We start from the raw sequence: 44899 nt of genomic DNA on the forward strand, positions 1-44899 counted from the left end.
CATCTTGGGATACTGCTTCACGTCGAGGAAGTCCGGACTGCGCAGGTGCTTGTCGCGGGCCTCGTGATTGGAGTCGACGCTGGCGGCATCCACTTCAAAGCTCGCCTTGGCGGCCGCCGGGTTGGCGTCATCCATGCTGAAGGTGCCGCTGAAGGTGTTGAAGCGACCCACCAGCTCGGAGAAGCCCAGGTGACCCACCTTGAACTGCACCGTGGTGTGCGCCGCATCCACATCGTAATCCGCCGCCATCAGAGGGGTAACCATAAACAGGCAGGAGGCCAGCAGAGCCTTGGTCATTTTCATCCGTTCGTTCCTTCATCTTGGGGTTCACATCAGTGGTTAAAATGCTAACCTCGTTCTGAAGATGAATAATCAGTGATTTATTAAATTCATTATTTACTGAGGATGGAAAATGGACCAGATCGCCGCCATGCGTACCTTTATCAAGGTGGTGGAGTGCCAGAGCTTTACCAAGGCCGCCAACCAGCTCGGCATCTCGGTCGCCATGGCCTCCAAGCTAATGCAGCAGCTGGAGGAGTCCCTCGCCACCCGGCTGCTGTCGCGCACCACCCGTCAGGTCAATCCCACCGAAGCGGGCCAGTTCTACTACCAGCGCTCCCTCGCCCTGCTGGCGGAGTTGGAAGAGACCCACAGCCAGCTGACCCACCACAACCAGCAGCCGAACGGTACCCTCAAGCTCTCGGTGCCGATGGATTTTGGCTATCTGCACCTCTCCCCCGCCCTGCCGCTGTTTCGCCAGCGCTTTCCCGATCTCAAGCTCGATATCGAGTACAGCGACCGGCGGGTCGCGCTGGTGGAAGAGGGGTTCGATCTGGCGCTGCGGATCGGCCACCTCAGCGACTCCTCGCTGGTGGCGCGCCAGCTTGCCACCATTCGGGTCGAGCTTTGCGCCAGCCCCGCCTATCTAGCGCGCAAGGGCAGACCGGAAAAACCCGAGGATCTCAAGCAGCACGACTGTCTGATCTACACCCTGACCCAGCCGGAGTGGCACTTCAAACGGGGAAACGAGCAGCAGAGCATCCGGCCACAGGGGCCGCTGCGGGCCAACAACGGGGTGGCGCTGACCCGCGCCGCTTGTGATGATCAGGGCATCATATTGCAGCCCACCTTTATCGTGGGGGAGGCCCTGCGGTCAGGACAGCTGGTCAGCCTGCTGCCGGAGTGGGACAAGGGAGAGGTGGGACTTTATGCGGTCTATCCGCACCGCCGCTTCGTCTCGGCCAAGGTGCGCTGCTTTATCGAGTTCGTGCAGGAGCGCTATCTCGCCCCGCAACAGTGGGATGCGACGACCTGATGGTCAACGCTGACGGTTTGCTCTGACTTTCCGGCCTGCTGGCCCGGCAGACAACCTAACGTTGGCTGGGGGCCGCTGCGGGGGCGAGCGTTGCCAGCAGACGCGCCTGCTCGAGGCTTAACTGCCAGCGTGGCAAACGGGTGCGTATCACCGACAACTGCTGTTCACTGAAGGCATAGGGGAGCGCCACTTCAATCTCGGGGCAGTCAAACATGGCGGCCAGCTGCAGGATCAAAATAAGGTTTGCCTCGTCGGTCTTGTGCTTGTTGACCCGTTTGCGGATCTCGTGGCGCAGCTGGGTTTCGGGATCCTGGGTCATCGCCTGCCAGCCGAAACCAAACAACGGCACCAGCGCGCTGACAATCCCCAGCGCCGTCATCGGCTGCCTGGGGGGATGATAGAGTGCGTTGAGATCCAGCCGAACAGGATTCTGACGAACCTCACCCTCACCAAATAAAATCGTTTTCGTCATTGGATTACCCGTTATATTCCACTAGACTGCGCCGCATATTTTACCCAGATATGCCAACGAGGTGCTGATGCTAAGCGATATCGAGATCTCCCGCCAGTCCCCCCGTCTCTCAATCCACGCGCTGGCCGAACGCCTCGCCATCCCCCAGCACCTGCTCAGCCCTCATGGCCACTACAAAGGCAAGCTCAGCCTCGACCTGCTCACGTCTCAACCCACACAGCGCGGCAAGCTGGTACTGGTGAGCGCTATCACCCCGACCCCGCTCGGTGAAGGGAAAACGGTGACCACCCTTGGCCTCTCCATGGGGCTCAACCATATCGGCCAGCCCAGCATCGCAACCATCCGCCAACCGAGCCTCGGGCCGGTATTCGGGGTCAAGGGAGGGGCCGCTGGTGGCGGCCACGCCCAGGTGGTGCCGATGGAGGAGATGAACCTCCACCTCACCGGCGATTTTCACGCCCTGACGGCGGCCCACAATCTGGCGGCGGCAGCCCTCGATGCCCGCCTGTTCCATGAGCGTAAACTCGGCGACCAGTTCAGCGCCAAAACCGGCCTGCCGCGGCTCGATATCGATGCTGACAACATTCTCTGGCCACGCACCCTCGACATGAATGACCGCGCCCTGCGCCACCTCACGATTGGACAGGGGGGCGCTGCCGATGGTGTGGAGCGCAGCGATCGCTTCGTCATCACCGCCGCCTCCGAACTGATGGCCATTCTGGCGCTGGCAAGCGATCTCAAGGAGCTGCGCGCTCGTATTGGCCGCATCCAGCTGGCCCGCGATATCCACGGCAAGCCCATCACCGCCGAACAGTTGGAAGTGGCGGGCGCCATGACGGTGCTGCTCAAAGATGCGCTGCAACCGACCCTGATGCAGACCACCGAGCAGACGCCGGTGCTGGTGCACGCCGGCCCCTTTGCCAACATCGCCCACGGCAACTCCTCGGTGATCGCCGATCGCATCGCCCTTGGCCTGACCGACTATGTGGTGACCGAAGCGGGTTTTGGCTCCGACATGGGGCTGGAGAAGTTCTTCAACATCAAGAGCCGCCAATCCGGTATTACCCCCGCCTGCGTGGTGCTGGTGGCCACGGTGCGCGGCCTCAAGGCCAACAGCGGCCTGCTCGATATCCGCCCGGGCCAGCCGCTGCCAGCCAGCCTGCAAGGGGAAGATCTGCCGACCCTCAAGCAGGGCTGCGCCAACCTCGCCTGGCATATCCGGAACGCCCGCCGCTACGGGGTGCCGGTGGTGGTCGCCATCAACCGCTTCCCCACCGACAGCGAGGCCGAACTGGCGCTGCTGGCCCATGAAGCGCAGCAAGCCGGTGCCTGTGGCGCGGCCATCTCCAACGCCTTCACTCAGGGTGGTGCCGGTGCCAGCGAGCTGGCCCGCGCCGTGGTGGCCGCCTGCGAGCAACCCGGCAAGGTGAAACTGCTCTACCCCGATGAGATGAGCCTCGACGGCAAGCTGGCGACCCTGGTGGAGTGCGGCTACGGCGGCCGCGGAGTGCAGCTCTCCGACAGAGCGCGCCAGCAGCTGGCGCAACTCTCCGCCGAAGGGTGGGATCACTTGCCCATCTGCGTAGCCAAGACGCCGCTCTCCATCAGCCACGACCCAGCCCTCAAAGGGGTACCGACCGATTTCGAGGTGCCCATCGACGAGGTGAAGCTCTGCGCCGGTGCCGGGTTCGTCTATGCGCTGGCGGGCCCCATCATGACCATGCCGGGGCTGGGCAGTCTGCCTGCCTATCGCCATATCGATATCGATGAGAACGGCGAGATAGTCGGCCTGAGCTGAGCCCTTCCACAACGCCAGAAACAACAAGGCCCAGCCAATTGGCGGGGCCTTCTGTTATCCATGCATCAACCCTTAGAGGGTGAAGCGCTGGGTCATATGGTGCAGGGTGTTGGCCAGCTTGCTCAGCTCGACGCAAGCCTGGGCGATCTGATGAGCGCCCTGGGCATTCTCGTCAGCGGCATTGTGAATGTTGACGATGCTGCGGTTGAGCTCTTCGGTCACCGCGTTCTGCTCTTCGGTGGCGGTGGCGATCAGGGTGTTCATGTCGGTGATGCGCACCACGGCACCGTTGATGGTCTCGATACTGGTACCAGCATCCCGTGCCAGACCGACACTCTCCTGCATCTGGTGACGACTCAGCTGCATGGCGTTGCCCGCCTCGGCGGCGCGGCTCTGCAAGAGCTCGATCATCTTGCTGATCTCGGCGGTGGAGTCCTGGGTACGCTGGGCCAATGAACGCACTTCATCCGCAACGACCGCAAAACCACGACCCTGCTCACCGGCACGGGCCGCTTCGATGGCGGCGTTAAGGGCCAGCAGATTGGTCTGACCGGCGATATCGCGGATCACATCCAGCACCACGCTGATGTTGGCGCTGTCGGCCTCCAGCTGCTGCACCACTATGCCCGCCTGTTCAATCTTGACCGACACCTCTTCGATGCTGGTAATCGAGCTGCGCACCACTTCGCTGCCAGCAGCGGAGGTGCGGGAGGCATCCTTGGCGGCGCTCATGGCATCCGTGGTGTTGCGGGCTACTTCGTTGACGGTGGACTGCATCTCATTCATGGCAGTCGCCACCTGGGAGACTTCGTTCTGCTGGATGGCCATGCCGCTGGCAGACTGGCTGGAGATGGCGCTCACCTCCTCCACCGCACTGCTGAGTTGGCTCACGGAGCCAGCGATCTCGCTCACCAGATCGGAGAGGGAGCCCTGCATCCGGTTGATGGCGGAACCCAGCTGGCCCAGTTCGTCGCGGTTGAAGCGGCTGTCGCGGATCCACTGCTGCAGTTCGCCCTGACCCAGATCGCCATTGGCAATACGCTGGGCCTGACGGGCCAGCATGATCAGCGGGTCGCGGATCTGGCGAGTCAGTACCACTGAGAGCACCACCACAAGGATCAGGCCAATCACCAGCGCGATGGTAACGCTCAGCTTGGCGGAGTCGTAGGAGGCAACCACAACCTTGCGCGACTCGGTCGCATAACCGTGGTTAATGCGAATAAGATCCGCCACCGACTTGTGCAGGTTGTTGTAGAGGGGGATCCCCTGCTCCATGAAGACGCTCTGGGCCTCGCTCATCAGGCCGCTATCCTGCAACTGCTTAACCTGCTGGTGCAGGGCCAGGTAGCTTGCCCAGTCGGACTTTACGATATCGAAAGTGCGACGCTCTTCAACATCCTGCGCCCAGATGGTCTTGTCATGGTCGATCATCTGCTGTTTGAGTCGTTCCACCAACTGCGCGGCCATGGTGCGGTACTCGGCACGCTTCTGGGGATCAGCGGCGACCAGAAACAGACCAAGCTCATAACGACGCAACTCGCTGATGCTGTCGCCAATGTCATTGGTGCGGTTGACGGCAGGCAGGATGCTGTCGGTAAAACCGATAGCCGCCCGGTTCATGTTGCTGAACTCCAGCAACGAGAAGCCGCCGATAAAGGCGACCATCAAACCGAGCACTGCAAAGCCGGCGGTGAGCTTTTTACCTATGGTCATGGAACTGGTATTCATGGGATATCCTGGTGGTCGTTAAATTCGTAGCACTCGTCCGGTTCACGCCCTCCTGGCATGAACTATCTGGCCACTTGTTCAGTGGCGCACCATCCAACCTTGATGAATATCTCTGAATTCCATGAGCGGCAGCGAGAGCCGTGAGGGGGCGCTAGAGTAACCGGATCGTGGCGGTTCGGAAAGAGTCTGTCCGGTTACTTTTTGTAAGGTGAAAGCGAGGTTTTTTTCGTGTTCGATTAAATATATCGCTCAGATGAATAAATCGAAAAAATGCATAACGTTTGCATAGGGCAAGCCACGCGGGCCAAGCAGTGGCAGACCGCCACTCTCATCCTGAACCAATGAAAAACGCCAGCAATGGCAGCTGGCGTCTCGTTTATTCAGCATGGCGGTTACAAAACAACCGCCATCTTATCCGCGCAGGCCACCGAGAAATTCGGCCCGGGTATCGGGCTGGGTCTTGAAGACACCGCCGAGGGAGGTGGTGGTGGTGTAGGAGGTGGAGTCCATCACCCCCCGCGCCTTGACGCAGTAGTGGGTCGCCTTGATGCTGATAGCCACGTCCTTGGTACCTAGCAGGGTCTGCAGCGCCAGCAGGATCTGCTGGGTCAGCCGCTCCTGCACCTGGGGACGACGGGCGAAGAACTGCACGATGCGGTTGATTTTCGACAAGCCAATCACCTTGCCGCGAGGGATATAGGCCACATGGGCCATGCCATCGATGGTGACGAAGTGGTGTTCGCAGGTGCTGGTGAGGCTGATGTCCCGCACCATGATCATCTCGTCCACCTGCATCTTGTTCTCGATCACCGTCACCTTGGGGAAGGTGGAATAATCGAGGCCGGAGAAGATCTCGTTGACGTACATCTTGGCGATGCGGTGCGGTGTCTCGGCCAGACTGTCATCGGCCAAATCCAGCCCCAGTGTCTCCATGATGGAGCGCATATGGCCTTCGATCTTCTCCCGCTTCTGCTGACTGTTCAGCTCGTTGGCAACCAGGGGGGTTTCCAGTCCCTGGGCTTCGAGGGCAGCCCTGACCAGCAAGGCTTCCGGACTTAAGGTTGTCATTGTCTTTTCTCCCACGCTCAGGGACTGTGAGGGCTGCTCAAGGAGCAACACCCTATGTTATGGCGGCGCACAGGGCCGACGGTATCGCTGTAATGGTCACCACACAGGATGTGACGGCCATCTGTTATGGCGGCATAGTAAACGGCCATTGCCGCCAAGATTCAAGTCAACTTGTGCGTCACCTCATACTTTATGGCCATCTACCCCCGTTTTTGCGCCGATTACCCCGAGATTCCCTCGAGATAACCTGCCCATCCCCGGGGAATTTTGTGATAATCCCGCCTTCAATCATAGAAAGAGGTCATGACGATGGGATTTGATACCAGCGGACTACTCCCCTTAAGCGATGCCCTGCAAGGGATGCTGGAACAACTTGCCTGCTGCTGCGACACCGAGCAGTTGCCCCTGCCTGATGCCCTTGGCCGGGTACTGGCCTGTGATATCGCCTCCCCCCTCGCCGTGCCCCCCTTCGACAACTCTGCCATGGACGGTTATGCCGTACGCCTTGCGGATCTCGCCAGCGGCACCCCGCTCATCATGGCGGGCAAAGCGTTTGCCGGTCAGCCCTATCAGGGTGAATGGCCCGCCGGCCACTGCGTGCGGATCATGACCGGCGCCCCGGTACCGGCTGGTACGGATGCAGTGGTGATGCAGGAAGAAACGCAGGCCGACGGCGATCGGATCACTTTTCTGGCACAACCCGAACCGGGCCAGAATATCCGCCGCGCCGGCAGCGATATCGGCAAGGGCGCCTGCGTGCTGCCAGCCGGTACTCGCCTCACCCCGCGCGAAATGCCACTGCTGGCCTCCCTCGGCGTGGCTACCGTCACGGTGCGTCGCCCGCTGAAAGTGGCCATCTTCAGCACCGGTGATGAGCTCAAACCGGTTGGTACCCCGCTCGCCCACGGCGATATCTATGACTCCAACCGCTATGGCGTACGGGCCATGCTGGCGCGCATGGGCTGCGACTGCCTCGACCTTGGCATCATCCCCGACGATCCCGCCCAGCTACGCGCCGCCTTTATCCGCGCCGACGAAGAGGCCGATGTACTCATCACCACCGGCGGCGTCTCGGTGGGGGAAGCGGACTTCACCAAACAACTGCTGGACGAGCTCGGCGAGATTGGCTTCTGGAAGCTGGCCATCAAGCCGGGCAAGCCGTTTGCTTTTGGCCGTCTGCCCCGCGCCTGGTTCTTCGGCCTGCCGGGCAACCCCGTCTCCGCCATGGTCACCTTCGATCAGCTGGTGCAACCGGCGCTGGCCAAGCTGGCGGGCCAGCACTTCGAGCGCCCGCTCCAGCTGCAAGCCATTGCGGCCGAGCCACTCAAAAAGAGCCCGGGCCGACTCGACTTCCAGCGCGGCATCCTGAGTCAGGGACCGAACGGCCTCGAGGTGCGCAGCACCGGCTCGCAGGACTCCGCCGTGTTCAGCTCCCTGTCGCGAGCCAACTGCTACATAGTTCTTGAACGGGAACGGGGCCGCGTCGCCGCGGGCGAGACGGTGACCGTGGAGCCATTCGGGGGATTGCTGCTGTGAGCGAGATCCTGAGCGACGCCGAACTGCTGCGCTACAACCGCCAGATCATCCTCAAATCCTTCGACTTCGAGGGACAGGAGGCGCTCAAGCAGGCCCGTGTGCTGGTGATCGGCGCCGGTGGCCTTGGTTGCGCCGCCAGCCAGTATCTGGCGGTGGCCGGGGTTGGCCAGCTCACCCTGGTCGATTTCGACAAGGTGGAGCTCTCCAACCTGCAGCGTCAGGTGCTGCACAACGATGAGCGCATCGGTCACTACAAGGTGGACTCAGCAGCGCAGTCGCTTCGTGCCCTCAACCCCTGGCTCAAGGTGGAGACCCACGCTGCCGTGGCCGATGAGGCGCTGCTCGATACCCAGCTGCCCCGACATCAGTTGGTGCTCGATTGCACCGACAACCTGGCCATTCGCAACCTGCTGAATCAAAAGGCACGCCAGCACAAGGTGCCGCTGGTCAGTGGCGCCGCAATCCGGCTGGAGGGACAGCTATGCAGCTTCACCTGGCAGGAAGATGAACCCTGCTACGCCTGCCTCAGCGCCCTGTTTGGCGAGCAGGCCCTCACCTGCGTCGAAGCCGGTGTACTCGCCCCCGTGGTGGGATTGGTGGGCAGCCTGCAAGCACTGGAAGCTATCAAGCTCTTGGCAGGCATGGGCAAAAGCTACAGCGGCCGCCTGCTGATGATCGACGGCCTGAGCGGCACCTTCCGCGAGATGAAGCTGCCCAAGCGCCCCGACTGCCCCGTCTGCTCCCATCCTTGACGCAAACGGGATCAAAAAAGCCGAACCCTGTGGTTCGGCTTTTTGGTACCTGCACCTAACAACCCCTTCCTCAATGGGTCGTGAGGATCCGTTGCAACAGGTGATTAAAGCCCGATGGGTCTTCCGCAGGCCAGGCGTGGTGGCCGTTGGGGGTGTGGATGGTGGCGTTGGGCAAGGCGGCAAACTGCTCTACCCGTTTGGCCAGCGGCAGGTAGTCGTGACTGGTGGAGATGATGGCCACCGGCTGCCAGATGGCGCCAAGCCGGGCGCGTACCGACCAGCCGGGTAACGCCTCCAGCAGCGCCTTGTAGGTTTTCTTTTTATTGCGCACGAAACGCAGCCGGAAGGTGTGGCGCACCTGTGCCAGATCCGGGCCCGGGAAGAGCTCGCGTCCCAGCCACCAGGCGAGCGGGCGCATACCGAACCAGCGCAGCCACTTGAGGCGCTGGGCGTAACGCTCCTGCTCTTTGGGGCTCTCCAGCAGAAACTCGCTAAAACCGTTGACCAGCACCAGCCCCTGCACCTTGTGGGGCAGTTGCAGCGCCAGCTCCAGCGCTACCATGGCCCCGAGCGACAATCCGACAACCCAAGCGGGCTCCGGCTGCTCGTCGAGCCAGTTCACCACATCGGCTGCCAGGGTCGCCACATCGAACGGCCCCTCCTGCATGCTCTGGCCGTGGCCGCGCAAGTCCAGCGCCACCACCCGGTAGTGTTCGGAAAACCGTTCGATCTGCGCCTGCCAGTCGAGGCTGGAGGAGCCCAGCCCGTGCAGCAGCAACAGCAAAGGGCCCTCCCCCGCACTGCGCAGGGCAAGACCGTTGGATTTCATCACCTGATTGCGGCGCATCAGTTCGTTGCCTCTCGACTCATCCGCTGAACCATCCTGATTTTCTGCCTCTTCTGCAATCCGCTCAACCCTCGCTGACCAGGCTCACCGCCTTGATGTAGGCGTAGATCTGCTGGTTCGGGGCGAGCGCCAGCCGTCTGGCGGAGCGGCTGGTGATCCGGGCCAGCAGTATCTGCTCACCCAGCGCCAACTGCAACAGGGTCTGGCCGGGACGTACCTCGCGCACCGCCAGCAGACGGGTGACGAGACAGTTGGAGAGACTGGAGTGCTCGATGGGGGCGGTAGCGATCACCACATCGCGCCCCGCCACCTTGATCTGCAAGGGGCCGCTCTCGTCCGGAACATGGGTCATGGTGACCCGCAGCTGCTGCTCACCGAGTTGCAGGGTCGCCATCTGCTCGCCGTCATCATAGTGGGCCAAGGTGGCATTCAGCATCACCCCGGCATCGTCACGGCTTGCGAGCGAGAGATCGGTGCGGGCGAAAATCTCGCTCGGCCTACCTTGCGCCTCCACCCTGCCACCTTCCAGCAACACCAGCTGATCGCAGAGCAGGCTCACCTCCTCCATGGCGTGGCTGACGAAGATCATCGGGATACCGCTCTCCTGCTGCAAGCCCTTGAGCACATGGGCCTGATGGATGCGGCTGCGCCGATCAAGTGCCGAAAAAGGCTCATCGAGCAACAGCAGATCAGGCTCGGCCAGCAGCGCCCGCCCCAGCGCTACCCGCTGGCGTTGACCGCCGGAGAGGCCGTGGGCAGGCTGCCCCAGCAGATCGGCAAAACCGAGTCGCACCGCCAGCGCCTCGGGCTGCCAGCGCCCTCGCCCCTTGCGGGCCGCCAGTTGCAGATTGCCGAGCACCGTCAGATGGGGAAAGAGGCGCGAGTCCTGAAACACCAGCCCGATCCGGCGCGCTTCGGGCAGCAGAGCTGCGCACTCCCGCTCGCGCCACCATAAGCGATCCCCGTTTTGGCGATCGAGCCCGGCGATGATGCGCAGCAGTGTGCTCTTGCCGCAGCCGGAGGGGCCGAACAGGCCGAGGATCCCCCCCAGTTCGAGGGTCAGTGCGCAATCGAGGGTAAAGGGGCCAAACTCGCGCCTGGCATGGAGGCTCAGGGCATGGCGGTGCGGCACGTTCACAGGCGGCATAGTAGCGGGTAGGTTCATCCGAACACTCTCCGCTGTCTGCGCTGCAGCACCCCGTAGACCAGCACCAGCATCACCAGCGAGAAGGCCATCAGGCCGCCCGCCAGAATATGGGCGTTCTGATAGTCCATCGCCTCCACATGATCAAACAGGGCGATGGAGAGCACCTGGGTCTCGCCGGGGATATTGCCGCCAATCATCAGCACCACGCCAAACTCCCCCAATGTATGGGCAAAGCCAAGGGCCGCCGCCATCACGAAGCTGGGCAGGGTCATCGGCAAGATGATGTGGAAGAACCGTTCCAGCGGGCCGAGCCCCAAAGTAGCGGCGGCCTCCAATTCCTTGTTGCCCATGTTGACGAAGGCGGAGGTGAGCGGCTGCACCACGAACGGCAGCGAATAGAGGATGGAGGCAAACAGCAGACCGAGAAAGCTGAAGGCGAGCGGGGCGCCAAAGGTGTCGCGCCACCAGGCGCCGAAACCATATTCGGGGGAGAAGGCGAGCAGCAGATAAAAACCCAGCACTGTGGGAGGGAGCACCAGCGGCAGCGCCACCAGCGCCTCCACCAGCGGCCGCAGCCGGTTCTGACTGCGCGAAAGCCACCAGGCCAGCGGCGGTGCCAGCAACAGCAAAATCGCTGTGGTGCAGGCCGCAAGCTTCAGGGTGAGCCAGACCGCCAGCAGATCCCCTTCACTCATTGCCGACCTCCCGATTGATAAATGCCCCCAACGGCATGGTATCCATCCTCATTGCAAAGAGTGGCCGACCCGAAGGCCGACCACTCAAGGTATCGCATCAGGCCCATCCCCTTATTGGGGCAAGGCATAACCCGCTGCCTTGATCTGTGCCTGACCCGGCCCCTTGAGCCAGGCCACCAGCGCCTCGACCGCGGCGCCTTTCTTCAATACCAGCCCCTGCTGCTCGATGGGGGGATAGAAGCTCGCAGGCACAGCCCAGGCTTCGCCAGTCTTGCCCGCTTCCACCAGATTGGCCCAGGCGACAAAGCCCAGTTCAGCATTGCCGGTGTCGACAAATTGCCAGGTCTGGCCGATGTTGGCGCCGGTCAGCAGCCGGTACTGCTTGGGATCGATCTTGAGATGGGTGAGGGTCGCCATGGCAGCAGCACCATAGGGGGCGGTACGGGGATTGGCGATGGCGAGGTTGCCTTTCCAGCTGCGCAGGGTCGCCTCGTCAGGGGCCGGCCCCCCCTTCTTCCACAGCCCCAGCTGGCCGATGGCGTAGGTGAAGCGCTCACTCCCCTTGCCCTCTTTTTCCAGCTTCTCGGGGGTCGCCGCATCGGCGGAGAGGAAGAGATCGAACGGTGCGCCGTGACTGATCTGGGTGTAGAGCACTCCGGTGGCGGCAGACGAGATGGCCAGGGTGTGGCCGGTCTTGGCGGTGAACTCCTTGCCGATACGATCTATGGTGCCCTTGAAGTTGGCCGCCACGGCCACTTTCACTTCATCGGCCTGCACGACACCGGTATGCAAGGTGGCGGCGCAGACTCCTACGATGACAACAGATAACAGCGGTTTCATTCCCTTTCTCCTGATGGGGCCCGCACATCCGCGCCCCTTGGCGGGGCCGTGGTTCCCGTTGAACCTGCGCCCCTCGTGATGAACAGGTCAGGCTTGCCAGCGGGCGGCGGCGGCGTTGTCGCTCTCCTTGGCCTCGACCCAGCGTTGCACACCCTCGGCAGTCAGCTCTTTTTTCCAGAACGGCGCCCGGGTTTTCAAGAAATCCATGATGAAGTGACAGGCATCAAAGGCGGCGTCGCGGTGGGCACTGCTCACCGCCACCAGCACGATCTGATCGCCAAGCCACAACTCGCCGATACGATGAATGAGGGTACACTCCTGCAGCGGCCAGCGGCGACGGGCCTCCTGCACGATATCGGCCAGCGCCTTCTCGGTCATACCGGGGTAGTGCTCGAGGGCCAGCCCCTTCACCTCCTCCCCCTGATTGAAGTCGCGAACCTTGCCAACAAAAGTGACGATGGCGCCACTGTCGGGGCGGGTGGCGAGGCGAGCATATTCGTCCGCCAGCGAGAAATCCTCCCGCTGGACCAGAATGCGATCGGTCATGGTTGCCTCGCTCATCCTTAACCTCCGGTCACCGGCGGGAAGAAGGCCACCTCATCGCCATCATTAATGGGGGTATCGAGGGACACCAGGGTCTGGTTGACCGCGACCAAGAGCTTGCCTGCTTCCAGCGCCAACGCCCACTTGTCGCCGCGTTCACAGAGCGCCGCGCGCAGTTGTTCGGCGGTGGCGTAGTCGCACGGCAGGCTCAGCTCATCGCAGGCAACCAGCTCTCTTACTTGCGCAAAAAACAGTACCTTGATCATGCTTGTTCCCCGTTCGTTGACCCCAGCTGAAAATGGCCAGACTTGCCGCCCTTTTTCTCTACCAGCCGCACCTGTTCGATCACCATGTCTTTTTGCACCGCCTTGCACATGTCGTAGATGGTCAGCGCCGCTACCGACGCGGCGGTCAGCGCCTCCATCTCTACCCCGGTCTTGCCGGAAAGCTTGCAGAGGGTGCGGATATGCACCCGATTCTGCTCGGCCAGCGGCACTATCTCCACCTCGACTTTGGTCAAGGCCAGCGGATGGCAGAGCGGGATAAGATCGGAGGTCTTCTTGGCGGCCATGATACCGGCGATGCGGGCGGTGGCGAACACGTCCCCCTTGTGGTGCTGGCCGCTCAGGATCAGCGCCAGGGTCTCGGGAGCCATGGCAACAAACGCCTCGGCACGGGCTTCGCGCTCGGTCACCTGCTTGTCGGTCACATCCACCATATGGGCTTCACCGCTCTGGTTCAGATGCGTCAGGTTGGGCTGGGTCTGCTTGGGATCGGTCTGGTTCATCGTTTGCTCTCAGAGGTGGGAGACAAAGTTGCACGGCTTGGTGCGGGCATCGAGCTGATCGCGGATCAGTTGCTCCCAACCCAGCCGACAGGCGCCGGTAGAGCCCGGCAGACAGCAGATCAGGGTGCGATTGGCGAGTCCCGCCAGCGCACGGCTCTGCATGGCGGAGCCTTTAATCTCGGCAAAAGAGAGTTGACGGAACATCTCGCCAAAACCCTGTACGGTGCGTTCGAACAGCACACCGACCGCTTCCGGTACCCGATTCTGTTCATTGAAGCCGGTACCGCCGTTAATCAGTACCACCTGCACCCCCTCATCGGCGATCCACTCGCTCACCCGCGCCCGGATGCGAAACAGGTTGTCCGGGCAGAGCGCCCGATCGGCCAGCAGATGGCCCACGTCGGTAAGGGCCGAGACCAGATAGTCGCCCGAGCTGTCATCGGCGGCAGTGCGGCTGTCGGAGACCGTCAGCACGGCGATCTTGAGGGGAATAAATGCGTTGTGTTTCTGTCCCATCGGGCAGCTCCTTGTGGCTATGGGCCGTCAACGAGGCAGGAAGAGAAGGGGTATGAGAGGCCAGCTGTCAGGGCGCAAAAACGGACGCAGACAGGGGTGACCAACTTGCTCAAGCGTGTGACGGCGGGCTGATTCTATCAAAGGTTTCACGAGATATGGGATTTAAAAGACACACAAATCTGATGCTTGTCCCATATATGAACAAAACGCAGGCCGGGCAAACCCGGCCTGTCGTCGCAGGATCAGAACCCTTTCACCCCGGTCATGTCGGGCAGCTGGTGCGCAATCCCCTTGTGACAGTCGATGCAGGTACTTTCACCACTGGCCAGATTGGTAGAGTGCATCTTGGCGGCACGCTGCCCCTGCAGGGAGAAGTCCATGTACTCGAAGTTGTGGCAGTTGCGGCACTCGCGCGAATCGGTCTCTTTCATTCGTTGCCACTCCCGCTCCGCCATCTCGCGCCGGTGCGACTCGAACTTCTCACGGGTATCCACCTTGCCGGTGATCATGCCCCACAGCTCCTTGGAAGCCTGCACCTTGCGGATGATCTTGTAGGTCCACTCATGGGGTACGTGGCAATCCGGGCAGCTGGCCCGCACGCCGGAGCGGTTGGCGTAGTGGATGGTGTCGCGGTACTCCTCGAACACGTTGTCCTTCATCTCGTGACAACTGGTGCAGAAGGCCTCGGTGTTGGATGCTTCCATGGCAGTGTTGAAGCCACCCCAGAAAATCACGCCACCGAAGAAGCCCATCAGCAGGATGACCCAGAGAGCCGCCTTCGATGGTGACTTGAAGGTGGTCCACAGACGCTGGATAAAGCCGGGTAATTTCATCTATGGATTCCTCAGTTCAGCGCTTCAACCGGTTTAAAGGTATTTTCCACCAGCGGCTTGGCATCCGCTTGCGGCACATGGCACTGCAGGCAGAAGTAGCGACGCGGCGACACTTCACCCAGAGTCAGGCCGTCGCGGGTCTCGAAGTGAGTCGGACTGATCTTGGGGGCCTTCATGGCACTGGCATTCTTGAAGCTGTGGCAAGCCAGGCACTTGTTGACCTTGGTATCCACCTCATAGTTGCGAATGTCGTGGGGGATCAGCGGCGGCTGATGCATGTACTGGCGATCGTAGGGCGCGCCATCCTTACGGAAGTTTTTCAGGGGAGCGGCAGTGGCATCGGTCACCAGATCGGTGGCGCCACGCTCGGACTTGAGGCCACCGGTACTGTTGGTGATCTCGGGGGCCGCTGCCATCAAGGATCCCGCCATCAGGCAGGCCAGCATTGCTCCAATCAGCTTTTTCATTATTTGTTCTCCGACGTTTTTTCTGCCTTGACGGCAAAACCTACAGTGATTTCAAAAACTTGTTCCGCGCAGACATCGATGCAGCGGCCACAGTTGGTACACTCCTGAGCCGCAATCAAGGGCCCGTGACCGCGCTTGGCACCATGAACAGGTCCGCGCAGGATGGGACGTTCCGGGCAGACCGCATAACAATCCATGCAGTTGTTGCACCGCTCGCGCCCCTTGGCAGAAATCTTGATAAATCCGACCCGGTTGACCAGGGCATAGAAGGCCCCCACCGGACAGAGATGACCGCACCAACCCCGCTCAACCACGAAAAGATCGAACAGGAACAGCGCCACCAGCAGGGCCCAGCCCGCCCCCATGCCAAACAGCAGGCCGCGCATGGCGAGTGACACCGGATTGACCAGCTCCCACGCCATCACCCCGACCACCGCAGGCACCACCAGCACCATGACCAGCAGCCAGTAGCGGGTCGCACGGCTGAACTGGCCGTTGCCCTTTAGTCCAAATCGCCCCCTGAGCCAAGCTGCGGCATCAGTGATGAGGTTGACCGGACAGACCCAGGAGCAGAAGACCCGCCCCCCGACCAGCCAGTAACCGGCCAGCACGATGGTTGCCCCCAGCCAGAGTGAGGTGATGGGCCAGTGACCCGCCGCCAGCGACTGCAACAGCGTGAGGGGATCGGTCAGCGGCACCGTCTCCAGCAACAGCGAGCTGGAGAGGTTGCCCTTGAGGATCCAGATGCCCGCCAGCGGCCCCAGCAGGAACAATGCGAGCACACTGAACTGACTGAGCCTGCGCAGCAGCAGGAAGCGGTGGGAACGCCACCAACCCAGTTTGATGCGAGCCTCTTCCCCCGGATAACGACTCATAACCCCTCCGGTTTACGGGTGGGCAGGGTGAGCCTGTCGCCGATGAGCGACTTGTTCCCCGCCTTGGCCTTCTCTTCCCAGCCGAGCCTGTAGTGATGACCCAGCTCACCTTTGGCGAGCTGGCGTGGCACCACCTTGATGGCGGCCTCCTCCAGCACGCAGGCATGCTCACACTTGCCACAGCCGGTACAGATATCGCTGTGTACCGTGGGCAGGAACATGGCGTGCTTGCCGGTACGCTGGTTATGCTGCAGATCCAGGGTGATCGCCTTGTCAATCAGCGGGCAGACCCGATAACAGACATCGCAGCGCAGCCCCAGATAGTTGAGGCAGGTCTCGTGATCGATGAGCACTGCCACCCCCATCCGGGCCTGATCGATGTCGGTCATCTGCTGATCCAGCGCCCCGCTCGGGCAGGCCACCACGCAAGGGATGTCATCACACATCTCGCAGGGCACGGCACGCGCCTTGAAATAGGGGGTGCCGGTGGTCACAGGGTCAAACAGCCGGGCGAGCTTGAGGGTGTCGTAGGGGCAGGCCTCGACGCAGAGCCCGCAACGCACGCAGGCGCTGAGGAAATCTGCTTCATCGAGGGCGGCAGGCGGACGCAGCGCCTGGGCAGGCACAGCTTGTGCCTGCTGGCGTGCCATGCCGCCGAGCCCCACGCCAAGCAGGCCCACACCGCAGGCCCCCTTGGCCATGTCGGCCAGAAACTGGCGACGACTACGACTCATCTCGCACTCCCCCGCCTTAAGCCTTCATCACCTTGACGGCGCACTTCTTGTAATCGGTCTCTTTCGAGAGCGGATCGGTGGCATCCAGGGTCAGCTTGTTGACCAGCTGGCTCGCATCAAAGAAGGGCATGAAGACCAGTCCTTTCGGCGGACGGTTGCGACCACGGGTCTCGACACGGGTCTTCACCTCGCCACGGCGGGAAGAGACGATCACCTCTTCACCACGACGCACGCCGCGAGCCTTGGCATCGTCCGGGTGCATGAAGAGCACCGCATCCGGGAAGGCGCGATAAAGTTCGGGTACCCGACGGGTCATGGTGCCGGTGTGCCAGTGCTCCAGCACGCGGCCGGTGGAGAGCCACAGATCGTACTCTTTATCCGGCGACTCGGCGGCGGGCTCGAACGGCAGGGCGAAGATGACCGCTTTGCCATCGGGCTTGCCATAAAAACGCACCCCCTCGCCCGCTTTCACGTAAGGGTCGAACCCTTCGCGGTAGCGCCACAGGGTCTCTTTGCCATCTACCACAGGCCAGCGCAGACCACGGGCTTCGTGGTACTGATCGAACGGCGCCAGATCGTGGCCGTGACCGCGACCGAAGGTGGCGTACTCCTCGAACAAGCCCTTCTGGACGTAGAACCCGAAGTGTTCGGCTTCGTCGTTCAGCATCCCCTTGCTCTGCTCTTTCGGGAACTGGTTGACTTGACCGTTGGCATAGAGCACGTCGAACAGGGTTTTGCCCTTTACTTCCGGCATCTTGGCAATCAGCTCAGCCGGCCACACTTCCTCGACTTTGAAGCGCTTGGAGAACTCCATCAACTGCCACAAGTCGGACTTGGCCCCTTCCGGTGCTTTCACCTGCTGGTGCCAGAACTGGGTGCGGCGCTCGGCGTTGCCGTAGGCCCCCTCTTTCTCCACCCACATGGCGGTGGGCAGAATGAGGTCAGCGGCCTGGGCAGTGACGGTCGGGTACGGGTCGGAGACCACGATAAAGTTGCGCGGATCGCGATAGCCAGGCAGGCGATCGGTATTCATGTTGGGGCCGGCCTGCATGTTGTTGTTACACATCACCCAGTAGGCGTTGAGCTTGCCATCTTTTAGCATGCGATCCTGCAGCACGGCGTGGAAACCCACCTTGTCGGGAATGGTCCCTTCCGGCAGTTTCCAGATCTTCTCGGCAATGGCGCGGTGCTTGGGCTCGGTTACCACCATGTCGGCAGGCAGACGGTGGGCAAAGGTACCCACTTCACGCGCAGTGCCACAGGCAGAGGGCTGGCCGGTCAGTGAGAAAGGACCATTACCCGGCTCGGAGATCTTGCCGGTCAGCAGGTGGATGTTGTAGCAGAGGTTGTTGGCCCAGACGCCACGGGTATGCTGGTTGAAACCCATGGTCCAGTAGGAGACCACCTTCTTGCCCGGGTCGGCATAGAGCTTGGCCAGCTTTTCCAGCTTCTCTTTGGAGACGCCGGAGAGCTTGGAGACCGACTCCACATCGTAATCCGCCACGAACTTGGCAAACTCCTCAAAGGTCATCGGAGTGGCATCGCCGCTGTCCGGGTTCTTCGCTTTCTGCTGCAGCGGATCGGTCGGGCGCAGACCATAACCGATGTCGGTGACCCCCTTCTTGAACACGGTGTGCTTGTTGACGAAGTCCCAGTTCACCTTGTCGTTCTGGATGATGTAGTTGGCGACATAGTTGAGGATCGCCAGGTCGGTCTGCGGAGTGAACACCATGCCGTTGTCCGCCAGCTCGAAGCTGCGGTGCTCGAAGGTCGAGAGCACGTGCACCTGCACATCCGGGTTGGAGAGACGGCGATCAGACATCCGCGACCAGAGGATGGGGTGCATCTCGGCCATGTTGGAGCCCCACAGCACGAACGCATCGGCCTGCTCGATATCGTCATAGCAGCCCATCGGTTCATCCATGCCGAAGGTACGCATGAAGCCGACGACCGCAGAGGCCATGCAGTGACGGGCATTGGGGTCAATGTTGTTGGAGCGGAAACCGGCCTTCATCAGCTTGGCGGCAGCATAGCCTTCCCAGACGGTCCACTGGCCGGAGCCGAACATGCCGACGGCGGTCGGCCCCTTCTCTTTCAGGGTCGCCTTGAACTTCTCGGCCATGATGTCGAACGCCTGATCCCAGCTGATGGGGGCGAAGTCGCCATCCTTGTCGAACTGGCCGTTCTTCATCCGCAGCATCGGCTGGGTCAGGCGATCCTGGCCATACATGATTTTGGAGAGGAAGTAACCCTTGATGCAGTTGAGGCCACGGTTGACCGGCGCATCGGGGTCGCCCTGAGTCGCCACGACCCGACCATCCTGAGAGCCCACCAGCACGGAGCAGCCGGTACCGCAGAAGCGGCAGGGAGCCTTATCCCAATGGATGGCCGTCTTGTCGGTACTGGTGATGAGATTGGCTGCCAGCGTGGGGGCACTGACACCGGCCACGGCAGCGGCAGCTGCCACCGCATTGGCCTTCATAAAGTCGCGTCGACTCAGCTTCATGGCATATCCTCACATTGCTTATCGCGTAATAGTTGTCGAATCTGTCGAACGGGAGCCAGCCATCAGCGGCTGAGGGCACGCCCGGCATCCCATCACTCTTTTCAGTGACCGCCCAGTTCATCGAACTGGTGGTAAATCAGGGCGGCAGAGAGCACACCCGGCATCGCCTGTATCGCATCAATGGCCGCCATGATCGGCCGCTGGCTCGGACCTTCCAGGGTCACGACCAGCTTGCCCTCGTCACTGATGGCGTGGATCTCGGCCCCTTCAAGGGCGCCAATCTGCTCGGCGAGCTGATGGCGCAAAGGGGGCTGGGTCAGCACCACCAGACTCGATACATGGAACTCCTGATCCATTGTGGCTTCTGTGTCACACGGCTTCTGACTCATTCTGACTCCTGCTTGAGGGTGGACTGGCTCGTAACACCGGATGGGGCGGCTCGCCCATCGACCTTGATGCTGCCAACCGGACAATCCTGCACGCAGGCGCCGCAGCCATTACAGCGATCCGGCTCGACCGTCGGGGTGGGCACACGCCCCAGCACCGGAATAAAGCGAATGGCATTGGGCTCGCAGCTGTCCTGACAGCGCTGGCAAAACACCTGACCATTGGCCAGACAGTTGGCCTCGATATGGGCCTTGTAGTGCCAGGGGGACTCGCTGGTCGGGCGAAACAGCGGCACCTTGCAGACCGTGACGCACTCGGTGCAGAAGGTGCATTCGCCACGCTGGAAATCGACCACCGGAAAACCGCCCTCGCCATTCACCAGGATCTGCTCCGGACAGGCGGCCAGACAGTCCCCGCAGCGGGTACAGTCGGCGACAAATGCCGACCAGTTGACTGACCAGGGCAACTGCACCGGCGGTTCGGCGGTTCTCAGCCGCCCCCGGAACAGGCCGCGGCGGGCAAGATCGATCTCATCCGGCATGTTGACTCCTGTTCTGGTGAAAAAGGGGACAGTGCGAGTCCATGATTGGCATTCTTGATACCAATTATAAGAGTGGGTGTATATTGCGGCCCTGACAAGGTAAGGGATATACCACCAGGGAGATAAACAGGGGGGATTCTTGCGCCAGATCAAAGCGTTGCAGCGCAATAAAAAAGGAGGTATCGGTTAAAATACCTCCATGTGAGGATTGCTATTTAATCGTTGGCGATTTTTGCGGTTATCCGCCGATCGAGGCGAGATGAGGGGTGATTCCGGCATTGCCCTCATGGAGACGATGGGTGGCACTCTTGCCCGCCAGTGCCGCGCGAATGCGCTGTTGCAGCTCATCAGATTGCCCATCTGCGCCGAGCAGATCCCGCAAGTCGATACCGTTGTCGCCAAACAGGCACAGATGCAGCTTCCCCAGCGAGGAGACCCGCAGCCGGTTGCAACCGGCACAGAAATCCTTGCTGTAGGGCATGATGAGCCCCACCCCACCTTGCGAATCGGGGTGCATAAAGACCTGCGCCGGACCGTCATCCGTGCCCCGCAACTGCTGCACCCAGCCGCTCTCCAGCAAGCGCTGTTTGATCTGTTCACCGCTGACATGGTGGTCACGAAACAGGGTATCCATCTCGCCGGTCTGCATCAGCTCGATAAAGCGCAGCTCGATAGGCTTGTGCCTGATCCAGCCCAGAAAGGCATCGAGCTGGTAGTCGTTGAGCCCCTTGAGCAGCACCGCATTGATCTTCACCGATTTGAAACCGGCGGCCAGTGCTGCTTCGATCCCCTCCATCACTTCGGCCAGCTTGTTCTCGCCGGTGATCTGGTGAAACTGGCGCGGGTCGAGACTGTCGACACTGACATTCAGCGCGTTGAGTCCTGCATCAAACCACTCCTGAGCCCGCTCCTTGAGGCGATAGCCGTTGGTGGTCATGGCGACCTTCTCGATGCCCGGGGTGGTGGCAATCACCTTGACGATCTCGGTGAAATCGCGGCGCAGGGAGGGCTCGCCCCCCGTGATGCGCACCTTGCGGGTACCCATGGCGGCAAAACCGCTGACCACGCGGCGGATCTCGTCAATCGAGAGAAAGGGTTGACGCCCCGCTTTGTGACCTTCTGGGGGGCGATAACCGTCAGGCAAGCAATAGGTGCAACGGAAATTGCACACATCGGTCACTGACAGACGCAAGTAGTAAAAACGACGGGAAAAACCATCTTCAAGTGGCAACATAAACACCTTTCCAAATACGGGAGGCCAGGGCATTTCTTTCCTGACCCTTACAGCTCGAACGTCGGCTGACGGCTGGTTTCCCCCTATCGCTAGGACTTAGGCAAAACCGCTCGGAGTTCATCTAGTTTTTCGATGCTAACACAAGTTGGAGTACACTCCCACGCATCTTGCGGGGTCCTTATCACTATTCAGAGGTGCGCATCAGTATGGGAAAACGGTTCAGGGTCCATTCGGTCAGCAGTGCCATTGGCCGCGCCATGGTGTTGATCCTCTTCATGGCCAGCCTGATCGCGCTGGTCGCCATGGTCACCCTCTTCTACTCGGTACCCGATGCCAAGGCGATCAACCTCTCCGGTTCGCTGCGGATGCAGGCCTACCGGATGGCCTACGAAATCGAGCGGGGCGACAGCGTGCTGGGGCGCCTCTCCCAGTTTGAAGAGACCCTGCACGCCGAAGAGCTGCAGGAGACCCAGCGCTGGATCACTCCTGCCTCCCTGCGTCGCACCTATGGCGAGGTGCTCGGCCAGTGGCAGGTGATGCGCCAGCACATCGAGGATCGTACCCCCAGACGGTACACCGATAACACCGAGCAGTTTGTGGCGGCCATCGACAATTTCGTCAATCAGATGCAGTACCACGTGGAATTCAAGGTGCGGATGCTGGCGCTTGCGGAGGGGCTCGGCCTGCTGGCCATCATCACCATCGCCTGGTTCACGGTGCGCTTCACCCGTCAGCAGGTGGTCGCCCCCCTCAACCAGCTGGTCTACTGTGCCCGCCAGATCCAGCGGCAGGATTTCGATCTTAAGCTGCCCGCCCACGGCGAAAACGAACTGGGGGAGCTATCGCGCGCCTTCGTCACCATGGCCGATGAGCTGGGCAAACTCTATCGGGAGCTGGAAAACAAGGTGGAAGAGAAAACCGCCAAGCTGCAACAGGCCAACGACACCCTCTCGTTTCTCTACTCGACCGCCCAGAAGCTGCACGCCGCCCCGCTCAGTACCCGTACCCTCATCAAACTGCTGGACCGCGCCGCCGCCCACCAGCATATCGACCATATCCGGCTGACCCGCTTCGAACACAATGCCATGCCAGTCTACATCTCGGGGCGCACCGGCTGGCCCGGCGATCTCGATGCGGTCGCCAGCTTTTATCTGCAGATGGATGAGCAGGAGTTCGGCCGCCTCGACATCATCAGCCAGCACCCCATCGATGAGCGGTTGATTAAAAACTTCACCATGCTGCTGGCTCAGGTGCTGCACAAAGACCAGACCCTGCTGCAACAGCAGCGACTGCTGCTGATGGAGGAGCGGGCGGTGATCGCCCGCGAGCTGCACGACTCGCTGGCGCAAGCCCTCTCCTATCTCAAGATCCAGTCCACCCTGCTCAAGCGCTCTTACGCCAAGGGGCAGCATGACAAGGCGCAGGAGGCGATGCAGCAGATCGACGAGGGGCTTAGCAATGCCTATACCCAGTTGCGCGAACTGCTCGGTACCTTCCGTCTCACCATTGGCGATGCCAATCTGGGGGAAGCGATCCGCGTCATGCTTGATCAACTGCAGCCTCAGACCCAGGCCGAAATCCGGTTCCATTACGGACTGGCCGACAACGACCTGGAGGCGGGCCAGCATATCCACATTTTGCAGTTGATCCGTGAGGCAGTGCTCAATGCCATCAAACATGCCAACGCGCAAGTGATTGATGTTAGCTGTGAGACCCTCGCCAGTGGTAACATTGAGGTTCAGATTTCAGATGACGGTGTCGGGATCGGACTCGCCAGCTCGGCGATCAACCATTACGGGTTGAGCATCATGAACGAGCGCGCCAGCAAACTGCACGGTCTGCTGACCATCAACGAGCAGCAACCACAAGGCACCTGCGTGCATCTGACCTTTCCCACCAGTCTAACGAGAGACGCCTGATGGACGAGATGAAATACACAGTTCTGGTCGTAGATGACCATCCCCTCATGCGCAAAGGGATTGTGCAGCTGCTGGCTCTGGAAGAGAACATGGAGGTGACCGGTGAAGCCTCCAACGGCACAGATGCCGTGGCGCTGGCCAAAGAGTCAGAGCCGGATCTGATCCTGCTCGATCTCAACATGAAGGGGCTCTCCGGCCTCGATACCCTCAAGGCGCTGCGCGCCGAGGAGATCACCTCCCGGGTAGTGATCCTCACCGTCTCCGATGCCCGTCAGGATGTGGTGGCTTTGCTCAAGGCCGGTGCCGACGGCTACCTGCTCAAGGATACCGAGCCTGATCTGCTGCTGGCCCAGCTGGCCGACGTGATGACCGGCAAGCAGATCCTGAGCGAACCGCTGCGCCCCTATCTCGAAAACATCTACGAGCTGGATCACCTGCAGCAGAAGCTGGAAAGCTTAACGCGTCGCGAAATGCAAATCCTGCGCGAAATTGCAAAAGGCCTCTCCAACAAACAGGTCGCCTCGGTACTCCATATCTCCGAGGGAACGGTCAAGGTTCACGTGAAGAGCCTGCTGAAGAAACTCGAGGCGCAAAGCCGCGTGGAAGCGGCTGTCATGTATCTGGAGCAGCGCAACTAAGCGCCCTCAACCGCCCGAAAAGCCACCCTCCGGTGGCTTTTTTCATTCTCTGGCACAGTCGCTGCATTATCATATTCAGCAACTACTCAATGGAGGATGGAACATGAAACTACAACCTTTGGCACTGTTCCCCTTGCCTTCCCACATACTGCCGGGCGGCAAGCTTCCTCTGCGTCTGTTCGAGCCACGCCACCTGCAGATGCTCAAGGAGTCATTCATCAACGATCAGGGCTTTGGCATCGTGATGGAAGAGTCGACCACCTCGGGACAATCCGGCCGCATTCTGCCGGTGGGCACCCGGGTCAAGGTGACTGACTTCTACAGCCTTAATGATGGCCTGCTGGGAGTGACGGTGCTGGGACTGGAGCGCTTCTGCATCCACGAGATGGAAACAGACGAGATGGGCCTGCGCCGGGCCAAGGTGGAGATGCTGCCCAACTGGCCGAGCACCCACTCAGATTTCAACGACAAGCTGCTGGTCAATCGCCTGCGGGAAGTGTTCGAGCAGTATCCGGAGCTTGATGAGCTCTATCCGGACAAGCGCTTTGAAGATGCCGCCTGGCTCTGCCAGCGCTGGCTCGAGATATTGCCGATGCCGATTTATGAAAAGCAGATGCTGATTGCCAAACAAAACAGCGAAGCGGCCCGTAAATTTCTGCATCGCCTGATTTCACAATGACAAAAACAGCGTTGCAAAATGCAATTATTCCAACAATGAAAATGTGAAATTCGCATTTTGCGAGTAAGTAGGAACGCAAAACGCCATAACAAGAGAGAGCCGCTGCGCTAAACGGCCAAAATTGAACACAAAAGAGTCCTGAAAAAGTTGGCACAGATTTTTCATATAGATTGATACAACCCGATTTATCCCGTGCTCTCTTCAGTATTTGCTGAAGAACTGGTCAACCCACAAAGTTGACCATTTTTTTTATCCGCGCGTCGGCAACCGCTGACCAAAGTGACGCTGCAAACACTCTCTCAACCGTGACAAGGTGATAGGCTTGGCGAGAAAGTCATCCATCCCCTGCGCCAGACAGCACGCCTTGTCCTCCGCCATCGCATTGGCCGTCAGGGCGACGATAGGCATGGTGCATCCCAACTCACGCAAGCGTCGGGTCGCTTCCAGTCCGTCCATCAGGGGCATCCGCATATCCATCAGGATCAGATCCGGGAGCTGCTCATCCACCTGCGCCAGCGCTTCCAGACCATTGGCAGCCAGCCGAACCTTGCCCACCAGTTTTTGCAGCATCAGCGACACCACCAGCTGATTCACCGGGCTGTCCTCCACCACCAGCACATCCAGTGGCAACAGTGCCGAAGCCCCCTCCTCCCGCTGCGGCTGGCTATGGCAAGGCAACGCCATGCCGGGCAGTTCGAACCAGAAACAGCTTCCCTTGCCCGGCTCGCTCTTCAGGTGGATCTCTCCCCCCATAAGCGTCACCAGACGCTTGCTGATGGCAAGACCGAGGCCGGTACCGGAAAAACGCCGGGTGGCCGAGTTGTCGACCTGGGAGAAGGGTTCAAACAGCAGCGCCTGATCCGCATCAGCGATACCGATCCCGGTGTCGGAGACCGAGATCAGCAGCTTCTCATCCTGCCAACCCAGGTGCAGTGTTACCTGCCCCTGCTCGGTAAATTTGAGGGCGTTGTCCAGCAGATTGCCCATCACCTGTGACAAACGCATCGGATCCCCCTGCAACTCCCGGGGGACCGACTCATCGACCCGATAAACCAGCGCGATCCCCTTGGCGGTCGCGCGAGCTTGCAGCGGCTCGACCAGAGATTGGCAAAGCTGGACGGGTTGCAGGGTCTCGCAGTGAAACACCAGGGTTTGCGACTCGATTTTCGAAAAATCGAGCACGTCGTCGATGATGGTTTGCAGCAATCTGGCCGAGTGGGTGGCATGGCGCAGCAGGCTCTGTTGCTCCGGCGCCAGCTCGGCATGCTGCACCAGATCGAGCATCCCCAACACCGCATTCATGGGCGAACGGATCTCGTGGGTCATCATGGCCAGAAACTGGGACTTGGCACGGTTGGCCGCTTCGGCCTCATCCCGTGCCCGCGCCAGCTCCTCTTCACGGCGGATCTGGTTGCTGATATCCCGGGCAGTGCCGCGATAACCGATAAACAGACCATCATGGTCAAAGCAGGGCTCGGCGCTCACCTCCATCCAGCAGGGGCCGTGTTGCAGCGCGACCTGCATCCGCACCCCTCGCACCGGCTGGCGCAGCGCCAAAAGCTGCAGATATTTCTGGGCATCGCAGCTCTGCTTGTTGCAGACGTAGTCATAGAGGGTCGGCCGGGTCGCCTGCGGGGTCATCTCATCCAGATAACCCGGCTCTGAGGCGTAACTGAGGCGATGCTCGGCATCTGTTTCCCAGAACCAGTCAGAAGCCATGGCGGCGAAGCTGCGAAAACGGCGTTCGCTGGCCTGCAGCGCCTCGGTTTTTACCGCGACCTGCTCCTGCAAGCGGGCCCGATAGGTGATGTTGACCAGCGCCTGGGCGATAAGAGGACGGCAACGCTCCATGGCGGCCTTGCTGGTGAGATCGAAGGTGCCCGCCCGAGCGTGGCGGCAGATGAGGGTGGCGGTAAAACCGGGGGCCTGCAGCCCGGTCAGCATCACGCTGGCCCAGCCCGGCTCGCTCGCCAGCGGCGCCAGCTCGGGCAGCTGGGCGGGATCGTAAATCACCAGGGTTTCACCCGAGATGGCGCGGGCAAATGCCGGGGTCATGCGCCAACTGCAGGCTGATAGCATTGGCTCGGTACTGAGGTGGGTACTTCCCTGCTCCCCTTCCCAGGCCACCACATCAGCGTGCTCAAAGCCGATAAAGGGTTTGAGCACCTGGATAAGGCTCTCCAGCACCTGCTCCAGCGTCTTGGCATCGGCGAGGGTGGCAACCCCACCCAGCAGGGTCTGGGACTCGTGACGATACTTGGCCTCGCGCTCGCGGCAACGCATAAGGTCGACCAGCGTGGTCTGCAATTTGTCGCCGAGGGCTTCCAGTTCACTGTTGCCAATCATCTTGCTGCCTGCTCTGTTATGTTCTGCCGACTCAACGGGTCAGGAAAATCACGCTCGATACCATCAGGTTGCCGTGGGCCAGCTCGCCATTGGGCAGCCGCCCCTGCTCGCCGAAGGTAAAGGGAGTGATAAAAGGGATCTTGCCGAGGCGAGCCTGGCTCTGCTCGACAAATTGGCACAACATATCACCTAGCGCCAAACGGCAACCAGCACAAAAGATGATGAGCGCGCCGATAGGCTGCAATTCCACATCGACCCCATACCCAGGCTCGATACGCATGGCATTGAGGCTACGCTGCAGCAACCCTTCCTGACTGCTGTACATCAACAGCAGACGCTCTCCTTGCACCACATCGGTAAAGAGCCGCAGCCCGCCCTGTTCGGTCACCGCTTCGGGGTGGGAGAGTTTGTAGTAAGGAATGCCATCCAGCGCTCCCACCTGACGGGCCAGCGGGGTGAGCGTGGTCTCCCGCAAAATCGCCCCTACCGGCCAGGGCTGCTCGCGCCCGCACCAGCGGGCATAGACCTCGGCGGCAGGTTGGTGATCGATGGTGAGTACCTCCCGCCCGTTGCAGCTGGTGATCTCTCCGCTGAATTCGGCAGGCACGTAGCCCGAATGAAACTGAAAGGCCAGCTGGCAATCGGGATAGAGCACCGCCAGACCGATGCCATCCTGACTCACCGCCTCATCCCAGCAGAGTTGCCAGTCACCGCTGACGCTGTTATCTGCCGCGGACCCACCGACCACCGGCACCGAGGCACCGAGTTCGGCCTCGATACCGGCCAGCAGCCCCTCTTCCTTGCCGGGACTGGCATGAAACAGGATCAACTGGGGCAGCTCACCTGGCCGACCACAGTCGCTCATGGCTCGGCGCAGCAACTGTCGCACATCCACCCCGTCACCGCTGGCACCGGCTACCCCGAATGCCCCTTTCTCATCGTACAGAGCAGCAACGGCCAGCCCATATCCGTCTCGGGCGTGGTGTCCCATCTCGGTCATGACACCACCGCAAGAGCTGCACCCAAGCAGGCGGGTCGTCGGGAACTGGCGTTTGAACGCGTCGCGCAGTATCGCCCCCTCATGGGCCTGGGTAAAATAGAGTAACAGCAGGGAGGGGGCCTGATCGGCATGGTGGCGCAGCTGCGCGCAGATATCTTGGGCCGCCAGCGATGAATTCTGGGCGAGGGAGTGAACGGTCAGAAATTTCAACACCATCTCCTTGTTTTATCGAATGGCAGCCTCAAGCAAAAATCATACCTTTATCAAACAATTATCTCGCTTCGCTTGCTAACATAGCGGTCAACTGAGACCAATGACAGGACGCCCATATGTGGCAAAAAAACATCAATGACTTCGATCGGGTCGTTGCCATCGGTGGTGGCCACGGCATGGGACGAGTGCTTTCGTCCCTCTCGTTTCTCGGTCAACGGCTCACCGGCATCGTCACCACCACAGATGATGGCGGCTCGACCGGACGCCTGCGCAAGAGTCAGGAGTGCATCGCCTGGGGCGATCTGCGCAACTGCCTGAACCAGCTGGTGACCGATCCCAGTATCGGCAGCCTGTTGTTCGAATACCGCTTCGCCGGCAAAGGCGAGCTGGCGGGCCACAACCTTGGCAACCTGATGCTGCTGGCGCTCGATAATCTCTGTGTCCGTCCTCTTGATGCTATCAAGCTGATCAGTGACATGCTCAAAATCGAGTCACAATTGCTACCCATGTCTGAATTTCCCACCGATCTCTGCGCCCATATGGAGTGTGGCACCCAGATCCTGGGAGAGGTATCCATCGATCAACTGGCAACACCGCCCCTCTCCCTCGGCCTGATGCCGGAGGTGCAAGCGACCCGGGAAGCGGTGCTGGCACTGCAGCAGGCGGACATGATCATTCTTGGGCCGGGCAGTTTTCTCACCTCCATCATGCCGCCACTGCTGCTGGCCGAGATCGCACAGGCCATCAACGAGAGCAGCGCCATGCTGGTTTTCGTTTGCAATCTGGTGGCGGAAAACGGCCCTGCCAGTCAGCTGGATCTGATGAGTCAATGTCGCTGGCTGGAGTCCCGGGTCGGCCAGTGTCGGCTGGATGCCATCCTGGCCCCACAGGGCGCGGGTGACGCGGGGGACTGGCAAGGGCGTGTGATCGAAGCCGAGCTGGGCGAGCTTGAGCTGCCCCATCGGCATGATCGATTGAAGCTGAAACTGGCGCTGGACCGGACCATCCAGCAACTGCTCAACCAGCGTTAGGCAACGGTCACAGCGCCCCGGCATCCCTGCATGGCGCCGTTACTGATAATCGGCAAGAAACGCGAGCACCTGGGGCAAGGAGGCCTCCAGCAGTTGCAACTGGCGCTCTGCCTCGGCCACATCGGCCTGCTTGCTGGCCATCTCCAGCGCCATCACCTGCTGATAACTCGGTATGGCGCCGTAGCTGCCACAGGATGATTTCATGCTGTGCGCCACCCGAGCCAGCGCCTCCCACTCTCCCTGTTCATAGAGGGGTCTGAGCTGACTCAGCTGCTCGCCCACCTCTTCAATAAAGACTGCGATGACCACGGGCAGCATATCCGGACCGATATCCTCTGCCAGCTGCTGCAACACCTTGCGATCCACCCACTCCATGCGAGGCTCCTCCAGAACGGTATTCAAACAGACCATACTATAGATAGTTTTCGATGTCGTGGCTCACGACCAGGCAGTGATGAAGCACCCGATTGGATGGCTCAGGGAATAAAGTGGCAAAAAATGTGATCAGTATCGAAATAGCGATGCTGAAACGCCCGTCAAGACAACAACTTGATTGCCACAAATTAACAATTGATCAACACTCAATGCCGTCAGAGTGATGATGCTCAGCAACACCTCTCATCCCTTTTGCCTTTTATGGCTGCTGCGAAGAACCAGGGTAGGTATCTACCCTGGTATTTTTTTATCTTGCTCAAGCGCGACCTGGTTGGTCGCCACACGCTCCCCCATGCGAAACAGATTGAATTCGCCGGGCGCCATTTTGACCCAATTCTCATTGCCGGTCAGCGGACGGGTGGTGATCAGGGTCACCACATCGTTGGGGGTGGTCTCCCTTTGAAAGTCGATCACCACCTCCTCATCCAGCAGGCTCGCCTCGCCAAAGGGCGCACAGCGAGTCAGCCAGTGCAGGTTGTTGCTGCAGTAGCTCATCACATACTCCCCGTCCGAGAGCAGCATGTTGAACACCCCGAATGCTCTGAGCTCGTCACACAGGGTAGCGAGATAGCGAAACATGGCGGGAAAGTTGGCCGGACGCTTGGGATATTTTTGCTCCAGCCGATCGAGCAACCAGCAGAAGGCGTGTTCGCTGTCGGTATCCCCCACCGGCCGGTGGCGGCCGGTGGGCAGCTTCTTGTAGCCGGTCAGCTGACCGTTGTGGGCGAAGGTCCAGTAACGGCCCCACAGCTCACGGGTAAAGGGGTGGGTATTTTCCAGTGACACGCAGCCACGGTTGGCCTGCCGAATGTGGCTGACCACAGCGCAGCTCTTGATGGGCAGCGCCTGTACCAGTCTGGCGATGGGAGATTGGGCACTGGGCTCGGGATCCTTGAAGGTGCGAAAGCCCTTCCCTTCGTAAAAGGTGATCCCCCAGCCATCCTTGTGGGGCCCGGTCTTGCCGCCGCGCAGCATCAACCCGGTAAAGCTGAAGCAGATATCGGTCGGCACATTGGCACTCATGCCGAGCAGTTCGCACATATCCGGCAGACTCCTTTCATGATTTGGCTTGTGTCATGTTCGACCAGCACGCTGGTTCGACAGACAGCAGGGGAAGGCGCAATCCCTTCCCCTGTGACTGGCAACAACCGATCGATGGCGAACCATGCTACCGGCGCAGCCCTAGTCTGGTCGCAATAGCCTGATTACTTGGCCATCTCTTTTTCGACCAGCTGGATCAGGATGTGGATCACCTTGATGTGCACTTCCTGAATACGGTCGGCATAGCCAAAGTGCGGAACCCGGATCTCGACATCCGCCAGACCCGCCATCTTGCCGCCATCCTTGCCGGTCAGGGCGATCACTTTCATCCCTTTGGCGCGGGCAGCCTCGATGGCTTTCAGGATATTGCCGGAGTTGCCGCTGGTGGAGATACCAAGCAGCACGTCGCCACGGCGGCCAACCGCTTCTACGTAGCGGGAGAAGACATAGTCATAGCCAAAGTCGTTGGAGACGCAGGAGAGGTGGCTCGGATCTGAGATGGCGATACCGGCATAACCCGGGCGGTTCTCGCGGTAACGACCGGTCAGCTCTTCGGCAAAATGCATGGCATCGCAGTGGGAGCCGCCATTGCCGCAGGAGAGCACCTTGCCCTCTTCTTTGAAAGAGTCAGCCAGCAGTTTGGCGGCCGCTTCGATGTTTTTCAGGTTCTGCTCATCAGCCAGGAAGGCCTGCAGCACGCTGGCAGCTTCGGTCAGTTCATTGCGGATCAATTCTTGGTACATGATGTCTCTTCCACTGTTTTTAGTGTGCGTGTAGATCGCGGCTATTCTCGCACAAGCGAATCGCACAGTCGCCCCCCTGCGAGCCACAGCGCTGGCGGCGCGTGAGCGTTATGGGGATCACAGAGAGAAGGTAATGAAGATGTAAACAGCTTGATAACTTTGTGCGTATGAATTACAACAGGGGCCATATCCAACAGGTCAGACCTCTGGATCAGTTACGCCACGTTGGCAATCTTTCACGCAAGGAGCAAGCAATGACGACGACCCTCACTCTGCTCGGGGTGATCTTGGTTATCGGAGCCCTGGCCTATCGCCGGGCATCCCTGTTCATCTCCACCCTGGTCACCGGCGCCGCCCTGGTGCTTGGCGCCATCTATGGTCATGTGCCCTTGCTGGTATGGGCGCTGTTCGCGGTGATCGCCATCCCGCTCAATCTGGTGGAATTTCGCCGCAATCAAATAACCAAGCCGCTGTTCAAGATCTACAAATCGATCATGCCGGAGATGTCCCGCACCGAGAAAGAGGCGATTGAAGCGGGCACCACCTGGTGGGAAGCCGATCTGTTCGCGGGCAACCCGGACTGGAAAAAGCTGCACGCCATCCCGGTCAGCACCCTCTCTGCCGAAGAGCAGGCCTTTATGGATGGTCCGGTCGAGGAAGTGTGCCGCATGGTGAGCGACTGGGAAGTGACCCACGAGCGCGCGGACCTCTCCCCCGAGGTGTGGCAATACCTGAAGGACAACAAGTTCTTCGCCATGATCATCAAGAAGAAATATGGCGGTCTGGAGTTCTCGGCCTACGCCCAGTCATGTGTCCTGCAAAAACTGTGCGGCGCCAGCGCCGTGCTCGCCTCTACCGTCGGCGTACCCAACTCGCTGGGCCCGGGCGAACTGCTGCAGCACTACGGCACCGACGAGCAGAAAGATTACTACCTGCCCCGCCTGGCGGTAGGTAAAGAGATCCCCTGCTTCGCCCTGACCAGCCCGGAGGCAGGTTCGGACGCCGGTTCCATCCCCGATTTTGGCATCGTCTGCAAGGGCGAGTGGGAAGGCAAAGAGGTGCTCGGTATGCGCCTCACTTGGAACAAGCGCTACATCACGCTCGCCCCCATTGCTACCGTGCTGGGTCTCGCCTTCAAACTGCGTGACCCCGAGCACCTGCTGGGTGAAGAGGAAGAGCTCGGTATCACCTGCGCCCTCATTCCCACTCACATCAAGGGTGTCGGCATCGGCCGTCGCCACTTCCCGCTCAACGTGCCGTTCCAGAACGGCCCGACCCAGGGCAAGGATGTGTTCGTCCCGCTCGATTTCATCATCGGTGGCCCGGCCATGGCCGGTCAGGGCTGGCGCATGCTGGTCGAGTGTCTGTCAGTCGGCCGCGGCATCACCTTGCCCTCCAACAGCACCGGCGGTGTCAAGATGCTGGCCCTGGCGAGCGGCGCTTATAGCCGCATTCGTCGCCAGTTCAAACTGCCCATCGGCAAGATGGAAGGGATTGAAGAGCCGCTGGCCCGCATCGGCGGCAACGCCTACATCATGGGCGCCGCAGCCAACCTGACCGTGACCGGTATCGACCTTGGCGAGAAGCCGTCGGTCATCTCCGCCATCGTCAAATACCACCTCACCGACCGTGCCCAGAAGTGCATCATCGATGCCATGGACATCCACGGTGGCAAGGCCATCTGCATGGGCCCCAACAACTATCTGGCCCGCGGCTATCAGGGTGCGCCCATCGCCGTTACGGTGGAAGGGGCCAACATCCTGACCCGCAGCATGATCATCTATGGTCAGGGCGCTATCCGCTGCCACCCGTATGTACTGCCGGAGATGCTGGCCGCCAGCCACCCCGACAAGGAGCAGGCGCTGAAAGATTTCGACAAGGCAGTATTCAGCCACGTCGGCTTTGCCATCAGCAACCTGGTGCGCAGCTTCTGGCTCGGTATCACCGGCGCCCGCTTTGCCGCGGCCCCTTACAAGGATCAGACCAAGGGCTACTACCAGCAGCTCTCCCGCCTCTCGGCCAACCTGGCCTTCCTGTCAGACATGGCGATGGGCACCCTGGGTGGCGAGCTCAAACGCAAGGAGCGGGTCTCCGCCCGTCTTGGCGACGTGCTGAGCCAGCTCTATCTCGCCTCCAGCGCCCTCAAGCGCTATCAGGACGAGGGACGCCAGCAGGCCGACCTGCCGCTGCTGCACTGGGCACTGCAAGATGCCATGTTCAAGGCACAAGAGGCGATCGACGAGCTGCTGCGCAACTTCCCGAACCGCTGGATTGGGCTTGCCCTGCGCGCCGTGGTGCTGCCGCTGGGTCGTGACCTGAGCCGTCCGTGCGACAAGCTGGATCAACAGGTTGCCCGTCTGCTGCAAACCCCGAGCGAGACCCGTAGTCGCCTGGCCAAGGGGCAGTATCTGACCCGCGAAGAGGGCAACCCCTTCGGTCTGCTGGAGCAGGCGCTCGATGACGTACTGGCCGCCGAGCCGCTGTTCGAGAAAGTCTGCAAGAGCGATGGTATCAAGCGCCCCTTCATGGCGCTGGACAAGGTGGCCGACATCGGCCTGGCCGCTGGCGTACTGACCCAGAGCGAAGCGGAGCTGCTGCGCCGCGCCGAGGTAAGTCGCCTGCGCACCATCAACGTCGATGATTTTGACCCCATCGATCTGGTGGCCAACAAGAAGCTGTTTGAAGCCTCCGCTTACCATCACGCGGCCTGATAACCAGCTATCGACAACGCCTCCCTTGTGGAGGCGTTTTTTATGGGCGCTCACCACTATTCAAGGCCCGAACAGTCACCACTCGCACGCACAGCTCCCCCGACCAGCTGCTGGCCCCGTGTGGTCAGCCGGGAAAAAAGGCACAATAGCCGACAAATCGAATCACCAAGGAAGCCAAGATGACCCTTGAGCACCTGATCCTGTGGCGCCGCGACCTGCACCGCCTGCCGGAAGCCGCCTGGAAAGAGTTTCGCACCACCAGCCTGATTGCCCACCACCTGAGCGAGCTAGGTTATCGCATTGTGCTTGGCGACAAACTGCTGGCCAGCAATCTGATGATGGGCCGTGATGTGGATGTGGCGGCCGAGAAGGCTCGCGCCCGCCGTCAGGGGGCCCATCCCGACTGGCTGGAGCGGATCGGCGATGTCACTGGCCTGATGGGAGAGCTGGACACCGGCCGTCCCGGCCCGACCCTGGCCTTTCGCTTCGACATCGATGCGGTGGAGGTGGAAGAGTCCGACGCCGAACAGCACCAACCGCAGCAAGAGGGTTTTGCCTCCCACAACAAGGGGTGGATGCACGCCTGCGCTCACGATGGCCACACCGCCATCGGCATGGGGCTGGCCAGCCAGCTGATGGCGATGAAGGAGCAGCTTTGCGGCCGCATCAAGCTCTTCTTCCAACCCGCCGAAGAGGGGTGCCGCGGTGGCAAGGCGCTGGCTGCCGGTGGCGCACTCGATGACGTGGATGCACTGCTTTCGCTCCATATCGGTATTCACGCTGGCAGCGGCGAGCTGGTGATCAATCCCACCGAATTTCTCTGCTCCACCAAGTTCGACGTCCACTTTATGGGCATCGCTGCTCACGCCGGGCTCGAGCCCAATGCCGGCAGCAATGCGCTGGCCGCCGCCTGCATGGCCACCACCGCCATGCTCGGCATTCCCCGCCACCGCGATGGCATGACCCGCATCAACGTCGGCCAGCTTCACGCTGGCAGCGGCCGCAACGTCATCCCCGATCATGCAGAGCTGCGCGGTGAAACCCGCGGCGCCGATAGCACGCTCAACGACTACATGTTCAGTCAGGTACAGCGCATCGTCGAAGGGACTGCCCTCGCCCACTGTGTCACCTATCGCATCATCAAGCAGGGTGAGGCCATTGCCCTCGACAACAGCCCGGCACTGCAGGCCGAGCTGGCGGCGCTGGCCCGCAAGCAGGGACTCGCCACCATCCAGACTCGCCGCTTTGGCGCCAGCGAAGATGCCGGTTTTCTGATGGAGCGGGTGCAAAAGCAGGGGGGCGAAGCGGCTTACCTCATCCTGGGGGCCGATCTGGCGGCGCCGCACCATCACAACGAATTCGATTTCGATGAGCGGGTGATGCAAAGCGGGGTAGAGCTACTGGCCGCCTGGGCCCGTGCACGACTGGGTGTGGCAGAAGCAGCCCTCTCTTGATATCCCCTCGGCAAGCTCACCGGCTAACGGGATCAAAAAAAGGCGCCTAGGCGCCTTTTTTCTGCAAGAAAAACCTGAGCACTACTCGCGGTGCTTGCGATGCACATCGGGGCGACCACCGGTCACGCTATCGGCTCTCCCCTCCTCTTTGGCCTTCTCGGCCCGCTTTTTGCGCATCTCGCGGGGATCGGCGATGAGCGGGCGGTAGATCTCGATACGATCGCCGTCGTGCAGCGGCTCGCTCCCTTTCACCGGGCGGCTGTAGATACCGAACTTGTTGACCGCCAGATCGATCTCGGGGTGTTTTTGTACGATGCCGGACTGCTCGATGGCTGCCAGCACGCAGGTCTCGGGCGCCACCCGCAGGGCAATCACCGTCTGCTGCTGCGGCAAGGCATAGACAACCTCGATGTTGAGCTGGTCAGACACCGTAGACCTCCTTCGCCCGGTTGGAGAAGGCGGAGACCATGGAGCTCACCAGATCGCGGAACACCTGACCAAATGCCACCTCGATAAGCTTGGAGGTAAACTCGAAATCGAGATCAAACTCCACCTTGCAGGCATCCACATCGAGCGGGGTAAAGGTCCACCAGCCCGCCAGCTTGCGGAACGGGCCATCCACCAGCTCCATCCTGATCTGACGGTTCACATCCAGCTGATTGCGGGTAGTAAAGGTCTTGGCAATCCCCGCCTTGGCCACATCGACCGACGCCATCATGTAGTCATCGCCAGCCTCGTGGACACGGCTGCCGACACAGCCGGGCAAAAACTGCGGATAGGCATCCACATCGTTAACCAACTTGAACATCTGTTCTGCACTGAACATCACCAGGGCACTGCGCGTAATTCGGGGCATGGCTTTTCCTCATCCAATCGGCGCGATTTTATCACCATGTTTGGGGTTGTGGAGGTAAAACCTCAGCCAAACGCTCAGAAAGCCACCACTTGACCTGCTGCGCGTTTTACAGCCGCCCCTGCCTACGTATAATACGAGCCTCCTAGTCATTGCCGGAAATCGCCCGTCATGAGCAAAAAAAACAGTAAAAACAAAGCCGGGTCCAGCACCATTGCACTCAACAGAACCGCGCGCCACGAATACTTCATCGAAGAGAAGATCGAAGCGGGTCTGTCCCTGCAAGGGTGGGAAGTCAAATCCCTGCGGGCGGGCAAGGCCAACATCAGCGAAGCCTATGTCATCTTCCGCGATGGCGAGGCCTATCTGTTCGGCTCCAGCTTCCTGCCACTGCAAGCGGCCTCCAGCCACGTGGTATGTGACCCGACCCGCACCCGCAAACTGCTGCTGAGCCGTCGTGAACTCGACAAGCTCGAAAGCCTGATCGCCCGTCAGGGCTACACCATAGTTCCCCTCGCCCTCTACTGGAAACAGTGCTGGGTCAAGGTCGAGATCGGCCTGGTGAAGGGCAAGAAAGAGCACGACAAGCGCGAAGATACCAAGGCCCGCGAATGGGATCGGGAAAAAGCTCGCATCATGAAGAACAAGCATCGCGGCTAACCCACTACTGGCAGGATCAGAACGCCAGTTCACCTTCCCCCGGCGCAGCTGGCTCTTCAGGCTCAGCTGCGTACAATAAATCGGCAAACAGACTGGCTGCCAGAGGGAATGGGTATCAACGCCTTGCTATGACAGCATTTTTGCGTACAATCGCAATTAACAACTTGGGGCTGATTCTGGATTCGACAAGATTCACGAAACCCAAGGTGCATGCCGAGGTGCGGTAGGCCTCGTTAATAAACCGCAAAAAAATAGTCGCAAACGACGAAAACTACGCACTAGCAGCTTAATAACCTGCATAGAGCCCTTCTACCCTAGCTTGCCTGTGTCCTAGGGAATCGGAAGGTCATCCTTCACAGGATCGTGTGGAAGTCCTGCTCGGGGCGGAAGCATTAAAACCAATCGAGCTAGTCAATTCGTGGCGTGTCTCTCCGCAGCGGGTTGGCGAATGTAAAGAGTGACTAAGCATGTAGTGCCAAGGATGTAGTAATTTTGGACGGGGGTTCAAATCCCCCCAGCTCCACCACCTGCTAAAGCCCTGATTCGTCAGGGCTTTTTCTTTATGGCTGGTCAGGGAGTGACACACTGAGGTGTCACATATGCTCTATCCCGGTCTCATCAAAAACCACTGTGGTGTCTACTGCTACCGCCTGATCTTCCCCCCGGCCCTCCGCCAGTACGGAGCTCCTCGTGAGACCCGTTTCTCACTCGGCACAAAAAATCGCGCTAAAACGGGAGAATTGTGGATCCATGCTTTCAAAATTGGCAGGCTCCTACTTGTAGTGGTCAACTAAATCCGGACACTTGGTTAGGCCGATCTTCGGCTTTTGCTGGCGGTATCCCATTATTGTGGTGATGTGGACGCCGCCAGTTGTAGTAATCCATCAGGTAATAACTGATATCTCGTTTCGCCTCTCGCAAGCTCATATATCCCATAGCCGGGAGCCACTCTGACTTCAGGCTTCTGAACAGTCGCTCCATCGGGGCGTTATCCCAGCAGTTTCCACGACGACTCATGCTCTGGGTTATGCGATAACGCCACAGTCGTTGCCGAAATGCCCGGCTGCCATATTGGCTGCCCTGGTCGGAGTGAAATAGCACACCGGATGGGCAACCCCGCTACTGATAGGCCATCTCCAGTGCTTTGATTGCCAATTCTGCATCAGGTTTATCAGACATCGCCCAGCCCACGACCCGCCGGGTGTACAGGTCAAGCACCGCTGCCAGGTAATACCAACGACCACCTGCCCAGACGTAGGTGATATCACCACACCTGATTGGGTTGCTGGACATCAAATTCGCGGGCCAGCAGATTGGGAGTGCCCGGTCGTTCAGACCGAGCGACCTGATAGCGATGAGCGCCCGGTTGCTTGGATACCAGACCGGCTTCCTTCATCAGGTTACGTACTTTGAATCGACCAATCTGATACCCCAACTCCCGCATCATCGACATCAAGGCACGGCTGCCTGCCGAGTTCCGGCTCACTTTGAACAAACGGCGCAACTCACAGCGATGCTGCATGCGCTCACGGTTAATCGTCCGCCTGCGAGCCAGATAGTCGTAAAAACAGGATGTTGGAACATCGAAAGCGCAGCAGACCAGGGTGATGGGGGCTTGCTCCCTTAATCGGTCTATCAGCGCGTACGTGTGAAGTCGTCCGACATCAAGAGAGCAGTAGCCTTTTTTAGAATGACCTTTTCACGTTCGAGTCGGTTGATACGGGCTTCCAGCTCCTGGATTTTCTGCTGCTCAGGAGTTAGCGCTTTGCTGATTGGGGTTGTGCCACTGCGTTCGGATTGCAGTTGCTGAACCCAGCGACGAAGTACGGTTTCACCGACGTCCAGTGAACGGCTGGCTTCGGGGACTGAATATCCCTGGTCGAGCACCAGGGATGCGGCTTCGAGTTTGAATTCGGCAGTAAATGAGCGACGTAATCTTGTCATTGAACACCTCAAGTCATGGTGGCGACTGTACCACCTAAAATGGTGTCCGGGATGATTAGACCACTACATTATTACCCTACATTAAAATTTCATTGAACCTTGCAAAGTGCGAAGTTTAAACGATTAGCTACCAGTCTCTCAATGCAGAGTGGTCGCAATCTCAACGTAACACCAAACATCGAGGCATCTGAACGGCAAGATTACGGGTAGGTTACGGGGGCGATCCTGACAAATCCTGTGCCTTGGGAGATATGCCCTAACAGGCTATAGGTTGCAATCTGTTGGGCCCAGTGTTGGGCCAATTAACCATATAAAACAAATGGTTAGCTTCGATGAGAAGCTAACCATTTGTTTTATATGGTGCCGATAAGGGGGATCGAACTCCTGACCTTCGCATTACGAATCCAGATCTTTAGAGAGTCATCACGTCTCACGAAGATCCAAGGTAAAATAAAAAATAATTTAAAATCAATTGACTAAATTAAAGCTAAAGCCTCAGATTGTCTCATTCAGTTCCACGCCATATCATCACAAAAGCGGGGTATGTAGAGGGGTATGAAACATGGTGATCAAGCTACTCAATACAGCTACAGAAGTCTCTGCAGCGAAATTGAAAGAGGGAGCAATAGTGCAGCGGTTTGCTGTTCAGTCCAAACATGGCGGTGGCTTGAAGTTGGAGATTAGAGCAAATGGCTTAAAGCGATATATCTATCGTTACAAATTGGCAGCAAAGGAAGGAGAGTTGTTACTGGGGAGTCATCCCGCGATGAGCCTAGCCTCCGCTAGACTCGCTCATGCCGATGCTGTTGCTTTGGTGAAACAGGGTATTGATCCGCGCCAAGCTGCGAAAAAGGCCAAGCTCAAGAACACTGAGATGCCAACATTACGAGACGTGTACAGTGATTGGTTGGTTATGCGGGCCCAATCAAAGCCTATAGGGACTCGAACACTAACTGACTACGAGGGAACTTTTTCACGTCATATTGAAAAATCTTTAGGTAGCCTTCGAGTCTGTGATTTGTCTCGTGCCATCTTGTATGAGCATTTTCGCAATATAGAGACCAAAGAAGGTGCGCGCAAAGGATTGATCGTGTTGAACCAGTGCTTAGACCACGCTGTTCTTCAGGGACATATAGAAATCAACCCAGCTCGGTTACTCAAACCAGCGATGTTTGGTGCGTCCATGCCGCCCCCCCGTGAACGATGGCTGACAAAGGATGAGTTAAGGCTGTTGTGGGTGGCATTGGAGAAAGCAACTCAGGGGGCTGGTGCTATTGCCGCTGGTGGGCGTGGAATCGCCTCTAACGTGGTTTTATCACTTGCCGTTGCTGATTGTTTACGACTGATATGTTTGACTGGTGTACGGCGTTCTGAGGCTGTGGCAATGCGTTTTGATCAAGTCACAGGAGATCGCTGGACAATACCAGTGACTAAAAATGGACGTGCACATGTGGTGACGCTTCACCCATTGGCGTTAGAGATCATTGAACGACAAAAGGTACTATCACAAGGTCCATTTGTATTCGAGTCTACTAGTAAAACGGGCAACCCAGTAACTGGTGATGCTGTTACCAGAGCATTAGAGCGGGTTCGGCTAAAATATCTCGCCGAATTAGAACCATTCAGTCCACATGACCTACGTCGAAGTGTTGCGACTGGGGTTGCTGAGTATTTAGATGCCCCAGAACGCCTTATTGAATTGCTACTAAATCACGTGCCAAAAGATCGCCTGATTAGAACATACCAGGTTGGAGGTATGGCAGATAAGTTGCGGGGATTATTCTTATCCTGGGGGCGATTTTTGGAGTCAGAGATTACAGGTAAAACAGGAGAAAGGAATTCAAGGAATGTGGTTACCGTTGAATTTCGAAAAAAATAATTAGCGACCTCTAAAAGTTACATTTTTCTTCTATGTTTCATCACTAAATTACAATACATGGAAAATTAGAACTAAGTTTAGATTAATAAAAAACTAGCACAATAGCCTATCTAGGCATCGCTTAATCTCTGATTTCAGACTTTTTTACTAAGGCAGCTCTGCGTTGTTCGCCGTTTTCAAGATGTTCTCGGTGAACGGCTGAGGCAATCCGATTTACCACACTAAAACAGATGATTAATCCAAAATAAACAATCCAATCAGAGTTTATTTCCAGCAAAGCTGGCTTTTTTGGCATGAAAATCCACCATTGAAGAGATATAACTTTTAAAAGCGGAGAAATGAGGCATTTAATTGTGAAAGGAGCAATCTATTAAGCCAGACAGTTAATTTTTTTCTAAATGCCATTCAGTACAAAAATTGACTAACAATATCACTATTAATTATGGTAATACTATTAGGTTTTTTGTGTGTCGGTCTTGTATATGGATTTATTTTATATACTGGTACAATCACAGTTTTATTTTCATGAGTTATGATAGGTATCCAACAAAAAACACCTAGCTTTTTACTCGCACGTTCAATGCCTCTAATACCTAAAGGCATAAGGTCAAGCACATTGATTAAAATAGCCTCTTCAAAATTGAAATAATATTCATCATAGAAACAATCCTTTGCCAGTAATATAATACCATTTCCAGCTGCTACCTTTCCTTTTTTTATTGATGGAGAACCGTTAGTAACTATCGGTTCTTTGTGCTCAAAAACATCTCGTTCAAAGTAGATAAAGATAGCGTATTTTGCATCGCTGTACATCATCATCTTTTGGCAAATGCTCTCAATATGCCGACGTTCAACTTTCCCGATACCATTGTCTCTACGTGTGTGACGTTTATATTCTTTAATACTATCTAAACCATGTAGACTATCAAAATCAAATCCTTTAGCTGACTGAAGTTTGTCATGCCAGATACTGAGGCAATGCTTTTCTGCGGCAACTTCAGCTCGTTGGAGTGGAATGTCACGCTGATAAATTTTATTTAAGAGTCGATTTTCTAATTCATTTGCACTGTTATGGTGATAAGTAATACTTTTAAGAATAGGTACGCAGGCATCTAGTATTTGACTTACTGCCCTTGAACGGGAAATCCCTTTTATACTCTTGTAATTATCTAGTGCATGCAATGTCTCTAGTTTATCTAGATTTATATTTATTCGATTATAATCATCTGGGCGTTTAGCCATATTTAAATCTACCTATAAAGTCAGCTTTAAAAAATTCTATCACCAGCTAGATCTGGCTACTAATCAGAACTACAACATCACATAATGTCATCAGACTGGATTAATCGTACCTCAATGAGATGGTGTTGTTCACGACAGTAATCTAACACTTCAGTACAAGCAATCCCAGCGTACCTACACCTTACCTTACTTGTGCAAAAATAAAAAAATGAACAATAAAAATTTCAAAGTATTGATATTTAACAAAAAAAACGACGTGCCAGTCAGGTTCGGTTGGAATCTCTGTAGGGCGGGGTAGACACATTTATACCTGCAGAAAAAAGGCGTCAATCGAACCTCCGCGTGAGCTGGAGGGCGCCCTTGATTTTTTGGCAGTGTTACCTATTGGAAGTGGCTGAATGTTATGGCTCCATCGAGATATCAGTGATTACTAGATAGAGTCCCTAAGAAAAACCATGAGAGCACGCCAGCTAGCTATCGTTCAACGCACTACTAGCAGGAGCCGAGAATCCACTTAACAGATGACTATGGTTTATCCCCCACACCTATTTTTTACGTGAGCACCACGTCTTATGGACGACAAAGGAGCTCATCATGAAACTACTTAAATTGAAAGATGTCATCGCAATGACATCACTATCTAAGGCATCAGTTTATCGTCAGATGAAGGACGGGAAATTTCCCGCATCAGTCAAGATCGGCCCAAGATCTGTTGCTTGGATTAGCTCTGAAATAGAGTCATGGATTGAAGAGAAAATAAATCTTCGCTAGGGCTAATTTCTGAATAATAATTTGAACAAATTAGCTTGTTGCTCATGCTACAAGTCTTGTCCTATCTGGGATAAGAGTTTTCTGGCTGGTTTGATATTCAATGCATTTGTGTAGGCAATAGTAATATATGTTTTAAGTTGAATGGATGTGTATATTTAAATGTAATGGCACCTTCATTGGAAGTATATTGACAGCCTATGAATCTGCCTGCTTGAACCATGCTAAGCAATAGCCATCACTTATCATGGCAGTTTAATTACTCTATTCCGTATTCAAAGAAAGTGTTAATCGCATCTATACACAAACTATCCTGGTGATTACACCAGTTAATAGACCGTGTTTGAAACATACTACGGCACTATCCGCAAAATACATCCATCACGATTTAAACCTTCAATGTCTATCAAAAATCTATTGGGAGAGTTCAAATGTCTATTTCTATAGAAGAGTATGTCCTGCTTGCTCAGCAGTTCTACGAAGGTCGGAACTATAGCTTTAATGTGGATAATTTAGAGAAAATCCTCTCTGTATCGGAGAGCGCTCTTAAGCATTACCCCAGAGTGTTTTCCTTTCGAGTTGATCTCCGTTTTCAACAAGACCCTGCTTTTGGAATGTATTTAGCATTAAAACCTGAGGCGGGCTCAAGGATAATTAAAGAGTTCTTCTCTAGGCTTAAACGGCTCATTGAGTGCGATGAGTCAGAACGACGTTATGAAGGCAAAAGGGTTCATTCGACTGATATTAGATACGTTTGGGCTAAGGAGCAAACAGCCGGTGCTCCCTGTCCTCACTATCACATGATGTTTTTTTTAAATAGGGCTGCTTACTACAAATTAGGTAATTATGAATCTGAAAGAATGAACCTTGCTAATAAAGTAAGAGTAGCGTGGCACAGCGCTGTGAGTGATGAAAATATCTCTCTGCAAGATTGTAAAAAAAAGGGATTGGTGCATTTTCCCAATAATGCTGAGTATCTCATTGAGCGGAATGATACCGAGTCACTCAAGAAGATGCTTGTGCGGACAGCCTATCTGGCTAAAAACGAGACAAAGAGACGCGGAGAAGGATACCGCTGTTTCGGGGGGAGTAACATTTGAAGGCTTATTGGTGTTGATAAAAAGACTTTTACTGCAGTTTTAGATGGCATCAGATCCGGGAGTTTCTGCTCCCGGATCTGTTAAGCTAACCCTCATTTGTTATCGCATCAGTTGGAGTAATCCAAGGCAGACTATTCCCCTCCCTTCACCCTGACCCACGCCATGTTGAGTCGGGTGGCGGAGATCGCCGAGTTGGTGGGGCAGTGGCGGTTTGCTCAGAGCTCCCAGGTGCCGATGCTGCGTCGAGAGAACCGGATCCGCACTATCCAAGCCTCCTTGGCTATAGAGCACAATACCCTGAGTGTCGAGCAGGTGGCGGCAGTGATTGAGGGGAAGATTGTGCTTGGGCTTCCCCGTAAGATCCTGGAAGTTAGGAATGCGTTTGCTGCCTATGAGGCAATGCCTGATTGGGAGCCTGCTTCAGTGGGGGCATTTGGTTCTCATTGGTTACTTATGTGTGGACTTTGTGATTATGCCAATCATCCAAGCCACGTCCTAGAAACTGTCTTTGAATTCGCCATTTGGATCAATCTTTGATGACGGGAGGCGTTGTTGCCCAAATCAACGAGCAAGTCATGACTTCCCCAGCTCCTGGTTACCGTTACACTCGAGGCTTTCTGAC

43 protein-coding genes, 1 other RNA gene, 1 pseudogene and 1 riboswitch (1 of these 46 only partly in view) are annotated in these 44899 nt (G+C 58.0%); of the genes and pseudogenes, 16 read left to right on the plus strand and 29 right to left on the minus strand.

The genetic code is table 11. From position 1 onward, the window contains the following. On the minus strand, positions 1–303 hold the 5' portion of the coding sequence (locus tag G5193_RS09030; protein ID WP_216951725.1) for a YceI family protein. Its footprint begins 258 nt before the window's first position; the window shows 303 of its 561 coding nt (coding positions 1–303); its start codon is at positions 301–303; its stop codon lies off the left edge, out of view. A gap of 109 nt (positions 304–412) precedes the next feature. On the opposite strand from G5193_RS09030, the gene G5193_RS09035 reads away from it, so the two are divergent. After that, on the plus strand, positions 413–1315 hold the full coding sequence (locus G5193_RS09035; RefSeq protein ID WP_421205844.1) for a LysR family transcriptional regulator: 903 nt from the start codon (positions 413–415) through the stop codon (positions 1313–1315). A 55-nt stretch (positions 1316–1370) separates the two neighbouring features. Here the strand turns inward: G5193_RS09035 and G5193_RS09040 are convergent, their stop codons facing one another. Continuing rightward, positions 1371–1787 (minus strand): hypothetical protein, encoded by a 417-nt coding sequence (locus tag G5193_RS09040; RefSeq protein ID WP_421205845.1) that lies wholly within the window; start codon positions 1785–1787, stop codon positions 1371–1373. A 67-nt stretch (positions 1788–1854) separates the two neighbouring features. On the opposite strand from G5193_RS09040, the gene G5193_RS09045 reads away from it, so the two are divergent. Next, on the plus strand, positions 1855–3585 hold the full coding sequence (locus tag G5193_RS09045; protein ID WP_421205846.1) for a formate--tetrahydrofolate ligase: 1731 nt from the start codon (positions 1855–1857) through the stop codon (positions 3583–3585). Between the two features lie 72 nt (positions 3586–3657). Here G5193_RS09045 and G5193_RS09050 read toward each other — a convergent pair whose 3' ends face one another. Together G5193_RS09050 and folE are read right to left on the minus strand one after the other, a co-directional pair. Then, on the minus strand, positions 3658–5313 hold the full coding sequence (locus tag G5193_RS09050; RefSeq protein WP_421205847.1) for a methyl-accepting chemotaxis protein: 1656 nt from the start codon (positions 5311–5313) through the stop codon (positions 3658–3660). Positions 5314–5724: 411 nt separating this feature from the next. Further along, complete coding sequence (gene folE / locus G5193_RS09055; protein WP_005344140.1) at positions 5725–6381, minus strand: GTP cyclohydrolase I FolE; 657 nt, start codon at positions 6379–6381, stop codon at positions 5725–5727. Between the two features lie 309 nt (positions 6382–6690). Between folE and moeA the strand changes: the two genes are divergently transcribed. Together moeA and moeB are read left to right on the plus strand one after the other, a co-directional pair. Further along, positions 6691–7917: a molybdopterin molybdotransferase MoeA gene (gene moeA / locus G5193_RS09060; RefSeq protein ID WP_421205848.1), complete on the plus strand. Its 1227-nt coding sequence runs from the start codon at positions 6691–6693 to the stop codon at positions 7915–7917. Continuing rightward, complete coding sequence (gene moeB, locus G5193_RS09065) at positions 7914–8669, plus strand: molybdopterin-synthase adenylyltransferase MoeB (protein WP_213386462.1); 756 nt, start codon at positions 7914–7916, stop codon at positions 8667–8669. The genes moeA and moeB overlap by 4 nt, the downstream gene beginning before the upstream one ends. A 70-nt stretch (positions 8670–8739) precedes the next feature. Here moeB and G5193_RS09070 read toward each other — a convergent pair whose 3' ends face one another. The 16 genes from G5193_RS09070 to moaA form a co-directional block, all read right to left on the minus strand. Next, positions 8740–9516, minus strand: coding sequence for an alpha/beta fold hydrolase (locus G5193_RS09070; protein WP_421205849.1), 777 nt, complete (start codon positions 9514–9516; stop codon positions 8740–8742). Positions 9517–9580: 64 nt separating this feature from the next. Beyond that, entirely contained in the window at positions 9581–10681 is a 1101-nt protein-coding gene (gene modC, locus G5193_RS09075; RefSeq protein ID WP_421205850.1) for a molybdenum ABC transporter ATP-binding protein, read from the minus strand. Next, positions 10678–11358, minus strand: coding sequence for a molybdate ABC transporter permease subunit (gene modB, locus G5193_RS09080; RefSeq protein ID WP_005361814.1), 681 nt, complete (start codon positions 11356–11358; stop codon positions 10678–10680). Before modB ends, modC begins: the two co-directional genes overlap by 4 nt. Positions 11359–11469: 111 nt before the next feature. Next, complete coding sequence (modA, locus tag G5193_RS09085; RefSeq protein WP_204385249.1) at positions 11470–12198, minus strand: molybdate ABC transporter substrate-binding protein; 729 nt, start codon at positions 12196–12198, stop codon at positions 11470–11472. 87 nt (positions 12199–12285) lie between these two features. Beyond that, on the minus strand, positions 12286–12759 hold the full coding sequence (gene moaE / locus G5193_RS09090) for a molybdopterin synthase catalytic subunit MoaE (protein ID WP_064340972.1): 474 nt from the start codon (positions 12757–12759) through the stop codon (positions 12286–12288). A 2-nt stretch (positions 12760–12761) separates the two neighbouring features. Next, positions 12762–13007: a molybdopterin synthase sulfur carrier subunit gene (moaD, locus tag G5193_RS09095; RefSeq protein ID WP_118853581.1), complete on the minus strand. Its 246-nt coding sequence runs from the start codon at positions 13005–13007 to the stop codon at positions 12762–12764. Beyond that, a complete protein-coding gene (moaC, locus tag G5193_RS09100; protein ID WP_204385248.1) occupies positions 13004–13528 on the minus strand; it encodes a cyclic pyranopterin monophosphate synthase MoaC in 525 nt (174 codons plus the stop codon). Before moaC ends, moaD begins: the two co-directional genes overlap by 4 nt. Before the next feature lie 9 nt (positions 13529–13537). Then, positions 13538–14044: a molybdenum cofactor biosynthesis protein B gene (moaB, locus tag G5193_RS09105; RefSeq protein ID WP_421205851.1), complete on the minus strand. Its 507-nt coding sequence runs from the start codon at positions 14042–14044 to the stop codon at positions 13538–13540. Positions 14045–14286: 242 nt separating this feature from the next. Further along, on the minus strand, positions 14287–14877 hold the full coding sequence (locus G5193_RS09110; RefSeq protein ID WP_005353459.1) for a cytochrome c3 family protein: 591 nt from the start codon (positions 14875–14877) through the stop codon (positions 14287–14289). An 11-nt stretch (positions 14878–14888) separates the two neighbouring features. Further along, positions 14889–15344, minus strand: coding sequence for a nitrate reductase cytochrome c-type subunit (locus tag G5193_RS09115; RefSeq protein ID WP_005334452.1), 456 nt, complete (start codon positions 15342–15344; stop codon positions 14889–14891). Next, positions 15344–16219 (minus strand): quinol dehydrogenase ferredoxin subunit NapH, encoded by an 876-nt coding sequence (gene napH / locus G5193_RS09120; protein WP_421205852.1) that lies wholly within the window; start codon positions 16217–16219, stop codon positions 15344–15346. The genes G5193_RS09115 and napH overlap by 1 nt, the downstream gene beginning before the upstream one ends. Beyond that, positions 16216–16953, minus strand: coding sequence for a ferredoxin-type protein NapG (gene napG, locus G5193_RS09125; protein WP_421205853.1), 738 nt, complete (start codon positions 16951–16953; stop codon positions 16216–16218). Before napG ends, napH begins: the two co-directional genes overlap by 4 nt. A 16-nt stretch (positions 16954–16969) precedes the next feature. Then, a complete protein-coding gene (gene napA, locus G5193_RS09130) occupies positions 16970–19459 on the minus strand; it encodes a nitrate reductase catalytic subunit NapA (RefSeq protein ID WP_213386470.1) in 2490 nt (829 codons plus the stop codon). Positions 19460–19560: 101 nt separating this feature from the next. Next, the gene (locus G5193_RS09135) at positions 19561–19815 is read right to left on the minus strand and encodes a chaperone NapD (RefSeq protein WP_064341022.1); all 255 of its coding nucleotides are present in this window, start codon (positions 19813–19815) and stop codon (positions 19561–19563) included. Positions 19816–19844: 29 nt separating this feature from the next. After that, a complete protein-coding gene (napF, locus tag G5193_RS09140) occupies positions 19845–20387 on the minus strand; it encodes a ferredoxin-type protein NapF (protein WP_139410607.1) in 543 nt (180 codons plus the stop codon). A 238-nt stretch (positions 20388–20625) separates the two neighbouring features. Next, complete coding sequence (gene moaA / locus G5193_RS09145; RefSeq protein ID WP_041202199.1) at positions 20626–21621, minus strand: GTP 3',8-cyclase MoaA; 996 nt, start codon at positions 21619–21621, stop codon at positions 20626–20628. Continuing rightward, a riboswitch (molybdenum cofactor riboswitch) is annotated at positions 21609–21749 on the minus strand. Its footprint overlaps the gene before it by 13 nt. A gap of 78 nt (positions 21750–21827) precedes the next feature. Between moaA and narQ the strand changes: the two genes are divergently transcribed. The 3 genes from narQ (at position 21828) to G5193_RS09160 (ending at position 24857) form a co-directional block, all read left to right on the plus strand. Further along, the gene (gene narQ, locus G5193_RS09150) at positions 21828–23540 is read left to right on the plus strand and encodes a nitrate/nitrite two-component system sensor histidine kinase NarQ (protein ID WP_201937096.1); all 1713 of its coding nucleotides are present in this window, start codon (positions 21828–21830) and stop codon (positions 23538–23540) included. Then, on the plus strand, positions 23540–24178 hold the full coding sequence (narL, locus tag G5193_RS09155; RefSeq protein ID WP_005334471.1) for a two-component system response regulator NarL: 639 nt from the start codon (positions 23540–23542) through the stop codon (positions 24176–24178). The genes narQ and narL overlap by 1 nt, the downstream gene beginning before the upstream one ends. A 103-nt stretch (positions 24179–24281) precedes the next feature. After that, positions 24282–24857 carry an LON peptidase substrate-binding domain-containing protein gene (locus G5193_RS09160; RefSeq protein ID WP_201937094.1) on the plus strand — a complete coding sequence of 192 codons (576 nt, stop codon included), beginning with the start codon at positions 24282–24284 and terminating at the stop codon, positions 24855–24857. A 249-nt stretch (positions 24858–25106) separates the two neighbouring features. Here G5193_RS09160 and G5193_RS09165 read toward each other — a convergent pair whose 3' ends face one another. Both G5193_RS09165 and G5193_RS09170 read right to left on the minus strand, forming a co-directional pair. Further along, positions 25107–27203 (minus strand): ATP-binding protein, encoded by a 2097-nt coding sequence (locus G5193_RS09165; protein WP_421205854.1) that lies wholly within the window; start codon positions 27201–27203, stop codon positions 25107–25109. A 31-nt stretch (positions 27204–27234) separates the two neighbouring features. Further along, positions 27235–28419: an FIST signal transduction protein gene (locus G5193_RS09170; RefSeq protein ID WP_421205855.1), complete on the minus strand. Its 1185-nt coding sequence runs from the start codon at positions 28417–28419 to the stop codon at positions 27235–27237. A gap of 113 nt (positions 28420–28532) precedes the next feature. On the opposite strand from G5193_RS09170, the gene G5193_RS09175 reads away from it, so the two are divergent. Next, positions 28533–29447 carry a gluconeogenesis factor YvcK family protein gene (locus G5193_RS09175; protein ID WP_421205856.1) on the plus strand — a complete coding sequence of 305 codons (915 nt, stop codon included), beginning with the start codon at positions 28533–28535 and terminating at the stop codon, positions 29445–29447. Positions 29448–29486: 39 nt separating this feature from the next. On the opposite strand, the gene G5193_RS09180 is transcribed toward G5193_RS09175, so the two are convergent. The 3 genes from G5193_RS09180 to lpcA all read right to left on the minus strand — a co-directional run bounded on the left by G5193_RS09180 (position 29487) and on the right by lpcA (position 31666). After that, positions 29487–29822 carry an Hpt domain-containing protein gene (locus G5193_RS09180; protein WP_019446543.1) on the minus strand — a complete coding sequence of 112 codons (336 nt, stop codon included), beginning with the start codon at positions 29820–29822 and terminating at the stop codon, positions 29487–29489. A gap of 291 nt (positions 29823–30113) precedes the next feature. Further along, positions 30114–30923 carry a class II glutamine amidotransferase gene (locus G5193_RS09185; protein WP_005353514.1) on the minus strand — a complete coding sequence of 270 codons (810 nt, stop codon included), beginning with the start codon at positions 30921–30923 and terminating at the stop codon, positions 30114–30116. Between the two features lie 164 nt (positions 30924–31087). After that, on the minus strand, positions 31088–31666 hold the full coding sequence (lpcA, locus tag G5193_RS09190; RefSeq protein WP_005334485.1) for a D-sedoheptulose 7-phosphate isomerase: 579 nt from the start codon (positions 31664–31666) through the stop codon (positions 31088–31090). A gap of 254 nt (positions 31667–31920) precedes the next feature. Between lpcA and fadE the strand changes: the two genes are divergently transcribed. Next, complete coding sequence (fadE, locus tag G5193_RS09195) at positions 31921–34377, plus strand: acyl-CoA dehydrogenase FadE (RefSeq protein ID WP_421205857.1); 2457 nt, start codon at positions 31921–31923, stop codon at positions 34375–34377. A 179-nt stretch (positions 34378–34556) separates the two neighbouring features. Beyond that, entirely contained in the window at positions 34557–35831 is a 1275-nt protein-coding gene (locus G5193_RS09200) for an amidohydrolase (protein WP_421205858.1), read from the plus strand. Between the two features lie 81 nt (positions 35832–35912). On the opposite strand, the gene G5193_RS09205 is transcribed toward G5193_RS09200, so the two are convergent. Then, positions 35913–36260, minus strand: a complete 348-nt coding sequence (locus G5193_RS09205) for an RnfH family protein (RefSeq protein ID WP_005353535.1) — start codon at positions 36258–36260, stop codon at positions 35913–35915. Then, positions 36253–36687 carry an SRPBCC family protein gene (locus tag G5193_RS09210; protein WP_005334496.1) on the minus strand — a complete coding sequence of 145 codons (435 nt, stop codon included), beginning with the start codon at positions 36685–36687 and terminating at the stop codon, positions 36253–36255. The genes G5193_RS09205 and G5193_RS09210 overlap by 8 nt, the downstream gene beginning before the upstream one ends. Before the next feature lie 168 nt (positions 36688–36855). Between G5193_RS09210 and smpB the strand changes: the two genes are divergently transcribed. Both smpB and ssrA read left to right on the plus strand, forming a co-directional pair. Then, complete coding sequence (gene smpB, locus G5193_RS09215; protein ID WP_005334498.1) at positions 36856–37344, plus strand: SsrA-binding protein SmpB; 489 nt, start codon at positions 36856–36858, stop codon at positions 37342–37344. A 166-nt stretch (positions 37345–37510) separates the two neighbouring features. After that, positions 37511–37870, plus strand: a transfer-messenger RNA (tmRNA) gene (gene ssrA, locus G5193_RS09220). Positions 37871–38130: 260 nt separating this feature from the next. On the opposite strand, the pseudogene G5193_RS09225 reads toward ssrA, so the two are convergent. Continuing rightward, positions 38131–39288: pseudogene (locus G5193_RS09225) on the minus strand (IS3 family transposase). A 562-nt stretch (positions 39289–39850) separates the two neighbouring features. Between G5193_RS09225 and G5193_RS09230 the strand changes: the two are divergent. Beyond that, entirely contained in the window at positions 39851–41167 is a 1317-nt protein-coding gene (locus tag G5193_RS09230; RefSeq protein ID WP_081298733.1) for a tyrosine-type recombinase/integrase, read from the plus strand. A gap of 405 nt (positions 41168–41572) precedes the next feature. Here the strand turns inward: G5193_RS09230 and G5193_RS09235 are convergent, their stop codons facing one another. Continuing rightward, complete coding sequence (locus G5193_RS09235) at positions 41573–42409, minus strand: hypothetical protein (RefSeq protein ID WP_198505938.1); 837 nt, start codon at positions 42407–42409, stop codon at positions 41573–41575. Between the two features lie 594 nt (positions 42410–43003). Here G5193_RS09235 and G5193_RS09240 point away from each other — a divergent pair. The 3 genes from G5193_RS09240 to G5193_RS09250 all read left to right on the plus strand — a co-directional run bounded on the left by G5193_RS09240 (position 43004) and on the right by G5193_RS09250 (position 44814). Beyond that, complete coding sequence (locus tag G5193_RS09240) at positions 43004–43180, plus strand: helix-turn-helix transcriptional regulator (protein ID WP_179902166.1); 177 nt, start codon at positions 43004–43006, stop codon at positions 43178–43180. 428 nt (positions 43181–43608) lie between these two features. Then, positions 43609–44277, plus strand: a complete 669-nt coding sequence (locus G5193_RS09245; RefSeq protein WP_410741851.1) for an inovirus Gp2 family protein — start codon at positions 43609–43611, stop codon at positions 44275–44277. A gap of 162 nt (positions 44278–44439) precedes the next feature. After that, a complete protein-coding gene (locus G5193_RS09250; RefSeq protein ID WP_410741850.1) occupies positions 44440–44814 on the plus strand; it encodes a hypothetical protein in 375 nt (124 codons plus the stop codon). Positions 44815–44899 lie beyond the last annotated feature (85 nt).

Source organism: Aeromonas sp. 601027 (assembly GCF_049174455.1).
Classification (GTDB): domain Bacteria; phylum Pseudomonadota; class Gammaproteobacteria; order Enterobacterales; family Aeromonadaceae; genus Aeromonas; species Aeromonas veronii_A.

Excerpts from the sequence above, each read along its gene's own strand:
- G5193_RS09035 (WP_421205844.1), top strand. The coding sequence starts at position 413 with ATGGACCAGATCGCCGCCATGCGTACCTTTATCAAGGTGGTGGAGTGC.
- G5193_RS09040 (WP_421205845.1), bottom strand. The coding sequence starts at position 1,787 with ATGACGAAAACGATTTTATTTGGTGAGGGTGAGGTTCGTCAGAATCCT.
- G5193_RS09045 (WP_421205846.1), top strand. The coding sequence starts at position 1,855 with ATGCTAAGCGATATCGAGATCTCCCGCCAGTCCCCCCGTCTCTCAATC.
- G5193_RS09050 (WP_421205847.1), bottom strand. The coding sequence starts at position 5,313 with ATGAATACCAGTTCCATGACCATAGGTAAAAAGCTCACCGCCGGCTTT.
- folE (WP_005344140.1), bottom strand. The coding sequence starts at position 6,381 with ATGACAACCTTAAGTCCGGAAGCCTTGCTGGTCAGGGCTGCCCTCGAA.
- moeA (WP_421205848.1), top strand. The coding sequence starts at position 6,691 with ATGGGATTTGATACCAGCGGACTACTCCCCTTAAGCGATGCCCTGCAA.
- G5193_RS09070 (WP_421205849.1), bottom strand. The coding sequence starts at position 9,516 with ATGCGCCGCAATCAGGTGATGAAATCCAACGGTCTTGCCCTGCGCAGT.
- modC (WP_421205850.1), bottom strand. The coding sequence starts at position 10,681 with ATGAACCTACCCGCTACTATGCCGCCTGTGAACGTGCCGCACCGCCAT.
- modB (WP_005361814.1), bottom strand. The coding sequence starts at position 11,358 with ATGAGTGAAGGGGATCTGCTGGCGGTCTGGCTCACCCTGAAGCTTGCG.
- modA (WP_204385249.1), bottom strand. The coding sequence starts at position 12,198 with ATGAAACCGCTGTTATCTGTTGTCATCGTAGGAGTCTGCGCCGCCACC.
- moaE (WP_064340972.1), bottom strand. The coding sequence starts at position 12,759 with ATGAGCGAGGCAACCATGACCGATCGCATTCTGGTCCAGCGGGAGGAT.
- moaD (WP_118853581.1), bottom strand. The coding sequence starts at position 13,007 with ATGATCAAGGTACTGTTTTTTGCGCAAGTAAGAGAGCTGGTTGCCTGC.
- moaC (WP_204385248.1), bottom strand. The coding sequence starts at position 13,528 with ATGAACCAGACCGATCCCAAGCAGACCCAGCCCAACCTGACGCATCTG.
- moaB (WP_421205851.1), bottom strand. The coding sequence starts at position 14,044 with ATGGGACAGAAACACAACGCATTTATTCCCCTCAAGATCGCCGTGCTG.
- G5193_RS09110 (WP_005353459.1), bottom strand. The coding sequence starts at position 14,877 with ATGAAATTACCCGGCTTTATCCAGCGTCTGTGGACCACCTTCAAGTCA.
- G5193_RS09115 (WP_005334452.1), bottom strand. The coding sequence starts at position 15,344 with ATGAAAAAGCTGATTGGAGCAATGCTGGCCTGCCTGATGGCGGGATCC.
- napH (WP_421205852.1), bottom strand. The coding sequence starts at position 16,219 with ATGAGTCGTTATCCGGGGGAAGAGGCTCGCATCAAACTGGGTTGGTGG.
- napG (WP_421205853.1), bottom strand. The coding sequence starts at position 16,953 with ATGAGTCGTAGTCGTCGCCAGTTTCTGGCCGACATGGCCAAGGGGGCC.
- napA (WP_213386470.1), bottom strand. The coding sequence starts at position 19,459 with ATGAAGCTGAGTCGACGCGACTTTATGAAGGCCAATGCGGTGGCAGCT.
- G5193_RS09135 (WP_064341022.1), bottom strand. The coding sequence starts at position 19,815 with ATGGATCAGGAGTTCCATGTATCGAGTCTGGTGGTGCTGACCCAGCCC.
- napF (WP_139410607.1), bottom strand. The coding sequence starts at position 20,387 with ATGCCGGATGAGATCGATCTTGCCCGCCGCGGCCTGTTCCGGGGGCGG.
- moaA (WP_041202199.1), bottom strand. The coding sequence starts at position 21,621 with ATGTTGCCACTTGAAGATGGTTTTTCCCGTCGTTTTTACTACTTGCGT.
- narQ (WP_201937096.1), top strand. The coding sequence starts at position 21,828 with ATGGGAAAACGGTTCAGGGTCCATTCGGTCAGCAGTGCCATTGGCCGC.
- narL (WP_005334471.1), top strand. The coding sequence starts at position 23,540 with ATGGACGAGATGAAATACACAGTTCTGGTCGTAGATGACCATCCCCTC.
- G5193_RS09160 (WP_201937094.1), top strand. The coding sequence starts at position 24,282 with ATGAAACTACAACCTTTGGCACTGTTCCCCTTGCCTTCCCACATACTG.
- G5193_RS09165 (WP_421205854.1), bottom strand. The coding sequence starts at position 27,203 with ATGATTGGCAACAGTGAACTGGAAGCCCTCGGCGACAAATTGCAGACC.
- G5193_RS09170 (WP_421205855.1), bottom strand. The coding sequence starts at position 28,419 with ATGGTGTTGAAATTTCTGACCGTTCACTCCCTCGCCCAGAATTCATCG.
- G5193_RS09175 (WP_421205856.1), top strand. The coding sequence starts at position 28,533 with ATGTGGCAAAAAAACATCAATGACTTCGATCGGGTCGTTGCCATCGGT.
- G5193_RS09180 (WP_019446543.1), bottom strand. The coding sequence starts at position 29,822 with ATGGAGTGGGTGGATCGCAAGGTGTTGCAGCAGCTGGCAGAGGATATC.
- G5193_RS09185 (WP_005353514.1), bottom strand. The coding sequence starts at position 30,923 with ATGTGCGAACTGCTCGGCATGAGTGCCAATGTGCCGACCGATATCTGC.
- lpcA (WP_005334485.1), bottom strand. The coding sequence starts at position 31,666 with ATGTACCAAGAATTGATCCGCAATGAACTGACCGAAGCTGCCAGCGTG.
- fadE (WP_421205857.1), top strand. The coding sequence starts at position 31,921 with ATGACGACGACCCTCACTCTGCTCGGGGTGATCTTGGTTATCGGAGCC.
- G5193_RS09200 (WP_421205858.1), top strand. The coding sequence starts at position 34,557 with ATGACCCTTGAGCACCTGATCCTGTGGCGCCGCGACCTGCACCGCCTG.
- G5193_RS09210 (WP_005334496.1), bottom strand. The coding sequence starts at position 36,687 with ATGCCCCGAATTACGCGCAGTGCCCTGGTGATGTTCAGTGCAGAACAG.
- smpB (WP_005334498.1), top strand. The coding sequence starts at position 36,856 with ATGAGCAAAAAAAACAGTAAAAACAAAGCCGGGTCCAGCACCATTGCA.
- G5193_RS09230 (WP_081298733.1), top strand. The coding sequence starts at position 39,851 with ATGGTGATCAAGCTACTCAATACAGCTACAGAAGTCTCTGCAGCGAAA.
- G5193_RS09235 (WP_198505938.1), bottom strand. The coding sequence starts at position 42,409 with ATGGCTAAACGCCCAGATGATTATAATCGAATAAATATAAATCTAGAT.
- G5193_RS09240 (WP_179902166.1), top strand. The coding sequence starts at position 43,004 with ATGAAACTACTTAAATTGAAAGATGTCATCGCAATGACATCACTATCT.
- G5193_RS09245 (WP_410741851.1), top strand. The coding sequence starts at position 43,609 with ATGTCTATTTCTATAGAAGAGTATGTCCTGCTTGCTCAGCAGTTCTAC.
- G5193_RS09250 (WP_410741850.1), top strand. The coding sequence starts at position 44,440 with ATGTTGAGTCGGGTGGCGGAGATCGCCGAGTTGGTGGGGCAGTGGCGG.